The organism is Microbulbifer sp. YPW1, from assembly GCF_013367775.1.
In the GTDB taxonomy this organism is placed as follows: domain Bacteria; phylum Pseudomonadota; class Gammaproteobacteria; order Pseudomonadales; family Cellvibrionaceae; genus Microbulbifer.
Genome location: NZ_CP055157.1, coordinates 3972745 through 4030415 on the forward strand (window position 1 = coordinate 3972745; position 57671 = coordinate 4030415).

A 57671-nucleotide genomic window follows, 5' to 3' on the forward strand; every position below is an offset into this window, starting at 1 on the left:
GGGTTTTCATGTTGCTCTCCCGCATCCGGCTTCTCTCCACCACTGCGAAACGCGTCTTGAGAGACACACTCCTCTTCGTGAAAAGCCACCATTGGCAGGTTGAGCAAAATCTCATCTTCCAATACCTGATACAGGTCCAGCTCATCGCCGTCCTGTATCACAGGGTCGAGCGTTTTGGGCAATGACTTGCCCTGCTCTTCCGACCAGACAAAGCCCCAGGCAATGTCGGCCTCAATCTCCTCCCTCACCGGTTGCAGGCAGCGCTGACACAACAGCTCAACCTCCAACTGGAGATGCCCCGTAGCCACCTGGTTCCGCTGCAGATCTCTGGCAAAAGCCAGGTTCACCGCCACATCACCAATTACTGACTCCGTAGACGACACCAGCCGTGCAAGATCGCCTGATGGCACAATTCCGTCCAAATGCTGCTCACGCTGCACTAATTTTCGTGCATCAATGCGGCGCGGAAGCGCGGATTTCTGGGGGGGTATCGACATAAGCGCGCAATTCTATGGACTCACCAGAGCCTTGTCAAAACAATTCATCCACCGCATGATCACCGACCCCAATGCCCAGCAGCATTACTCCCAGACCAGGAAGCCCGACACCATGCGCCGACTGATTCTAGCGTCCAGCTCCCCCTATCGCCGCACCCTTCTTCAAAAGCTGCATTTGCCTTTCGACAGCGCGAGCCCCCATATAAATGAAGAAGCATTACCAAACGAGACAGCACCAGCACTGGCGAGCCGCCTTGCCAGGGAGAAAGCCGGGGCCCTGAGCGAACAATTCCCGGACGCCATCATCATAGGATCCGACCAGGTGGCTGAATGTAACGGCCGACAGCTCGGAAAGCCCGGCACATCGCAGAATGCGGTCGCGCAGCTTCGGCTGTGCTCCGGAAAACCAGTCACCTTCCACACTGGACTGTGCGTTCTGGACAGCAACAGCGGAAAACACACCACAGCGTGCGAGACGTTCACGGTTTACTTTCGCGATCTTGAGCGCCACGAAATCGAACGCTATGTCGACCTGGAGCAACCCCTGGATTGCGCCGGGTCATTCAAAGTCGAAGGGTTGGGAATCGCATTGTTCGAAAAAATGGAAGGAAACGACATCAACACCCTGATTGGTCTCCCATTAATTCGACTAATCAATCTCCTCAAGCAATTCGGAATAGACCCGCTGAAAGGCGCCTGAATACAAAAAAACGGCCTCTTTCAGCTATGCCACGAGCGGAGGCCACTCAAGCAGCTCGGCAAAATGGTCAATAATCTGATGCGGACGACATTCGTCCAGCCGCTCCCGACTGTGCACGCCATAGCTGACGCCAATCGATGCCATATTGATCGCCGAGGCCATACGCAGATCGTATTCCGTATCCCCCACCATGACGGCATCGCGCACATCACAACTTGTCTCCGCAAGGAGCTCACTCAACATGCGCGGATCCGGCTTGGATGCGGTCTCGTCAGCACAGCGACTGGCCGCAAACAAATGGCCAATACCGTGCTCCTCAAACTCCCGGTTGAGACCTCGGCGACTCTTGCCTGTTGCCACCGCCAGGGTGTGCCCCGCGCCCAGCAAGTGGTCGAGCGTCGCCAGCACACCATCAAATAGAGCCACCGGCTCTACCCTCGCCGCCAGCCACTCCTCTGCGTAGCAGGCGCGCAAGCGGTCGCGCTGCTCACTGTGAGCCTCAGGGAAAAGAGCGGAGATCGCCTCGGGAAGCCCCAGGCCAATAATGTTGCCAATTGCCGCAGGCTCGAGCACTGGCAGCCCCACCCTGTCCGAGGCACGCTGCATACAGGAAACGATACGCGCTTCGGAGTTACACACGGTGCCATCCCAGTCGAGAATCACCAGCATCAGCCCACCCCCTCTATATATACCGCGATTCAGAATTCACACTAGATCAGGCAATTAGCTGCGCCGAAGATTCTCCAAAACCGACGCAAGCTCCGGCGGCAAAGGCGCCCGCACATCGACCCTGGTGCCATCCGGCAAAGTGCAGCGAACGCCCGCTGAATGCAGAAACAAGCGCTTCAGCCCCTGCTCGCGAAAGGCATTATTGATTTCGTCGGAGGCGTACTTCACATCACCCGCCAGGGGGCACCCGACAAACTGTGCATGCACCCGAATCTGATGGGTGCGCCCGGTAACCGGCTCCGCTGCCATCAAGGTCGCACCCGGAAAGCGCTCTTCGACCTGAAACCGTGTGGTCGACGGCTTGCCATCACCATCCACGACCACCATCCGCTCACCGCTTTTCAGTGTATTCTTCTTGAGCGGCGCCTCCACCAGCTTGTAACCCCGGGGCCACTTGCCCGCCGCCAGCGCCAGATAGGATTTACCAAGCTTTCCAGCGCGCAGCTCTGACTGCACATGCAACAACACCGAACGCTTGCGCGCCACAAGGATGGCGCCACTGGTATCCCGGTCCAGCCGGTGCACCAGCTCCATAAACGGGCTCTTCGGGTACATCTGACGCAAAGCTTCAATCAACCCGAGCCGCACACCACTACCGCCATGCACCGCCAACCCGGCAGGCTTGTTCACCACCAGTAGACCGCCATTGTCATACAGTATGGCGGCCTCAAGCGTGCGCCGCAGGGACTCGCCGGCCACAGCGGGCTCTGTACCTTCGGATACACGGATCGGCGGCACGCGAACCTGATCCCCTGCCTTCAGGCGATATTCCGCCTTCACCCGCCCCTTATTGACCCGCACCTCTCCCTTGCGCAGGATCCGATAGACGCGTGAACGGGGCACACCCTTGAGGCGCGCCTGCAGGAAATTATCGATCCGCTGACCGGCCAACTCTTCTGGCACAGTGAGGAACTGGACGCCTTTTCCGGTGGTGCCGGACGGGCGGTCATCAGTGTCGCCGACAGATTCGGCCGAACGGGGTGTCTTACTGGATTTTGGGGGGTTACTTCGCATGGGGCGCATCATAGCGGCAACCCCCAGCCATTTGAAGCACTGCAATTGATGGCCCAACCACACCGTGGTATATTCGGCCGGTCTGAATTGGGCTGGTTTTCGGCGGCGCACGGTTTTTCTGCTATATAAAAACTCAGGTGCCGCTCTTGAGAAAATACCGTCAATCGGGCCGGTGCGCGCAATGCCGCGTTATCAACAAAACTCCGTCGGCGAGACTCTTCAAGGGTGCGTCGCAAGATGGTGCTCAGGGATTCAGGCCACAGAGGCCCTCCCGAAGCTCTCGCCGACACGACCCCGTTACAACGGGATTTTTGCGAAGGTAAGACGGGCTGACGCCCGCAGCGCTTGGAACAGACTCTAATCTGTCACATCTCGCTCCGCGATTGACGCCAGCGACCGAACTGGCCCCCGGCCTCTGCAGGTGATGCAAAATGGCACTCCCGCACCGCCGGTTACTACTAGAGACGACCAAAGGGCCCAGCCACGAGCCGGCCCCGGAGCCTAGAGAAGATGTGACCCATGCAGCCTGAAAACGGGCTGCAGTCAGGACCCGCCCGGGAAATATGCGGAGCCGGCCTGGCAGGAAACGAATACCCGAACGAGACCGGTATTCAGAGTTAATACAGTATGCACACCGCAGGTGCCCCTGACTGGCGCCCCCGCGGAGAGTGCGTATAGCACGGTGGTAATTGCAGGGCCGCGCCCTCCTCTCACCCCGTGTAAACCAATGCCTGCGAGCTTCAGCGGCGTTTTTACCTTCGCACAACGCAAGGAAAAGACGAACGCATGAAGAGAATGCTGATCAACGCAACCCAGCCGGAAGAGCTGCGCGTTGCACTGGTCGACGGCCAATGGCTGTACGACCTGGATATCGAAAATCGCACCCGCGAACAGAAAAAAGCCAATATCTACAAGGGCAAAATCACCCGCGTAGAACCCTCCCTCGAAGCCGCCTTTGTCGATTACGGTGCTGAGCGCCACGGCTTCCTGCCCCTGAAAGAAATTTCACGCGAATACTTCCTCAAACAGCCCAAAGACATCGATGGTCGCATCAAAATCAAGGATGTCGTCAAAGAGGGCATGGAAGTTATCGTTCAGGTCGATAAAGAAGAGCGTGGCAACAAGGGTGCCGCCCTGACCACCTTTATCAGCCTTGCAGGCCGCTACCTGGTACTGATGCCGAACAACCCGCGTGCAGGCGGTATCTCCCGTCGCATCGAGGGTGATGAGCGCAGCGACCTCCGCGACGCGCTGTCCAGCGTCGAAGTCCCTTCCGGCATGGGCATCATTGTGCGCACCGCCGGTGTTGGCCGCAGCGGTGAAGAACTGCAGTGGGACCTCAACTACCTGCTGCAACTCTGGGACGCCATCAAAAAGGAAGCGGACGACTCCAAAGCGCCCCATTTCCTGTTCCAGGAAAGCAACGTGATTATTCGCGCAATTCGCGACTATATGCGTGACGACATCGGTGAAGTCATTGTCGACGAGAATGGCGCTTACCAGCTCGCGGCAGAGTTTGCCCGCCAGGTCATGCCGAACTACGCCAACAAGGTGAAGTTCTACGACGACAATATCCCGCTGTTCAATCGCTACCAGATTGAGAGCCAGATCGAGACCGCATTCGAGCGCGAAGTAAAGCTGCCCTCCGGTGGCTCCATCGTTATCGACGTAACCGAAGCCCTGGTCTCCATCGACATCAACTCCTCCCGCGCTACCAAGGGCGGCGATATCGAGGAGACTGCGCGTACCATTAACCTGGAAGCTGCAGATGAGATCGCCCGTCAGCTGCGCCTGCGCGACATGGGTGGCCTGGTGGTTATCGACTTCATCGACATGCAGAGCAAATCCTCCCAGCGCGAAGTTGAAAAGCGCATGGAGAAAGCCTTGGGTATGGACCGCGCCCGTGTACAGGTAGGCCGGATCTCCCGCTTTGGCCTGCTGGAAATGTCCCGCCAGCGCCTGCGCCCATCCCTGGGTGAAACGACTTTCCGCGTGTGTCCCCGCTGTAGCGGCCAGGGCACCATCCGCGGCACCAAGTCTCTGGCCCTTTCCATCCTGCGCCTGGTGGAAGAAGAAGCGAAGAAAGAACGCAGTGCAGAAATCCGCGCCATCACACCAGTGAACGTGGCGACCTACCTGCTCAACGAAAAGCGCAAGGCCATTTCCAATATCGAAGCGCGCAACAACACCCGCGTGGTGGTTGTGCCCAACGCCGATCTGGAAACCCCGCACTTCGAAGTTCAGCGCCTGCGCGACGACGACTCAACTACCCTGGAAACCTCCTACAAAATCTCCGGCACCATTGAAGAGGTAGCGGAGAAAGACAAGGAAGACGAACCGCTGCGCGCACCGGCACAACCGGCTGTCCAGCAGATCGCTCATTCCGCGCCCGCCCCCACTCCGACAGCCAAGCCCAAGGCTAAGGCCAAGGAGAAGCAGGAAGAGAAGCCCGGGCTGTTCAGCCGCCTGATCAGTGCTATCTCCGCCCTGTTTAGCAGTGAGGAAGAGGAGAAATCCGACAAGAAGCACAAGAAGTCCAGCGGTCGCGGCAAGAACTACCAGCAGCGAAATCGCAACCAGCGCGGCGGCCGTGGACGCGGTCGCGGAAATCGCGGCAATCGCCGCGACGACCAGCGCAGCGATGAACGCAAGGACGACACCCGCTCCAAGCGCGGCGACAAGCAGCGCGACGACAGCGAAGGCAAAGATCGTCGTAGCGAAAATCGCGAAAACGCCCGCGAAGCGAACCGCGACAACGCACGTGACGGAAATCGCGATGGACAGCGCGAAGGCCAGCGCCGCAGCCGCAGACGTCGCGGTGGTGACCGCCGCAACGAGCCCCAGACCACTGCTGCAGAAGTCGAAAACACTAATCTCGACAACGCAGCGGAAGTATCCGGTTCCGACGACGACCAACAGCGCCCCGCACGCCGCCCAAGCAACGTGCGCGGACGCCCACAACCCCGTCGTCGCGGTCGCCGCGGTGGAGACAACAGCGGCAACGACTCTGCAGCAAGCGAACAGCAAGAAACCGCCAAGTCTGAGGTGAGCAACGAGAGTGAGACAGGCGCGAAAGATGAGCGCCCTGCGGAGCCCCAACGCAAGCCGCGCGCCAAGCGTGAAGACAAGCCGGTAGCGAAGCCTGAGCAGCAAGCAGAACAGCGCAGCGAGAAACCTGCGACCGAGCCGAAGGCTGAAACCAAGGCTGCAGCGAAACCCGAAGCGAAAGCAGAGCAGCCCTGGGCCGGCACACAGCCGCGTACCGAGGCGCCCGCCAAGGCCGAGCAAGACGTAGAAACTCCGACCACCACTGAAGAAGCCAGCAAGCCGGCCAAAACCGCAGACACCTCTGGCAGCGAGATGGAAGCGGCCAAGAAACCGGCTGCGAAGCGCGAAGTAGAAGTGGAAGCCGAAGCACCGGCAGAGGCGAAAGCGCCAGAGGCGGCCCCAGCGACAGCACAATCTCCGGCGGAACCCGAAGCAAGTGCTGAAGCCAATGTCACCAAGGCACCGGAAGCGAAAGCTGAGCGCGAAGACACTGCGGAAGTACCCGAGACCCACGCAGCAGGCGACCTACTGGCAGAATCGCCAGAAGACACCGCTGCCAGCGTTAGTGTCAAAGCAGAAGTGGAACAGCCCGAAGAAACTGCCAAGGTTGCAGACACCAGCGTAGAAGCCTCCAACGAAGAAGCGCCAGAAGCTCAGGTGGAAACCGCCGAGCCGGAAGCGCCCAGCGCAGAGGCCGCTCCGGCCACTCGCGCACCTGGTCGCGCTAGCAACGACCCGCGAATCAACCCGAAGCCTCTGGTTGATTTCAAAGTTGTCACTGCCCGCCCGGAAGTTGGTGAAATGCGCCCGCTCGATACCGCCCAACCGGCCAACATCGAGCACAGCCCTCGCCCACTCCAGCGCCCCGCCAATGATCCCCGGGTCAAGCGCAGCGCAGGCGCGAGTGCCGAAAGCAGCTCTGACTCTGCCGAGGCAAGTTAACTCGGAAGACCTGGAACACGATGGGTTAGCTGCTCAAAAATGCAGCTAACTCATTGAAGTTCCTAAAAAAATTGCCTGCGCACTTGTACCTGCAAAACAGCTCGGTATAATGCGCAGCACAATTTGGTGGGGTGGCTGAGTGGTCGAAAGCGGCGGTCTTGAAAACCGTTGACTGTAACAGGTCCCAGGGTTCAAATCCCTGCCCCACCGCCATACAAAAAAGCCCGGCTTTATGCCGGGCTTTTTTATGCCTGTTGGGTTATGTAGATCCTCCCCGTTCAAACCGGGGCAATCGCCGCCTTCTTTTCCCGAGCGTCTAGATCAAGGTTGCTAACGCGGCCTGCACACCTCCAGTTACAAATTCCCCTCCAGCTCATCAGCAACCAACACAGGGGTTATGCGGACATCCGCATTCAGTGCGGCAAACAATGGCTCGTTGTACTGAACCAGTTTTGCCTGGTCGCTCTCGTCGAAGATAAAAATTGCGGCGCGCTTTCCTTCGGAAACAAAAAAATAGGCGGCTTCTGGTTTCGCCAGGTCGGAGAATTTCTTCATTGCTGCCGCCATGGTTCCATCAGCAACTGCGTTGTTGCCCTTTTCGACAGGAATGAGGATTTGCATCATCAAGCGCATGGGATATCCCCCAGAATAAAATTTCAGTGTATACAGCGCGGTCAACCGGGTGAGGAAATACACCCCACATATACCAACACACCAATTTTCACGTCACTCCCACCATCCCCGGGGGGAACATTATCTAGTTTCCACCGATACTCATGGGAGAAATGAATGGCCCAACCGATATTCCCAATGCACCGCCCCTGGTCGACACTGATAGCATCCTGTCGTTTGCTGTCGCGCTTGGCCTCGGCCTGCTAATCGGGCTGCAGCGCGAGCGCACCAGTGACCGCATGGGCGGTATCCGCACCTTTCCCCTGATCGCGCTATTTGGAGCGTTAACCGCGGACCTGAGCCGCAACCCGGGCATGGGCTGGCTGATGCTGACAGGTCTGATTGCGATGACCGTACTCATCCTGCTCGGCAATCTGGACCGTTTGCGCGGAAACGACGACCACACCGGTATCACGACGGAAGTGAGCGCCTTGCTGGTCTATCTGCTCGGCGCGTTTCTCGTACTGGGTGACAAAACCGTTGCGGTGATGATTGGCGGCACTATCGCGGTGTTACTGCACTTCAAGCCGGGTATGCACGCCTTCGTCAAAAAGCTCTCGGACAAGGATCTCCGCTCGATCATGCAGTTCGCCGTGCTGTCGCTGATCATCTTGCCCATATTGCCCAACCGTACCTTCGGCCCCTATGACGTTCTGAACCCTTTCGCCATCTGGCTACTTGTGGTGCTTATTGTGGGCATCGGCCTGGGCGGGTATGCGGTGTACAAGATCGTCGGCGCCAGGGCCGGCACTCTCGTGAGTGGATTGATTGGCGGGCTGATCTCTTCGACGGCCACTACCGTCACCTACGCCCGACTTGCGCGAACCCAGCAGAAGGCCACGCCGCTCGCCGCACTGGTGATCCTGATCGCGTCCACCAGCATGTTTATCCGTATGTTCGTGGAAATCGCCGTGGTTGCCCCACGCCAGTTTGCCGCCTTCCTGCCACCGCTCGCGCTGCTGTTTGCCATCAGCCTGTGTGTGTGCGGCTTTGCATTCATTCGTATTCAGCACCGCGAAAACACTATGCCGGAACCGGGCAACCCCGCGGAACTGAAACCGGCACTGATTTTTGGCGCGCTGTATGCACTGATATTGCTGGCGATCGCCGCGAGCAAAGAGTATTTCGGCAACCGCGGTATCTACGTAGTGGCACTGATCTCGGGGTTTACCGATGTGGATGCGATTACCCTGTCCTCTGCCAATCTCGCCAGCGCGGGCGCAATGCCGGTAGATACGGCCTGGCGTGCGATGGTGATTGCGAGCCTCGCCAATCTGGCTTTCAAGGTGGGTGCGGCAGGGTTTCTCGGCGGGCTTCCATTGTTGCGCGGGGTATTGGCGCTGTTTTCCATTCCGTTTGTCGCCGGCCTCGCTGTACTCTGGCTGTGGACATAGCGGAATTCAAAATATCGCGCCAGTTCAGCTATTACCGATGGGAATATACAGACGATTATGTAGACACACCCGTCACCCCGTTGGCTAGGCTTAAGGAGTACAAACTTATCGACCCGAAATGGCATTGTGTAATCCGGCCATCAAATGAGCGGGCCCAGCGGAACAATATGGCGTGAAGTTTTCACCTATCTGGTTGATTGTTATCAGCACCGCCACCGTCGGTGTGGTACTGACGATCCTGCACTATTTTGATCTGGATGACCGCCTCATCGAGTTGATGCAGTGGATGGACACTCTGGGCTGGCAGGCGGGCGTCTGGTTCATTCTGGTTATCGCTCTGGCGATTGTGTTCCTGTTCCCCGGCGTGGTTTTTACCATGGGTGCAGGATTTGTGTTTGGCGTGTTGAAAGGCACAGTCTATGTAGTCCTCGGCACCGTGCTCGGCGCGGCGATCGCTTTCCTGATTTCACGCTACCTGCTCGGAAAGCGCGCTTCCGAGTGGCTCCTGTCAAAAATCAAACCAGCCAATCTCGGCGAAATCCTGCGTGATGAAGGCTGGCGCATGGTCATGCTGACGCGCATGGTGCCTCTGTTCCCCTTCAAGCTTTCCAATTACTTTTTCGGGCTGACGCCGCTCAAATTTCGCGACTTTTGTATCGGGAACTTCATCGGCGTCATCCCCATCACAGTGAACAACGTCTACGTTGGCTCTATCGCCGCGGATTTGGCGAGCATCGGCACAGAACGCAGTACCCGCACGCCCACCGAGTGGACGCTGTACGGCCTGGGGTTTTGTCTGGCCATCATCGCGATTATCGGGCTGACCCGTATGGCACGCCGCGCCCTTAACCAAAAAATCGACGAAGGAGAGCTCTGATGCCCTGGATGAAATGGCTTCCCTGGCGGTTTTTCGTGCGCAAGTTTGCCACCGCACACGGGTTTTTGGATCCGCTTGCGGTTATGGCCCGACTGCAACGCTTTGCGGAACCTTCGGAAGTCAGCGAACCCATCGAACTGTTGCGCGCGGGGGTAATTTTTCACGCCCGCGCGCTGATGAACAGCAAAGTGATCCAGCACAACCTCGACTGGGTGTGGCCCTACTGGATTGAGCGCCAGTTCGACCCGGCGGATGTGGCGTTTATCCCCCGCGCGTTCTCGATCACCCACTGCAACCTGAGCCATCGCAACTGGACGGCAGTCGGCATCCCCGGCAGTGAGCAAATGCCGATCGTGGATCCACGCGGGCTACTGACGCCGCACTACGACGGCTGGTCTATCGACAGCTGGATCGTGGGCGATGACGGCAGCGACCTCTATCCATCGCAACACGATCAGATAACCCAGCGGATGGACCTGAAAGACGGAGTCGCGATAGTAACTGAATCGCAAAAATCGGGAGCACAGCTAGAGAGCCGCGTTTGGGCTGAACTGGACGAGCGCAACAACAATTGCCATATGCGTCTGCGCGCCCACCACAAAACCGGTGGCTGGCTGGTTGTCGCGCTGCGGCCTTGCAACCCCGAGGGGGTCGCCTTCATACACAAGGTGACACTGGGAAATGATCGCAACCGATGGCTGGTAGATGGGCAGCACAAGATACTGTTCGACCGCCCTGTAGACCGGCATCACGCGTCGGATTATCACAAAGGCGATATCTCCCTCTACCTGCGTGACGAGGGCAATGAAAACCATGCGGAATGTGAGGTCGGCATGGCCACCGCCGCCGCGCTGTTCCGTATCGAACCCGGCGAGACAGTTGACACGCTGGTTACCATTCCCCAGCAATGTCCTTTGAAGAAAGGCAACGCACCGGCAGGCTGGAAGCAGAATCTGGACCAGCATTGCGCCATGTCGGTGCCGGACACGGAAATGCAGTTCCTCTACGACGCTGCTGTGCGCACGCTGATTCTGCACTCCCCCCACGATGTGTATCCAGGTCCCTACACCTACAAACGCTTCTGGTTCCGCGACGCGGCCTTCATGATCCAATCCCTGTTACACGCAGGGCTACTTGACCGTGCTGCACGTGCATTGGAGCGCTTTCCGTCACGCCAGAAACGCAACGGATATTTTCATTCGCAAGACGGCGAGTGGGATTCCAACGGTGAGGCGTTGTGGATTATCGACCAGTACTGCCGAATTACCGGCACAAAACTGAAGCCGGAATGGCTCGACCCGGTATTGCGTGGCACACACTGGATTCACAACAAGCGCCAACCCAAAGATGGCAGCCTTACCGGTGGCCTGCTGCCGGCCGGGTTCAGCGCTGAGCACCTCGGCCCTAACGACTGCTATTTCTGGGACGATTTCTGGGGTATTGCGGGGCAGCTTTCCGCGGTAGCCATCTGCAACCGAGAGGGACATACCCAGGACGCGGAGACATTCCAGCATCACGCCGACGATTTTATGTTGACCGTCGACGACGCCCTGCAGAAATGTGCCGCGCGGCTGGACCGACCGGCAATGCCCGCCTCTCCCAAGCGCAGGCTCGACGCCGGCGCCATCGGTTCGATTGCCGCTGGCTATCCACTCAAACTCTATCCTGAAAACGACCCGCGCCTGCTCGACCTGGTGGAATTCCTGATGGAGAACTGCTTCGTGTCCGGGGGGTTTTTCCAGGATATGATCCACTCAGGTATCAATGCCTACCTCACCATTCATGTCGCTCAGGTACTACTGCGTGCGGGCGATCCGCGCTGTATTGATCTGATGCGCAATGTGGCCAAGCTCGCATCCCCCACCGGACAGTGGCCCGAAGCGATTCACCCGCACTCTTTCGGCGGCTGCATGGGGGATGGCCAACACGCCTGGGCCGCTGCAGAATGGGTGACCATGCAACGCAATTGTTTTGTCCGAGAGGAAGGCGACACGTTGATACTTGCCTCTGGCCTACCGGCGGAATGGCTGAGCGATAGCTCTGCACAAAAGCCCATCCGCTTTGGACCTGCGCCGACATATTTCGGAACCATTTCCATTGAAATCACGCCGGGAGACAAGCCGCGTATCTCCTGGTCTGGCAAGTGGCACGACGAAGCCCCGCCAATTGAAGTTCGCGCATTCGGTTACCAGCCGGTGGTTGTCGAACCCGGCGTTGAGATGTTGGAGCTGCAACCCAAGTGAACATAGTGATGCTCACCAACACCTACCTGCCTCATGTGGGCGGTGTGGCGCGGTCTGTGAAGGCGTTCTGCGATGAATACCGCAAGCGCGGGCACCATGTGCTGGTGGTAGCGCCGGAATTTTCCGAGAAAATTGCCAACGAAAAAGACGTGGTGCGCATCCCCGCGATTCAAAATTTTAACGGCAGTGACTTTTCCGTCGCCCTGCCCCTCTCCGGCGAGCTAACCGAGCGGCTGGACTTTTTCGAGCCGGACCTGGTGCACTCTCACCACCCCTTTCTGCTGGGAATGACTGCCCTGCGCATCGCGCGCAGCCGCGAATTACCACTAATTTTTACCCATCACACCCTTTACGAGCGTTATACCCACTATGTTCCGGCAGACTCGGAAGCGCTGCGACGCTTTGTAATTGAACTGGCTACCCGCTACGGCAACCTTGCCAGCATGGTATTCGCGCCCAGTGAGAGCGTGGCGAACCTGCTGCGGGAACGCGGCGTCAAATCCCCGATTCAGGTCGTACCTACCGGGGTAAAACTCGAAGACTACCAGCACGGCAATGGCAGGGTCGCGCGCGAACAATACGGCATTCCCGAAAAGGCATTTGTCATCGGTCACCTGGGCCGTCTTGCGGAAGAAAAGAACCTCGGATTTTTATCCGAAGCGGTACTCGAGGTGATGAAGCGCAATGACAACATCCATTTTCTGGTGGTCGGCACCGGTCCCATCCAGGACCAGATACGAAACCTGTTTGATGAGCATGGGCTGGGTCACAGACTGCATCTGACTGGCACCCTGCAGGGTCAGCCACAGAGCGATGCCTACAGTGCCATGGATGTCTTCGGCTTTGCATCCACCAGCGAAACCCAGGGAATGGTGCTGACCGAAGCCATGGCTGCAGGGGTACCGGTAGTGGCGCTGGATGCCAGTGGGTGCCGCGAAGTCGTCGAGGACCGGATCAACGGCCGCCTGATCCTCCAGCACAGCACGCGCGAACTGATCGGTGGCCTTCAGTGGGTACACGATCTCACCAAAGCGGAGTACCAGCAGCTCTGCCAGGCCGCGCGTGACACTGCAGAACGTTTCTCTATGGAAAACTGCGCCTCGGCTGCACTCAATCACTATCAAACGCTGGTCCACCAGCACTGGCCGCTGGACGACTCCCTGTACGCCCAATGGATGCGCCTGCGCAACATGATCGGTGCACAGTGGGAAATCATCGAAGGTGTCACAGGCGCCGCCAGCGCCGCGCTGGATCCGGATCACTCCGGCAAAAGCCACCTGCAATAACACCGACAACCCCGGAATGGAATTGGACTGCTCCCCATGATGACCCGTATCGAGAGCACCCTGCGCCGCTGGCGACGCCGGATCAGCCGCAGCGAGTGGCTGGCGCGGATGCTCAAGTTACAGATCAATGAACGGGATCCGGATGCCCCGGCACTGGTACTCATCCAGATTGACGGCCTCGCTCGCCCCCAGCTCGACAAGGCGCTGGCGGACGGGAAAATGCCGTTTCTGAAAAAGCTTATCGAGCGCGAGCACTACCACCTGGATCATATGTACTCGGGAGTACCCGCAACCACTCCCGCAGTACAGGCGGAGATTTTTTACGGGGTAAAAGCGGCGGTCCCGGCATTCGGCTTCATGTCTACCGAATCCCAGGAAATGCTGCGGATGTACGAATCCAATGCCGCCAACATGGTGGAAAAAAAACTCAGCGATGCGGGCCATGAGCCGTTGCTGAAACAGGGCAGCTGTTATGTGAGTGTGTTCCGTGCCGGTGCCGAAAATGACGAGGCGCACTTCTGCCCCGCTTCCACTGGCTGGGGACCCTCCCTGAAAGAAGCCGGGCCGCTGGCCCTAATCGTCCTGTTACTTGCCAACCTGTGGAGCCTGATCCGTACCGGCGCACTGCTGCTTCTCGAGCTGGTGCTTTCGGTGGTGGATTTTTTTCGCGGGCTCACCGATGGCGAGGACTTCCTGCGCGAACTGATGTTCATCCCCACCCGAATCGCCATCACGATTCTGATGCGGGAGCTCTCTACCGTGGGCGTGAAAATTGATATCGCCCGCGGACTGCCGGTGATCTATATCAACCTGCTGGGCTACGACGAGCAATCCCACCGGCGCGGACCCAGCTCCAAATTCGCCCACTGGACACTCAAGGGCATCGACGACGCCATTGCCCGTATCTGGCGCGCCGCACACCGCTCTTCCCGCAGACACTACGACGTCTGGATTTATTCCGACCACGGGCAGGAAGACAGCATCCCCTACGAAACTCTGCACGGACGCAGCTTTGCCGACGCCGTCAGCAAGGCTCTGTCCGACCTGCCACAAAATCCCAGCGGCTACGTCTCCAGTAGCGATCGCGGTGTTCAGCTACAGCGGGTGCGACTGTTCGGTGGCCAATGGGTGCAGAAGCTGTTTCCCATCGAGGATCCGGACGAGCGCGTCGAAGGCAAGGCGCCGATGGCACTCTCTGCCATGGGACCGCTGGCACTGCTTTACAACATTCACTGCCAGGGTACGCCAGCCGCCGAAATAGCCCGGCTACTCGTTGAGAAAACCCATGCGCCCATGGTGCTGTACGAAGACAAGTCCACCACCGAGACGGGGCCCGACGGCGAACCAGTTACCAAGGTGCGCGGTTGGTGGCGACATGGCGCCATCTCACTACCGGAGGATGGCCACAAGGTAATGGGCAGCGAGCACCCTTTCGCGGAGGAAGCGGTCGAGGATCTGGCCAACCTGTGCCGGCATCCCGATGCCGGCGATTTCGTGGTCAGTGGTTGGTGCGCGGGCCATGAAAGTATCAGCTTCGCGATTGAAAGCGGCAGCCATGGTGGCGCTGGCCCGAACGAGACCCACGCATTTGCGCTGATGCCCGGGGATATTCATTTTCCCGAAAACGGACTGGGCCACTGGCGCCCCAAGGATATCCGCAACGCGGCACTGGCTTTCCTCAAGGCGCAACCGGCACAAGAGCTCAAATCACCACCGGCGGTCAGCGTCGGAGCCACTGCAACAAGCACGGAAAGTCCCCTACCCGCAGAGCCAAAACGCCACGACCGTGAAGAAACGTCAGCGACGTACGCACCGTTAAGTGCCAGTAAAAACCTTCGGGTGATGACCTACAACGTACATATCTGCAAGGGAATGGATGGCAAGCTTTCCCCTGAGCGCATCGCCCGGGTGATTGCCCGTTACTCACCGGATGTAGTGGCACTGCAGGAAGTGGACGTACGCAGAAAGCGTACCGGGGGCATTGATCAGGCGCACCAGATCTCACAAATGCTGTCCATGGACTGCCACTTTCAACCGGCCATGCATATGGAAGACGAGCGCTATGGGGACGCAATCATGTCACCCCACCCACTGAGGCTGGTGCGCAAGGATATCCTGCCCGGGCCGGCAGAACGCTCGATCCACTACGGGCGCGCAGAACCTCGCGGCGCACTGTGGATGGAACTGGATTTTCACGGCACGCCGGTGCAGCTGTTCAATACCCATTTGGGGTTGAGCAAGGGAGAGCGGCTGCGGCAGGTGGACGCCTTGCTCGGCACGGGCTGGATGGGCAATCCAAACTGCTCGCGGCCGCGCATTCTGATGGGAGACTTCAATGCCCTGCCCAATTCCGCGGAAATCAAACGCATCACCTGCGTACTCGACGATGTGCAGCTGCAACTGCCCGGTCACAAACCCAAGGGCACCTTTTTCAGCCGCCTGCCAAAGGCCCGCATCGACTATGTGTTTGCCGACGGTGAGCTCGCAGTGAACGGTATCCTGGTTCCCCGCAGCGAACTCACCCGACTGGCATCAGACCACCTGCCGCTGATCGTCGACCTGAGAGTTCCGGTAAAAATCCGCGACAGCAAGGCATCCCCCTGACGCAGGCCGCACTCCTACTGGAACAGGGAGCGGACCTGCTCCTCGCGGGATGCACGCATGCCGGCGGTACGCCCTTCCTCAATCGCAATCTCCAGCGGTATGCCATTGCGGGCCCGGTAAATGGCCCAGACCGCTCCGGCCCGGTTGCCACTGCCACAATGGAGAAGCAGGGGTGCGGCGTCCCCATCTGCGAGAATTTCTCCCAGGCGGGCAATCTGGGCGTCACTGGGCACCCCTTTGTCGATGGGCAGGTTCACGTAGGTCATTCCCGCGCCCTCTACCGCCACACGCTCCTCCTCGGTGCCCTCTTCCGGGGTGCGCAAGTCGATAATGGTGCGAAAGCCCTTGCGCTTCAGGGATTCCACCTGCGCAAGATCTATACTGCCTCCAGTGGCCAAATACGGGCGCATGCGATTGTAATTCATGACTTCCGCCCCCATATTGTCACCAAAGGGCACCTGTGCGGAGTCCGTCTCCGCCATTGTCATTGGTACAGTGGCCGCGACAGCCACCAAAGACAGTGCGAACAGCGTTTCAAGCAATTTCATTTTCAGTACTCCTGTTTGTGCGCTATTTTGCCCCAACTATTTGAAGATCGTCGAACCCAGTGCCTACTTGAAGGTCTAATGCGCTGGCTATATGATCCCGAGAGATTTTATATTCACTAGCAGGAGACGCTAATGCAGCCCGAAGTCTATACACACTCTGGAGCGCTGGACCGCTCGGAGTCCGCCAAAGTATTGCGCAACACTTACGCTCTGCTGGCAATGACTGTTCTATTCAGCGCAGTCACTGCTGGTGTATCCATGGCTATCGGCATGGGCCGCGGTATGAGCCTGATCTGCTCCATCGCAGCCATTGTCCTGGTCTGGTTTGTTCTGCCACGTACCGCCAACTCTGCATCCGGTGTAGGCGTTGTATTCGCATTCACCGGCCTGCTGGGCGCCTCGCTCGGCCCGATGCTCAACCACTATGTCGGCCTGGCCGGCGGTGGCCAGATCGTCATGCAGGCGCTGGGTACCACTGCGCTGATCTTCTTCGCACTGTCTGCCTATGTGCTGACTACCCGCAAAGACTTCAGCTTCATGGGCGGCTTCCTGTTCGTGGGCCTGATCGCGGTACTGGTATGCGCCCTCGGCCTGATGATCGCCAGCTTCTTCGGTGTTCACCTGCCGCTGGCCAGCGTTGCCCTGAGCGGTGTGATTGCCCTGCTGTTCTCCGGTTTCATCCTGTATGACACCAGCCGCATCGTAAATGGCGGTGAGACCAACTACATCATGGCCACCACCTCCCTGTACCTGAACATCCTGAACCTGTTCACCAGCCTGCTGCACATCTTCGGTTTCGCTTCCGACGACTGATCAGCCCGCTGAGCAAGTTCACACAGTGCCCCGCTCCGCGGGGCATTTTTTTATCGGTAACGCCCAAACATGCAATTCACTCTCGTCGTCTACGGCGCACCCCATGCTTCCGAAGGTGCTAACACCGCGCTGCGCTTCGCACGCGCTGCACTTGCCTCCGGACACGGTATCTACCGGGTATTCTTTTACGGCGATGGCGTACATAACGGCAGTGCGTTGGCGGCGCCACCACAGGATGAGCAGGACCTGCTGTCCCAGTGGCAGGATTTAAAAATCGCGCACGACCTGGACCTGACCATCTGCATCGCCGCCGCCCAGCGTCGCGGCGTGCTGAGCGCCAGTGAAGCATCCCGCCTGGAAAAACCCTCCGGTAACCTGGCCGATGGATTTGAGCTGGCTGGTCTTGGCCAGCTCGCCGAAGCCGCCGCGGTCAGCGACCGTATCGTGACGTTTGGAGGCTGACCCATGGCACAAGATAAAACGCTACTGGCACTGTGCCGTCACGCGCCTTATGGCAACACGACCGCCCGTGAAGGTCTGGAAGCCATCCTCGCCTGTGCCGCGATGGATCAGGTTCCCGAAGTGCTGTTCATTAACGACGGCGTCTTGCAGCTGCTGGAGCAGAACCCGAAAGCCATTGGCGAGAAGAACCTGCGCAGGAACCTGCAGGCTTTGCCAATGTTCGGTGTGGAAACACTACACGTGTGCCGCCAGAGCCTGGAAGCGCGCGGCATCTCACTCGATAACGTAGATATACCCGGTGCCGAGCTTGCGTTGCTGGACAATCCAGGCCCCTATATCGCCGGCTTCGATCAGGTTTTGAGCTTTTGAAATGACTCTGCATATCGTTAGCCAGTCCCCCTTTTCCGGGAGCGCCCTCAATGACTGTCTCGCCGCCTTCACTGACGGTGATGCGCTGCTGCTCATTGAAGACGCCGTCTACGCAGCCAATGGTCCGACGCTCACACAGCTGAAGGGCAAATCGGTGTACTGCTTACAGCCAGATGCGGTCGCACGCGGAATACCGGTTGACCCGGCAATAGAAGCCATCGACGAGACACGCTGGGTTTCCCTTTGCACTGAACACAACCCGATCGTCAGCTGGTTCCGGTGACACGACAATGAACAGTTTTGTAATTGAAGGCCGTGAAATTCCATTGGACAAAGAGGGGTTCCTTCGCAACCTGGAAGACTGGAGCCCCGAGGTCGCCAGAGCCCTCGCGGTTCAGGAAGGTATCGAACTCACCGATGACCACTGGGATGTCATCCGCATACTGCAGCAATTCTACAGAGAATTTGAGCTGTCGCCGGCCATGCGCCCACTGGTCAAGTACGTTGGCCAGCAATTGGGGCCAGACAAAGGCCGCAGTATTTTCCTGATGCAATTGTTTCCCCCTAGCCCCGCCAAGATCGGCAGCAAGATTGCTGGGCTGCCGAAGCCAACCAACTGTCTCTGAGGATAGGTTTCGGCCTACGCACTGGTCGCGGATTACTGGCTATCGGCTATTGCCGCCTTGTAATCCAAGCACGCCCGGCAATAAAGCCAGCGCATCTCTGCGCGCATCATTCCAGATATGTGCAAAGCTGATGCGCAGGCAATTCCTGAACTGGCCCGACGCCGAAAACAGAGGTCCGGGCGTGATTACAACGCCCTGCTCCAAGGCTTTCGGATATACCTCGAGCGTATCCACGGTAGAAGGCAGTTCCGCCCAGACGGCCAGCCCGCCCTGGGGCACACCGACGCGGACCAGACCAGGCCAGCGACCCAGCATGGCGACAAGTTGGTCCCGTTGTTCTCGCAAACCGATACGCTGACGGCGCAAATGCGCTGCGTAACCGCCATCGGCCATAAATTCGGCAACGCCCTGCTGCAAAGAGCGACTGCTGGCCAACTGGGTCACCAGTTTGAGCTGAAGAATTCGCTCGTGCCAACGCCCCCCGGAAATCCATCCCAGCCTCAAATCCCGCGAAAGGCTCTTGGAGAATGAGCTGCAGAGAATCACCCTGCCCTCATCATCCAGAGCCTTGAGCGGGTCGGGAACCGGACCGAATGCCGTATCCGCATAAATATCGTCTTCAATGACGGCCAGATCGTATTGATCCGCAAGAGAAAGCAGGCGCCGCTTGGGAGATTCAGGCATCAAGGTACCGCCGGGTGTCGCGAAGGCAGGGGAAACAATACAGGCACGCACCTTCCAGCGTTTGAGCACCTCCTCGAGCGCGTCAATATCCATCCCCGAATTATTATTCCCGGTGGGGACCTCGATTACCTGCAACTCAAGGTGCTCGATCAGTTGCATCACGCCGTAGAAACCGGGAGATTCGACGGCAACGACGTCAGCGCGCTTGCAACTCGCCATCAGTGCAAGAAATAGCGCGTTCTGGCAACCGGAGGTGATACACAATCGCTCGGGCTCCACCCGCCAGCCGCGCCGGGAAAAGTGCAATGCCAGTTGCGCGCGCAGACCCGGGTCACCTGCAGGCTCATCGTAATATTGAAAGCTGCCCTGTGCCGGGCGCCTTAACGCCCGCCCGATTGCACGGTTCAGGGCAACGATGCCCGGCGGAAGGGCGCCGCAGCGCAGTTCAGGCAGCAGGTCGAAGGCCGCGCTTCTTCCCATGATGTCCAGCAGCAGGTCACTGACAGAGACCGGTCGTGGGGCCTCGATGCGCGCCCGGCTCAGCGGTTGCCCAAAGCCGGACGAACGGACGGAGACAAAGTAGCCAGCCTTGGGACGAGCCTCCACCAGTCCGCGCACTTCAAGGCGCTGTAACGCGTGTTGTACCGTTGCCTTGGAAAGGCCCCGCTCACGGCAAAGCGTTCGAATCGAAGGCAGACGCTCGCCCTCACGCCAGCGCAGCTCCCTGATGCCGCGTTCCAGCCAGGATTCCAGTGCCTGATAACGATAAGCGTCCGACAAGTTGCTACTCCCCTGCAGGCCTCGACAGGCCCAAATTCATATCTGTACCCATTATATTTATTTTTTTTACCCCTGACCCTACTTGCCACTTCCAAGTACATTGCCGCCCATCAGACTTCTAGCGGATCAGTCACTATGGAAAAAATTCCTGCGGTACAGGACTACACCCCTTTGCCTAACCCGGATGGAAAATTCCACGTCCGGCTTACCGAGGGCCGCTTCCAGAATTTGCGCCGATTGACCAGCTGGCCATTACTCGCCCTCTTTTTCGGATTGGTTTGGGTGCAGTTCGACGGTGAGCCGTGGTTACTGTTTTCATTCGAGCAGCGCCGCATTGTCCTGTTCGGCAGCGCCTTTTCCTGGCGAGATCTGCCGCTGCTTGCCGGTTTGCTGATTGCCAGTGCCAGTTTGCTGTTTTTTATTGCCGTCGCCTGGGGCCGGGTCTGGTGTGGTTTTGCCTGCCCGCAAAGCATCTGGACCTGGATATTTATCCGCATTGAAGATTTGACCGAGGGCAAGGCGAACCGGAGGGCCCGCGAAGCCGGCACGCCTTTTACCCGTTATCGCTTGGCGCGACGGATCGCCAAGCACGCCTTGTGGATACTGCTCGCTCTCGCGACCGCCGTTACCTTTACCGGGTATTTCATCCCGGTTCGCGAAATCTTTGCAGACAGCGTGCAACTCCAGCTCTCGACGGCGACCGCTGGCTGGATACTCACGATGGCTGGCCTGACGTACGCCAATGCCGGGCTGGTACGCGAAAAGATCTGCCTGCACGCGTGCCCGTACGCACGCTTCCAGAGCGTCATGTTTGACCGCGATACCCGAACGGTCACCTACGATGTCCAGCGCGGAGAACCCCGCGCAAATCTACGCAAAGCTGATACACAACGCGGTGATTGTGTGGATTGCGGGCTCTGTGTTCAGGTATGCCCGGCGGGCATAGATATTCGGGAAGGCTTGCAGGCTGCGTGCATCGATTGCGGTGCCTGTATTGATGCGTGCGACAAGGTCATGCAGAAACTGGATCGCCCCAAAGGGCTGATCCGTTTCGCTTCGGAAGCGCAGCTGACGGGAAAAAGAAGCCAGCTGATACGTCCCCGGCTGGCGGGGTACGGCGCGGTGACGCTCTGTGCGATGGCCAGCGTCCTCTACGGGTTCACCGACACAACCCGTCTGCTGGTGGAGATCCGGCGCGATCGTGACGCGCTGTTTACACGGCTGGATCGACAGACCGTGTGCAACCATTACCGGGTCAAAGTTGAAGGCTACAGCGAAGAGCAGCGCTTTGTTGAGGTCTCAATTTCCGGGGCCGGCCAGTCGGAACTGTTCGGTGCACGTCAAATTGACCTTTTGGAGAACAATGCCAGCTGGCTGCCATACCGTGTTTGCCTCCGAGATCCAGGGCCAGCCAAGCGGGAATTCACCTTCAATTTCGCCAGTGGCGACGTGTCCTCGGCGAAAACAACCACTTTTCTCGCCCGGTCTTTCTAGCCGGAGCGAAACCTTCGGTTACTTTAGGCCTGTACGATCACCCGCCGCTTCCCCCGGTGGTGGCGGTGCTCCCACAAATAGATCCCCTGCCAGGTTCCCAGCAGCAGGCGGCCATTTTCCATCGGAATACCCAGGCTACAGGCGGTCAGGGAGGCTTTTATGTGTGCGGGCATATCATCGGGGCCCTCAAGGGTGTGGGTGTACAGGGGGTCATTCTCAGGGACCAGTCGGTTCAGCCAGTTCTCCAGATCGAGACGCGCACTGGGATCGGCATTTTCCTGAATCAGCAGACTGGCAGAGGTGTGCTGGATAAACAGGGTGCAGAGCCCGCTACCGAAGAGATTCTGACCAGCCAGCCAGCGGTTCACCTCATCCGTAAATTCGTGCAATCCCTGCCCGTTCACTACTATTTCCAGCTTTCCCAGTGCCATTTCGCTCTTCCTCTCACATCAAATCACAACCGTTTATCTGGAGGCCGCATCCGCTATAATCCGCGCCCCGACGATCGTACACCGAAATTCAGTCACATACCCCTGCAACAGATACGGCTCAGCACATGGCTCTTCACCGCGTAAATACTGACGACTACCAGCAGCAACTGGACCAGAAGGTGGACCGCCTGCGCGGAGCCTTCTCGCCGTTTACCAGCCTGGCGCCGGAAGTATTCCCCTCCCCACCCAGTCACTACCGCCTGCGCGCGGAATTCAAAATGTGGCAGGAAGGCGGCCGCGTGGATTACGCCATGTACAAGCAGGGCGAGTACAAGAAGCCGTTTGTGATCCAGGAGTTTACCGTCGGCTCCCGCCGTATCAATGCGCTGATGCCGCCGCTGCTGGAGGCGATCAACGACAGCGAAATACTGCGCAAGCGCCTTTTCTGTACCGAATTTCTCACCACCCTGAGCGGCGATGCGCTGATCACCCTGATCTACCACAAGCCGCTGGACGAGGCCTGGGAACAGGAAGCGCGGGCCCTTCAGGATCACCTGGGTGTGCCGATTCTCGGGCGCTCACGCAAGCAGAAGCTGGTGCTGGAACGGGATTACGTGATCGAAAAACTCGAAATCGACGGGCGCAGCTACCAGTACAAGCAGGTGGAAGGCAGCTTCACCCAGCCCAACGGCGACATCTGCGGCTCCATGATCCATTGGGCAAGAAGCTGCTGCGAAGATGCTGAAGGAGACTTGCTCGAACTCTATTGCGGCAACGGTAATTTCACCATTCCGCTGGCAGAAAAGTTCCGTAAAGTGCTGGCCACAGAAATTTCCAAGGTGTCGGTGAACGCCGCACAGGAAAACATTGCGGCAAATGGCGTGGACAATCTGGATATCGTGCGCCTGTCGAGTGAGGAGTTCACCCAGGCCATTGATAAGGTGCGCCCTTTCCGCCGCCTGAAAGACGTCGATCTGGACAGCTACGATTTCTCGACCGTACTGGTCGACCCACCCCGAGCCGGACTGGATGCGGACACCTGTGCGATGATCGCGCGTTTCCCGCGTATCCTGTACATTTCCTGCAACCCGCAGACCCAGCTGGAAAACCTGGAGGAACTGACCAAAACCCACAAGGTGGAGCGCTTCGCGATTTTCGATCAGTTCCCCTACACCGACCACACCGAGTCCGCGGTGCTGCTGGTCAGACGGTAAATCCCTCGCTCAGAATTTGCGGCCGAGAATCCGCTTGGCCGCGTCCAGGGCAAAATCCCGGTACTCAGACTCGACCCGGGCCATTTCTTTTTCGAACGCAAACTTTTCCTTGCGCGACAGTTTTTTCCAGTCTTCCAGGATCGGAATATGGCTGGTCTTGTCCGCCACCTGGTAAAACGCCACGAACTCTTCCTTCACCGACGACTCAACTTGCAGGGAATCCAGCAATACACGGATTCGCAGAGAGGCTTCGGTCAACCCTACCCCCTCATCCAGCAGCGTCTTGGCGATAATCTGGATACTGGTATTCACCCGGCCACGCTGTTCTTCCGCGGCTACCGCCAGCTCCTCGAGCTGCTCCGCCTGGCGCTTGCGCGCCTTGCGCAGTTCCAGGCAGTAGTAGGTCGCTACTGCGGAAAGCACAAAGATAATCAAACCGGCAATTACCAGTATCCATACGGGTACTTCAGTCATGGGAGATACACCTTCAACAACGCCAGCCCGAGGCTCGCGGTAACAATAGAAAACAATGTACTGATCGCAATAATATTGGCCGCCAGCTGGCTGTTACCGCCGAGCGCGCGGGCCATGATAAATGACGCCGAGGCCGTTGGCGCGGCCGCGAGCAGCAGCAGGATCGCCAGCGCCTGACCATTGAGCTGGAACAACAGCCCTACCCCGACCAGCACCACCGGCACGATCAACAACTTGAACGCACTGGCCGCAAATGCGCCGAAGGAACTGCGCCGCAGCATACTCAGGTCAAGGCTCGCGCCGATGCACAACAGCGCCAGCGGCAGCGTTACCGAAGCCAGGTAGTCGCCTGTCTGTACGATCATTTCCGGCAACCTGAGGCCCACAGCTTTCGCTACCAGCGCCAACACAATGGCCACAATCAGCGGGTTGCGCAGAATATCCTTGCCCAGTTTTTTCCAGCTGAACTTCGCTTTCTGGCTGTACACGGCAAACAATGCCACCGCGGCAATGTTGTAGAAAATGGTGATTACTGCCATCAACAGCGCTGCCTGCGCCAGCCCGGACGGACCGTAAGCATTTGCCGCCCAGGCCAGGCCGATAATGCCGAGATTGCCGCGAAAGGCGCCCTGGATAAACGCACTGCGGTCGCCGTGCTCCAGCGGCCGTGCCGCCAGCCAGGCCAGTGGCACCGTCAATACGGTACCGATCAACCCCGCCAGTAACAACGGCCACTCATCCCCCAGGCGGGCATCGGATCCGAAGATATTGAAAAACAACAGCGCCGGCAGCGTCACCAGAAACACCAGCTTGGACGCGTCGTCGACAAAGGATTCACTCAGCAGGTTGACCCGCGCCAGCCCGTAACCCACCAACAGGGTCAGGAAAATCGGCGCGGTGACCGACAGCGCAAAGGAGAATGTAGCGGCGATGGTATCCAAGGTTTATTCCGCTTCCGTTTCGGCAACTACAGACGCTTCCGCCGGTTCCTGCTCCGGAGCTGGCAGCTTGTGGCTGTCCTCCGCTTTTTCCCGCAGGTCGGCGGCAATCTGTTTGCGGGTCTTGGCACCGAGCTTGCGCAGGCTGTCGATCCGTTTAACCGCATTGCCACGGCCCGTGGCCAGCCGTTTGTAGGTTTCCTGAAAAGCTTCGTCCGCCTGGCGGATACGGCCGCCGAGGTTATCGAGGGACTCGAGTACCAGCGCGAACTGGTCGTGCAGCTTGCCCGCCTCGTCGGCGATTTTTTCCGCGTTTTTGTTCTGTTTCTCGTAGCGCCAGATATTTTCTACCGTACGCAGGGTCGCCATCAGGCTGGTGGGGCTCACCAGCACGATCTGTCGCTCATAGGCGTAGCGGAACATTTCCGGATCCGCCTGCATGGCCAGCATGTACGCCGCCTCGATGGGCACGAAAATGAAGACGAAATCGAGGGTGCGCACGCCCTCGAGCTGCTCGTAGGCTTTCTTGTTCAGACCGGTGATATGCGCACGCAGGGAGTTGACGTGCTGCTTGAGGGCCTGGGTACGCTCTTCATCCGTTTCCGCGGACGCGTAGCGCTCGTAGTCCACCAGGGAGACCTTGGAATCGATGATCAGGTCTTTGTTTTCGGGCAGGCGCACAATCACGTCGGGCTGGCGACGGCGGCCATCGGCGGTACTGTCCTTGAGGGAAACCTGGGTCTCGTACTCCCGCCCTTTCTGCAGGCCGGATTCCTCCAGCAGACGCTCCAGCACCACTTCGCCCCAGTTGCCCTGAATCTTGCGATCCCCCTTGAGTGCGGACGTCAGGTTCAGGGCCTCGTCACTGATGCGCTGGGTCTGCTCGCGCAGGGCCTTGATCTGGCCCAGCAGGCTGTTGCGTTCGGCGTTCTCGCGATCGTATACGTGCTCCACCCGCTTGCGGAAATCCCCCAGCTGGCGCTCCAGCGGGTCGAGGCTTTTGCGCAGACTGTCTTCACTGCGGCGCACGAACATCTGCTGCTTTTCCTCAAAGATGCGGTTGGCGAGGTTTTCGAACTGCTGGGTCATGGACGCGCGCGTCTGTTCCAGTTGCTGCTTCTGTTCCGCCAGCGTGGCCTCGCTTCTCTCTACCAGCACCTGATAACGCGCCAGCTGCTGGGATTTGCCGGCCAGCTCGTCCCGCAGCTGCTGGATTTCCAGCCCCTGCTGGGTCTCGCGCTCGCGGCCAGCTTCCTGCTGTGCCGCCAGCACCTGCTGCTCACTGCGCAGCGACTGCAGCTGACTGACCAGACGGGACCTGCCCGCCCAGAACACCAGCAGCACCAGCGCCAGAACGGCAACACCGGCGAGAATGGCCTGTTCGAGGGAGATTTGCAGGGGAAACCAGGTCATAAAAAATCACTTAAACTTATTACAGGGCACCGGCTGAGGTATTCTTGCCGGTCAGCAGTCCGTATCGGGAGACAGTTTTTTACATGCCTAAAGGAAGCGGCCATTCTAACAAGGCGCCCAGTGCATTGATATTCGATTCCGGCGTCGGCGCCATCAGTATTGCGCGGGAGATCCGTCGCCAGATACCCGGCCTGACCCTGCACTTCGGTATCGACAACGGTTTCTACCCCTACGGCAACAAGTCTGAAGACGCGCTGCGCCCGCGCATCGTGGAAGTCGCCAGCCATATGATGGCCGCCTGCGAGGCGGATATCCTCGTGGTCGGCTGCAATACCGCCAGTACCCTGGCCCTGCCCTCCCTGCGAGAAGTACTGGACCAGCCCGTTGTCGGCGTTGTGCCCGCTATCAAGCCCGCTGCTGCCGCCAGCCGCTCCGGCACCATCGCGCTGATCGCGACGGAAGGCACCGTCAACCGCCGCTATACCCGCGAGCTGATCGACGAGTTTGCCAACGGCAACCGGGTCATCAACGTGCCGGCACCGGAGCTGGTAGCGCTGGCTGAGGCCAAACTGCGCGGCGAGCCCGTTGACCCCGCCGACCTGGCCCCGGTTATCGAACGTATCTTTGCCGGACCGGATGGCGACACGGTAGACACCGCGGTGCTCGCCTGTACCCACTTCCCCTTGCTTCGGGATGAACTCGCTGCGGCCGCACCGCGCCCCCTGACCTGGCTGGATTCCGGCGATGCCATCGCCCGGCGGGTGCGCTGGTGGCTTGAGGAGCTGAATATCCCTCTGTCCGAAACACCGGGGAACAGCCTGCTACTCACCAGCAGCAGCGAAAACCACAGCGCAATCCAGCGGGCCTTCTCGGAATTCAACCCTGAATACCGCACTACCGCCATCCCGGTTAGACTGTAAGCCCGCGCCTTCGCGGCAACATCAATTCCAATAAACCAATAAGCGTTTTTCATGCTGCAACCCGCATTCCCACTGCTGCAGATTCTCAATCAGCTGCCCGAGGGCGGCCTGCTGCTCACCCCGACCAACCGCCTGCGCAATCGCTGCCAGCAGGTGTACGGCATCGGTCAGCAGGCCAGTAAAAACTGGGCTCCGCCTGCCGTGGAGTCCCTGCAAGGCTGGCTCGACAAGCTCTGGTTCCAGCTACAGCAGATGCAATGGCCACCCGCCATGTGCCGGGTGCTCAACAAGGAGCAGCGCCAACTGCTGTGGCAGCAGTGTGTGGAAGAGACCCTCGACAAGGGACTGATCAACACCCAGCAACTGGCGGCCAACTGCGATACCGCCCTCGCCCAGCTGATCCAGTGGCAACGTATCAATAGCCTCGAAGAAACCGAATCGGCCCTGGCACCGCACTGGGAGAAAACCGGTCTGTTGCCGGATGATTACGCACTGTTCAAGGTGCTGCCGCTGTTCCACCAGCAACTGCAACAGCGCAATGCCGTTACACCGGATCAACGCGATCAGTTGATCAGCCGCGCCTTCGCGGAAAACCAACTGCCGAAACTGCCACAAATTTCCCTCGCCGGTTTCGTACAGCACTCACCGCTGGTTGAGCAGATTTTCCAGCGCGCCTGCGATACCCTGCACAACTTCCCGATTCCCGATAAGCCGGGCGCAAGCGTAAAGGTTGCTCAGTGCCACAACCTGGAAGAGGAACTTTTGCAGGCCGCCCGCTGGTCCGCGGAAAAACTGCAGCAAAATCCGGACAGCAGTATCGGGATCGTGGTGAACAACCTCGGTCAGTGCCGCCCGCTGGTGGAGCAGGTTTTTGCCCGCGTGCTCGAGCCACAGTGGCTCGACCCAGCGCAAGCCGCCTACACCCTGCCGTTCAACTTTTCTGCCGGTACACCACTGGCAAAAACCCCGGTAGGCGCCGCCACCCTGCAGCTGCTGGAAACCCTGCGCGATACGTTTGATTACAGCGCGCTGCGCACCCTGTTGTTCTCACCCTTCTGGGGCGCGCAAAGTCCCGAAGAGCTACACCTGCGCAGCACCCTGTTCCGACGACTGCAGAAACAGGAACTGCGCGAAATACCGGGCAGTGTGCTGCGCACCTGGGCCGAAAAGCTCGCCGCCGAACTGGCCCCAGAAAGCCCGCTGCCCTCGCAGCTAAACCAGCTCGGGGATTGGGCTCGCCGCTGGCAACGCGCCCCCGCAGAAATCTGGGCACAGCGTTTTTCCGAATTGCTCGGACGGCTGCAGTGGCCTGGAAACCGCAACCCGAACAGCCAGGAGTACCAGCAGCTGATGCTGTGGGAACAGGCGCTGGAAAACTTCGCCGGCCTCACCGAATTCAGCGGCGCCCAACCACTCAACAAAGCGCTGCAGCTGCTTCGGCAGATCGCCAGCCGCACGCCTTTCCAGGCAGAAACCCGTGATGGCCCGCTGCAGATCCTCGGCGTACTGGAAGCCGGTGGACTCGCGTTCGATCACCTGCGCCTGGTGGGCTTCGGCCAGCAACAGTGGCCACCGCCTCCCGCTCCCAATCCGATGCTGCCGGTACTCTGGCAGAAAGAATGGAAAATGCCCCGTGCCAGCGCCGAGCGCGAACTGGAGCTTGCTCAGCAACTGACCGCCGACCTGCTTAACGGCAGCGACGATATCGTGGTCAGCTACGCGTGCGAGGAAGACGGCGTTGGGCAATCTCTCAGCGCTTTGTTCGGCGCGCCGCAACCTGCAGAGCCCTTCGAGCAGGATGCGCTCGCCGCCCATTACCTGGCACTGGAAAATGCGCCCGCGCTGGAAAAAATTGCCGATGCCAACCTGCCCCACCTGAGTGCGGAAGACTGCGCCCAGGTGCGCGGCGGTGCCGGTGTACTCAAGGCCCAGGCGCTGTGCCCGCTCAACGCCCAGTTGCGCTATCGATTGGGCGCCGAGGAATACGCAGCGCCGGGGCTGGGCCTCAGTGCCGCCGAACGGGGCAACCTTATCCATGAAATGCTCGCTGCCTTCTGGATTAACTGTAAAAGTTCACAACAGCTCGCCGCGATGACACCGGAGCAACTCGCGCTACAGATCCGGTCCAGCATCGACACCGCCATCGGTCGCCTGAAGAAAAAGCACCCGGAACTGCCACCCAAATTCTGGGAACTGGAACAGGTCCGCCTGCGTGATATTTTCGACCAGTGGCTGCCCCTCGAGCAGGACCGCCCCGTATTTACGGTCGAGCAGGTGGAGACCGCCCTCACCGTCACCCTGCAGGGCCTGACCTTCACATTGCGCCTGGACCGCCTCGACAGCCTCGTCGACGGCGAGCAACTGGTGATCGACTACAAAACCGGCCAGACCTCCGTGAGCGACTGGCTGCAGGAACGCGTGAGAGAACCACAGCTGCCGCTCTACGCCCTGTTCCACCCGCAAGCCAAGGCCGTCGCCTTTGGCGCAGTGAAAAACGGCAGCTGTAAATATCAGGGCTGCGGGGAACTCACGCACCCCATCAACGGCATCAAGTCGGTAGCAGATAGCCAGAAGGAAAAAGAACCCGAATTGATCCAGTGGGACCAACTCAAACAACACTGGCAACGGGCACTGGAAGGCCTCGCAGAAGAATACAAAACCGGCCACGCGACCCTCGCGTTCGACCGCCCGGCAGACAACGATAACCAGAAATCCCTGTGGCCACTGAATCGCTGGCCGGAAAGACAGCAGTAACATCATGACCACGCATATACCCGTAGATGCCAGTGAGCGCGCCCAAGCCCTGGAGATTGCCGAGAGCTATGCTGTATCGGCACCCGCAGGCTCCGGCAAGACCGGCCTGCTTACCCAGCGATTGCTGAAACTACTCAGCGCCTGTCAGCAACCGGAAGAAGTACTCGCCATCACCTTCACTCGCAAAGCCGCCGGCGAAATGCGCGAGCGTTTGCTGGATGCACTGCTGGATGCCCGCGACAACCCGGAGCCGGAAAATCCACACGGCAAAATCACCTGGCAACTGGCGCGCGACCTGCTCGCCCACGACCAGCAACAGCAGTGGCATCTGCTGCAAAGCCCACAGCGCCTGCGCATTCAGACCATCGACGGCCTGTGTCGCAACATTGCCAGCCAGCTACCGATCGACAGCGGTCTCGGCGCACCGGGAGAGCCCCTGGATCAACCCGCGATTGCCTACGAGATGGCCATTGCCAACCTGTTGAAAAAGCTCGAACGGGAAGAACTCGACGAAGACCTGGGCCGGCTGTTACTGCATCTGGACAACAATCTCCCGGAAGTCAGCGACATGCTGAAAACCCTGCTGGAGAAACGGGAGCAGTGGTTGGAGCCGCTGCTATCGGTACACGATGAAGTAGCGGAAGACTATTTCACCCAGGTGATCAAAGAGCTGATCAACGCACAGCTGGTCGCGTTCAAAAACTGTCTTGGCACCTTCGCCGGAGAACTGTTGCAGTTGGCGGATTACGCCGGCAGTAACATGCAGCAGGAGAAGCCGGGGCATATTGTCGGCAACCTCGCCGGTATCAGCGCCCCGCCCCCCTGTGACGATACGGGACTGGCACAGTGGCTGGCACTGGCGGAACTACTGGCAACGGGCACCGGCACCCTGCGGAAATCCGTCACCAAGACCATCGGCTTTCCCGCAGCCGACAAAAAGTCTCCCGATCCCGAGCGGGCAAAAGCGTATAAAGAGCGTATGACCGCCCTGCTGGAAGCCATGCAGGATGTACCCGAATTACTCGAGGTTATCGCCGAAGTGCGTACCCTGCCCGCCGGCATGGACGACAGCCAGTGGCAAATCCTGCGTGCCATGGCCCGGGTACTGCCCCTGCTGGTGGCAGAACTGAAACTGGTGTTCCAGCAACTGGGAAGCACCGACTTTACCGAAGTTGCCCAGGCCGCACTGGCGGCGCTGGGCGATAGCGATTCACCAACCGATGTCGCACTGAAACTGGACGTACAGATCCGCCATATCCTGGTGGACGAATTTCAGGATACCTCCCAGCTGCAGCTGGAACTGCTGCAGAAACTCACCGCCGGCTGGGAGCCTGACGACGGTCGCAGCCTGTTTATCGTGGGTGACGGCATGCAATCCTGTTACGGATTCCGCAATGCCAACGTGGGTATTTTCCTTGATGCGCGAAATGAAGGCATTGGTGAATTGCCGCTGACCCCACTCAACCTGCAGGTGAATTTCCGCTCCAGCAATGCGGTGGTGGACTGGGTCAACCGCACGTTTGCCCGGGCATTTCCACCCCGGGACAATATCAGCCGTGGCGCGGTGCGCTATCTGGATTCAGTCGCCTTCAAACCCCGCGTGTGGGATGGCGAGCCGGTAAGTTTCTACGGCTGCGTGGACGATGAAGATCGTTTACAGGAAGCCGAAAAGGCAGTGGCCATTATTCGGGACCTGCAGACCCGGGCGCCGGAAGACAGCATTGCGGTACTGGTGCGCAACAAGAAGCACCTGCAACAGATTCTGCCCGCATTGACCCGTGCCGGCATTCCCTACCAGGCCCAGGACCTGGCACCGCTCGCCAGCAAGATGGTGGTACTGGACCTGCTGAGCCTCACCCGCGCCCTGCAGGATCCCAGTGACCGGACCAGCTGGCTGGCCGTCTTGCGCGCCCCCTGGTGTGGACTGGAATTGCCAGACCTGTACACCCTCGCCAATTTCGATGCGGGAGAAAATGGCCCCCGCGACCCACGAGTAGCGCCGATCCTCAACACCCTCGGCAATCCGCAAGCGCTTGCGGCACTGAGTAACGATGGCCGCGCACGCCTGGAGCGTTGCGTACCGCAGCTGCTCGAAAGCTGGCAACAGCGAGGGCGCAAGCCACTGCGCGTATGGCTGGAAGGCCTTTGGCTCGCCCTTGGTGGTCCCGCTACCGTCGCGGACAAGCGCGAGCTGAGCAACGCCGCAGACTTTTTCCAGCTATTGGAGAAGTACGACCACGGTGGCGGCATCGCCGACTGGCCCGCGTTCGAACAGGCACTGGAAAAACTCTTCGCCCGTCCGGCGCAGGAGGCACGGGTCCAGGTGATGACTATTCACAAATCCAAGGGACTGGAATTCGACCATGTGCTGATTCCCGGACTCGACAAATCCGGCGGTGCCGGCGGTAGCGACCAGCTGCTGCGCTGGTGCAGCTGGCTGAACAGCGAAGCCCACACCCGCTTCCTGCTCGCGCCCAAAAGCCCTCGCAGTGGCAAAGACCCGCTGTATGCCTATGTGAAACACGACAACAGCGAGCGCGAGCGTTTGGAGGGCACACGCCTGCTTTACGTGGGGTGCACCCGGGCCATCCACAGCCTGCACCTGCTGGCCTGCGTAAAATCTTCCGACAAGAAAAATGAGGATTACAAATCGCCCACCGCTGCGTCACTGCTCGCCTGCATCTGGCCGACCCTGTCGGACAACTCGGCCAGTGCCTGGTGTCACTGGCTCGAAACCGATGCCCCGGCACAACAGGATGAATACAGGGATCACAGCTACCTCCTGCATCTCCCCCAACACTGGCAGGCCCCGCCCCATCCACGCGAGGACTATCTCGCCCGCTATCGTATGGGCGACTTCCAGAGAGATGACAGCGAAGAGGCCAACCTGCCGGAGCTGGGCCAGGTCCACCAGCGGTGGTTCCGCCACGCCGGTACCGTCGCCCACGAAACACTGGCTACCCTCACCGAGTTTCCCGAGCGACTGGCGAAGCCCCCGGAGCAGCTGATCGAGGAATTGCGCCGGCTATGGCAGCTGCGCCTTGCCCAATCCGGCCTGAATGGTAGCAGCCTGGAAAAAGCCCACGAGAAAGTGGAACAGGCCGTTGTGCGAACCCTGCGATGCGACACCGGACGCTGGCTACTGGATGCCAGCCATACCGAAAGTGCTGCGGAGCTGGAGCTGCACAGTGGCGGGCGTGAGCTCAGGCGTAACATCGTCGACCGGACCTTTATCGATGAACACGGCACCCGCTGGATCATCGATTACAAAACCGCAGAACCCACTGCTGCCGAGTCGGTCGAGGCGTTCGTAGCCCAGCAACTCGAGCTGTACCGCAATCAGTTGGAAAACTACCGCCGCCTGTTTTATCAGCGAGGCGAAAAGTCCATCCGCTGTGCGCTCTACTTTCCCCTGCTCCAGCAGATGGCGGAACTCCCCAACTAGGGCCGAAACACCCCAATACCCGGCCCGACGGGATGGGCAGAGAGAAAACTGCCCATCCTACCCCGCTCCCTCGCTGAAGAATTCCGCGCAACCACATCCTTCTGTGAAGCAAATTACCCGGACAGATATTGCGGGAGAAAGGCAAAACAGTGACATCTAAAACTGTTTCAAATGAAACCCTAGCCCTGCCTGCCCGCGCTGGGTAGCATAACTGCCCCGCAGCGCACCCCCTGCGGCAAGGAAGATGATTTCAAATTCAGACAGTAGCGATAGAAATACCATGACCACGCAGCAGTTCGACGACTTAAATGTCCTCTCCCAGGACGTTCTCATTACCCCGGAAGCGCTGAAATCGGAACTGCCCGTCAGCGAGTCCGCAGAGGCCACCGTAGCCGCCGGCCGCGCCGCCGTGCGCGACATCCTGGACCGCAAAGATCACCGCCTGATGGTCGTGATCGGCCCCTGTTCAGTACACGATGTCGAGGCCGCCATGGACTATGCCAGCCGCCTGAAGGCGCTGGCAGACAAAGTCTCCGACACCCTGCTGATCGTCATGCGCGTGTATTTTGAGAAGCCCCGTACCACCGTGGGCTGGAAAGGCCTGATCAACGACCCGCATCTGGACGACTCGTTCAAGATCGAAGAGGGTCTGCACATCGGCCGCAAGCTGCTTCTGGACATCTCCGAGCTGGGCCTGCCCACCTCCACCGAGGCACTGGACCCAATCTCGCCCCAGTACCTGCAGGACCTGATCTCCTGGTCCGCCATCGGCGCGCGCACCACGGAATCCCAGACCCACCGGGAAATGGCTAGCGGCCTCTCCTCCGCCGTGGGCTTCAAAAACGGCACTGACGGCAGCCTGGAAGTGGCCATCAACGCCCTCCAGTCCACCGCCCACCCGCACCGTTTCCTGGGTATCAACAAGGAAGGCCAGGTAGCCATCATCCACACCGCCGGTAACAAGTACGGCCATGTGGTACTGCGTGGCGGCAACGACAAGCCCAACTACGACTCCGTTAGCGTCGCCGTGTGTGAGAAAGAACTGGAAGATGCCGGCCTGGTACCCAACATCATGGTCGACTGCAGCCACGCCAACTCCAACAAGAACCACGAGCTGCAGCCCCTGGTGGTCGACAACGTTACCCACCAGATCCTGGACGGCAACAAATCCATCATCGGCATCATGGTGGAAAGCAACCTGAAACCCGGCAACCAGAAGATCAACAAAGATCGCAGCCAAATGGAGTACGGCGTATCCGTTACCGACAAGTGCATCGACTGGGAAACCACCGAAAACCTGCTGCTGAACATGGCCGAGCAACTGCGCGGGCCGCTAAAAGCACGCCAGGGGTAAGGTTTGGGGCTCTGCCCTGTTACGCCCATCAAAAAGGCCGGCTTTGCCGGCCTTTTTGTATCTGTGATTTAGGTGTTCCTACTTGCGCACCGCCCAGATAAGAAACAACAAGGCTGGATAACACACTGACATTGAACCTCCAAAACGAGCTTCAACTGTGGTATCAGTAGCCGCAAAACGACGAGGTACTAGTTATGAATAAAAACAACTGGCTATCGCAAAGCAGCGAGCAAGATTACGACCTGACCGATCACGGTATTAGACCCACGGTACTACCAAGTGAAGCGGACGTTGGCAAGGCCATGCTCAATGAGCTTTATGAAACAGCCGCAAACAAAGATGGCGATATCAATATCGCCCTGCTCGGCGGCCGCGGTGCCCAGGAACTGCACCGCCTGCTGGGTGAACTGGCCAAGACGTCGGAGAAAGATGAATTGCTGGACCGGCTGAACGTCTTCACGCAAGATGCACTGGCACCCATGAGCATGAGCAACTGCTTCAGCTTTGTGCGGGATTTCGAGCGCATTCTCGGCCCTGACTTCTTCAAAAAGATCAAAAGCTTCACCCCGATGCAGACAGATACCGATGACCTGGAAGCCGGGCTGATCGCGTATCTGGACAAACTGGAATCCCTGGGCGGACTGGATATCTTCTTCATCGGCCACGGCCCGGAAGAAAACCAGGCCTCCCACCTCGCCTACATCAAGCCCTTCTCCGGCGCCCAGAGCAATCACGTTGCCGGCATCATCCCGATTTCCAGCAGCATTCTGGAGCATCACATCAGCAAATTTAAGGCTGGCGGCAGTGCGGTAAATGAGCAGGATGAAGCTGAATGCCGCTCCGCCCAGTACATCCTCACCCTGGGCCCCGCAGCAATTTTGCAGGCAAAAAAGGTGGTGCAGTCTGTCGTCGATGCCGAAACTGCCCCGGCAAAGGTGCAGACTTATGCGAATGTGCTGAACACCCGTTTGAGTGCCGACCGCGAGGAATTGCTGGAGCAGCTGAATGCCAATCCCGGTTTGTGGATCAGGCTGCACTCCAATACCAAGTCTTTTGTGCTGCCCAATCTGGGACTGTAATTCGACAGCCACCCGCAAAAGGCCGGCATTGCCGGCCTTTTGCGTATGTGGACATCCAAAAGAACAATATTTATACAGCTATAAATCTAATACCACCAGTCAACAAAGTGATCACGCTGCCTCATATCTCAGCAACTCGATAACTTTTCAGACTTTATCCTTATAAGTCAGTCACTTAGCAATCCTCCATGTAAGGAGGATATGAGGCGTGACGAACACATCCACGAATGGCACAATCTTACTAATTTAAGCTAAAGGCATGATATTGCGGGCTTTTTCGTCTTAGGGGTTTTTGGATTAAAGAAAGATAGTGGGCAACAGGATATGATTCTCTCCGCCCACGATTAAACTGTTAGAGCAGTATGAAAATTTTTGTAGTAATCGTCATTCTAATTGTCATGTTCACTTCCGGATGCGTAGTGACAGACTCGCATTTAGCCATGTCATTAAGTGAGGAAACTGCGTCGAGGCTGGGTAAAGATGGGTATGCGGAGATCGCTTCTGAATATGGTTTTGAGCTTTCAGACAGGCTGAATGCATCGTCATGGAAATATTGCAATAAAGATCTTCCGCAGTCAGTTGCGCGGGAGATTGAAGAATGCCCAAAAAATGTGAGCTGGGAGCAATATAAATCTGGGTTGCAGAACCTATATGTTTCCAAGCTATCTAGGGCTGAATTGGAGTATTTGAACAAAGCTGATCTAGATGATGCTGAGGATCCTCGTGTCCAAAACTTTGTACTCTTGAGTCTTCTCATACCTTATGTCATCTTCGAAAGCTGCTCTGATATGGCTCTAGAAGAAGTCCGGCAAATTATGGAGAGCGCGCAGTGCCGACCGCTCTAACAATCAGCGGCAGAGCGACAGCCAACGCTACGCACCTTTTGTGTTACTCGCTGACGCTCAAAAATTAACACAAAATGCGCTCCGCGCTGGCGGCGCCTGCGCTGGGCGTTAGCGATCAGTGGTAATTAGATTGGAAATCATCATAAATATTGTGGCTTTTGGGCTCATTGGATTCTTGGGACCTTACCTGAATTCAAAACTAAGCAGAAAAAAGTACGAGAACATTGAAAATCGAGTATTTCGGTATGTCGGAGATAAAATTGAAATAACTGCCTCACTCGGATCGTGGCCATTCAAGCCAAAAATTCTTTATGTGAAGAAAGGGAGTGTGGCCACTATCCAGTATGCGGGTATCGTTAGCCTATTTTTTAAAAACAAGGGCGTTGTTGATTTGTCACATGGTGGAGTGAATCCAGAAGGTATAGCAAAAGCGGCAGTTAATTTCTTCCCTGAAGCTGAGTTTGTGAGGATCAAGTGACGCTAACAATCACAGGCAGGTTGCTACGGCCCTTTGGGCCTCCACGGGAAATTATGCATATGATCAGAATATGAGCTGGAAAAGAATTTTATCATTTAGCTTTATATCCATCACCGTTCAGGTGGTTATAGGCCTAGTTTTTACTTTAATGTTTGGCGAAGAGTCTTATTTCAAAGACGACTCCCAATATCTTCTTATTTTATTGGGCGGTATAGCCAATTTTCTTGTTTATTTTTTTCACACTAAAGGCATTAATTCGAAATTTTACTTAAGTTCGGTTTGTATCTTTTTAGTAAGTGCTTCTAGTTCTTGGGTAATACACTATATCCTTTTCAGAGGGCTGTATTTTGATAAGACCGTAGCTATCGACTCCGTCGTAACCATTTTGACTCTATTGGCAGGTACTCATGTAGCTATAAATAACCAAAAATCGGGAAGCAGAGCCAAAAATGCATAACAAAGCATGCCAAAATCGTAGCACTTCGTGCTACTCGACTCGCTACGCCCGCCTTTGCTTGCGGCGTTAGCATAACAAGGAGCTCCACAATGAAGTGGGCATTTATCGACTATGAAAATGTCGGTGGAATGAAGAAAATAGACCTTTCACAGCATGAAAGAGTCATCGTATTTCTTGGCGCAAAGCAACCAAAGCTAGATTTTGGCGCATCAAAGTATGATTCACCGATCAACCTTATTGTTGTACAAATAAAGGCTACACAGGCAAACAATCTAGATTTCCATCTTGCTTACTACTTAGGCAAGTACGATCGTGAAGCCGAGAAGAATGTAACGTTCGAAGTCATTACAAATGATAATGGCTTCGCGCCATTAATTTCACATTTGAAGTCAAATGGTAGAACTTGTAAGCACATCAAGCAGGTTACCGTAGCGGCTTCCACTCAAAAATTGTCGAGCTCTCTTACTAAGTCTCCGAAAGAAAAACGGCCAAAAACCGTATCATCTCTAAAAAACCATATCGCGGCGCACTTGAAGCTACAAGGTAATGAAATCGCGGTACAAGGGCAGGTAAATAAGCTTGTTCAAGAGAAAAAGGTGGTGCTAAATGGAGAATCTGTAGAGTACCAGCGTTAGCAAGGCCGGGTAGTTACCTCCGAGCCTGCACGGGGCAGAGTTATGTGTAAATCTCGATGAATAAATATCAATATCCTTGGTGGGCGAAAATATACACTTTGTGGGCGTCTGTGATTGTGTTTTCATTTCTTTCCATAGTGGATGCCATCTGGATCAAATCCGAGTATCCAGAGGCTTACGCACTGATTCTCGCAACGGTAATAATCCAATATTTTTTCACAGAATTTCAGGCTCGATATTGGCCTATATCAGCTGAAGACTCAGGCCTATATTTCCATACCCCCCAAAAACTCGCGTTTGTTCCATGGAGTTCGATCGAATCGATCAAACAGTTCCCTACTCAAAAGTTTCAGCCCTACGAGTGGCATCAAACATTTTTCTCATCAGGCAGCCTAATCTCCACCAAAAATGGGGAAGAATACGTCATTTATAAAAAGGTCCATGGGTACAACGAGCTTATTAGCAAGTGCCAAGAACACGCACAATAAAGGTATCAAAGGGACTCGGTATAAAAAGGAGTTCCTCTAAATATCGAAAGGGAAATAAATGGCACAGGCAAGCACAGAGTCACAATTCAAAGCTCAACTCCTCCGACCAAAAGACCCTGGTAGCGGCGCGCCATGGGCATTCGTCATTCTACCCAGAGCTGTTAGCGCAAAGCTCCCTCGTCGCGGCCGCACCACCGTTGATGGCACTATCAATGGCAAGCCTTTCACGGTCCTGCTTGAGCCAGATGGCAAGAAAAGCCACTGGCTCAAAATTGATGAAGAACTGCTCAAGCAGTCAGGTGCGAGCTACGGCGATGTCGTAGAGTTTCAGGTTACTAGCGCCGCAGAGGAGCTGGAACCGGAGGTTCCCGCGGATCTGCTCGACGCATTATCGGCCTCACCCGAGGCCAAAGAGACCTGGCACGCAACTACCACCATCTCACGTATTGACTGGATTCACTGGATTACTTCCGCAAAGCAGGCAAAGACCCGCACCAAGCGTATTCATGATGCCTGTGACATGCTCGCGTCGGGTAAAAAGAAGGTGTGCTGTTTTGATACGTCGGGTTTTTATAGTAAGGCATTCCGCGCGCCCGAAACCGCAGATTGAGGAAGCCTCGATATGATAAGCCGTTACCAGCTCCGTTCCTCTGGTCGCCACGCGCCCATTTGATGCAATGATGCATTGAGGAAATATCGATATAGCCGCCCTTGAGTCGGCCATCTGTGTAAAGGCCTACAGGCTTATCAGATTCTAACCATTTCCGGCGAAGTATTACGCCAAACTGCGAACCAGCCACCACATTGAGGGCCACTTTACGACCTTGGTCTAGTGGCCATCGCTATGCCCTCGAATAAGCTGAATGAGCAAACGTCCTCTGCGCGATTTGCTCACTGCCTTGCGCACCTATCGTTTGTGCAGTCAGAACATAATTCAAATAATGAAGGTACTAGCGATGAATCATAATCGAACGTCCAATAAGGGCGTCCCTACCCTAATTCTATTTTTACTATCCGGGTTTTTTGCCATGGCTGCCAGCGCAGGCAGCTGGCAGCAGGGCCAATCCATTGGCGGTTTCAATTCCGTGCATGTGTATACACCGGATTCTGTATCGTCGATCGGCGATGGCAAGGCGCTGCTGATCGTGTTGCACGGCTGTGTGCAGCCCACCAACAATTTCCTCACTGCAAACCTGGAAGTGGCAGCGGAGCAGTACGGCATGGTGATCGCCGTGCCGGATGCCATGAACAAGGCTGGATATAGTTGCTGGTCTTATTGGCAGGGAACCAAGTCGCGTTCTTCTGGCGACTATAAGAATCTGATTTCCCTCGCCAATGCGATGAGTGGCGACGCGAGCCGCAATATCGACCCGGACCAGGTGTATATCGCCGGCCTGTCTTCCGGTGCGGCTTTTGCCAACACCACAGCCTGCCTGGCTCCGGACGTATTTGCCGGTATGGGTATCAGTGCGGGCCCGAGTATCGGCACCTCCTCCAACGGTGCCCTTGGCCCCTGTGAGCAGGCAGATGTGACTGCGCGCTGTAATACCTACGCCGGCAGCTATAAAAGCCACTTTGCCACCCAGGTCGCATCTATCGCCCACGGCGATGCCGATACCACCGTGAACCAGTGCTATAACGAGCAGAATTCCGACGGTATGGCAGGCGTTTACGGCGTCGCCAAACTGTCCGGCACCAATACCATCAGCGAGGGCAGTAGCCGCACCGCAGAGGAAACCCTGTGGGAAGATGGGCGGGTTTCCATGCTGTGGCTGAATGATGTCGATCACGCCTGGTCTGGCGGCGAAGGCGCCTCTGGCGGTTACATCTCGCCGAACAGCATCAACTATGCCTCCTACCTCGGCCAGTATTTCACCGCCAACAACAAGCGCGTCGACCGCAATACCGGGCCCGAGATCACGAACCTTGCGGCAAGCGAAAGCAACAGCCTGCTATCAATCAGCGGTAATGCACTGGATGCGGAAGGCAGCGTCACCGGAGTGGCAATCACCATCAGCAATATCGACAGCGGTACACCGGTATTGGTGGAAACCCTCGACGTGTCTTCGGTGGATGCTGCGGGCTTCTTCAGCGCTACCAGCGCCACGCTGGCAGACGGCCTGTACGAAGTCAGTGCAGTCGCCACCGATAACGAAGGCGCAGACGGCGATGTGACTAGCGTCACTACCCGTGTAGGCCCGGAGCCGCCGGCGACGGCACCAGTATTGAGCGATACTGCAGCCAGTGTCAGCGGCCAGTGCGCCACCGTAACCGGCACCGCGGTGGACGCGAACCAGAACCTGCAGAGCGTGGTGGTCGCCTTTGCCAGCGGCAATGTTACCGCGAGTATTTCTGGCAATGGCTACTCCGCCCAGGGTTGTAACCTGCCCGATGGTGAAAACACTGCAACGGTTACCGCCACCGACAGTACCTCGCTCTCCAGCCAAGCCAGTGTCACTTTCAATGTCGACGCGGGCCAGACTGGTGATTACAACTTCCATATCAGCGCGGGACATATCACCTGGGGAGTCGGTTACTCGGCCTGCTACCTGGCGTTCGGCACCAGTGAATTCACCATGCGCGAATATCCCTCGGGCGGTGATTGCCAGTGGGTCGCCGATGGTGACAGCAGCTGTGCCGGACCGGTTCAGGCCTGCTCAACAGGTGGCGGCGAGCCGACTACCGACACCGACGGGGATGGCGTGGAAGATGCGCTGGATAACTGCCCGAACACTGCCAATGCCAACCAGGCGGACAACGACAACGACGGAATCGGCAATGCCTGCGACAGCACCCCGGATGGTGAGCCTGTAGATACCGATGGCGACGGCGTGACCGACAGCGTGGACAACTGCCCCAACACCGCCAACGCGGACCAGCTGGACAATGATGGTGATGGCATTGGCAACGCCTGCGACAGCACCCCCGACGGCGATGTGGCCTGCACCGAGTACTCCGCCAGCAACTACAACCATGTGCAGGCAGGCCGAGCCACCACCAATGGCAGCTACGCCTATGCGGTCGGTTCCGGTGATAACCTGGGACTGTACAACGTGTTTGTAACCTCGACGCTGGCCGAGACTGCTGCTGGTTACTACGTGAAAGGTAACTGCCCCTGATCCCATCCTTGATTGGCGTGCAGTAAAACCCAATCGGCCGTAAAATGTTGGCCCGCCCTGCCCTCGCCCCCTGCGGGAGCTGGGCGGGTACAACACAAGCAGCGAAACATCAGAACAGCCGGTTTCGCACTGCTGCTACTGCCGATAAGGACATCCAATGCTTAAATTTCTGCTTTGGCTTCTACTTTTTGTACTCTGCTGGCCGCTGGCGTTACTCGCACTTCTGCTCTGGCCATTCGTCTGGCTCCTGTCATTACCCTTCCGGCTTGTCGGTATTACTTTCGAGGCCCTGTTTGCCTTCTTGCGCGCAGTACTGATGCTGCCGGCGCGTGTGCTCGGCCACAAACCTCCGGCGTAAAAGAAAAGGCAATCCCTGCAGCACTCGACACTCCTTTCCACCACTCCCGATCAAATCAGCACTGCAAAGAAGATTCTCAACTAGGATTCAAAGTGTTTTCCTTAGCACACATCGAATTCTGAACATGCATGTATCCATCCGACGCGCTTTGAGCACACTTCTATTCGCCCTAGCTAGTGGGCTGACGTCACCGATGGCGGCTTTTGGCGCTGGCAACAACAGCCTGTTTGCAGTGGATGCCGCGGACCTTATCGCGAGGGCAGCCGACGCGATTTACAGGGAACGCGATGATATCGAGGATAATGAACTCGTCGCCACCACATCCATGGTGTCCATTCGCTGTCGGGCCGGACGGGAAGTGCGCATTCCGAGAATTAGTGAAACGCAGTGTCCGGCGCCGAGAGTGATCAGTAGTCCGTGTATCGCAGACATCCAATTCCCCCTGCGCTCCACGATAAAAAGCGATGTCACCACGCTAAATAACGGTCAGTGTGAGGTCCACTTCAGTTACGACTTTGTAAGTGCAGAACAGCTTGAGACTGGCGACATAATTGTCGGCATAAACCATGGCGGAAGCAGTGGTAGCAGGCAGGGTGACTGCGCGACACTGAAGCCTTACTTCGAAATTGAAGAAGCACTACGCGTGTACCAATATGCATTAGAGCGCGAACTCTCTGTGATCCAGCCATAAAGGTGGCAACGGTATGTTCAAGATCCCTACATTCATAGCCACAGCGATCATCGCGGCCTTTTCTGGCTTCACATACGCAGGCGATCCCGGTGCATCACAGGCCAAGACAGAATCAGCGCGGCCGGCGGTCACAAAGCCTGAATCAACCGGAAGCAGTTTTGCGGTAGATATTCCGGGATTGATTGAGGCCTCGGTATCCAAAGTGCTTGAGGCACATGATGAGCTTGAGTACGACGACTTTGTTATGGAGCAGGAGGACATATACTTTCATTGTGATAGCGAAGCTCGCTGGCGCTACGTCGATGGCTTCACTCTGGAGTTGCCTAATCAAGCGGGACCCGCATCTCTTTGCGAGGTCCAGCTAAAGCTAATCATCAAGGATACGCTGGAGCAAAATCGTATGCGCGCAGATGGTGCGTCAGAATACTGCTACGACGCCATCGACTTTGAATCAATCAGCGTGATCGTCTATGGAAGCGGCGTGATCGAGACCCACCGGGGGCAAGGACACAGCGGCGGAACCATTTCCTGCGATAAACGGCGGATATTTTTGTCAATCGATGAGGCTATCGCCCAATATGTAAGCGCAGAAATCCCTGATCAGGATCCACCATAGGGGCACTGAAGTGAATCGATCCGACTATTCCGAACTTACCGATAACCTGCCCGAGCCATGAATTGCCAATGCTATCACCTGGCGCGCACTATTACTGTCTCTGACACAGGAGGCTATTACTCACCCTTTGATTGATGTGCCTTGATCATTTTGGTGATCGATTTGGCAAGATCATTCGGCACCGGAAAATGTAAATTGTACTGGGCTATTTTCCACTGCCCATCTTCTCTCACCAGAACACCACTGCCTCGACACTCGCCGTAAGCTTCGCTATCGAGCAGCTCGTCAAACCAGGCGACATCGCCATGCAGAACGATGGTTCTATCCCTGGGCACATAGGTCCAGCCCTTTCCCTGACTGAAATAAGGCCTGACAAATTCCTTGAACTCGGCAGCAGACCAGCGTTCCGTCGCATCGGTGCCGATAAAGACGCCATCGTTATTCAATATATTGAAGTAAGCATCAAAATCCGCCTCAGCAGCCGCCTGATGAAACGCATCTAGTTGGGCGCCGACCACGTTTTTTGCCTGGTCCGTGGTTGAGTCCGCGCTGGCCCAGGCTGTTGCGGCCTGCAACACAACAGCCAAACACAGGATCCACCCCTTCCACCACAATGCAGTTCTGTTACGCATAAACAAGTCCTCTCCCGGATTATCTGCTGAATTCAACGCACATTCGTCGCCATATTTAATACTTATATACGCCATCAATGCTATACCCATGACTCACCCAAAGGTGGGTCTAGAGGAGCCGACCGTGCAAGAAGAACAGAAACTCAAGTATTTGAAAGTTGCCCTTATCGTCTTTGGCATCATCTTTATTTTCGGGATCTACGCGATGATGATGTGGGTGTGGCCTTCCGGTTGGGGCTGGACACCGCGCCAGCCTGAATATGAACAGATGATTATGGGCGTTTATGCGACCCTTGGCGTATTTTTGATCAGGGCAGCCAAAGATCCTCTGGCCAATGCCAGCCTGATTTGGTTTACGGTGTGGTCCAGTATTGTTCACGGCGGAATTATGCTGGTACAGGCGATTGTCGACGAAACAGAGCGGGCAAACCTGTTGGGCGATGTCCCCGCCCTGTTCCTGGTGGCAGCAGTGCTTTGGTACCTGATGCCCAGGGCAGCCAGACACAAGTGACCGGGGTGCGGCTAAAAGCCGTTTCTGGCGACTAGTCACCCATATACAGCAGTAGTACCAGCAGGCCGAAAAACCAGAGTAAGAGCCATACACTGCGCCTGTACCAATTGCTGCGGGCTTCCACGCGCAAGTGATGGCGAATTGCGTGTTCATACAGGTCGGTATTTGAAGCCGGAGTAACCGATGTGGCCGTGCCCATACCTGACACTTGGGCCAGTATCCAGGCCACAGCCACCGTCACCGCGAAACCGATGACGTTCCACCACAACCAGGAAAGTTCTGGCAGATACAGCCAGCACAAGCCGTTACTGGCAATCCCACTCAGCAACCCTGCGATAGCATGAGGCCCGAGCACCCTGTGGGTGAGAAAGCCGAGGGCAAATACGGCGAGAATGGGGCCATTCGCCAGCGAACCAATCTTGTTGATCGCCTCCAGTACCGTGGGGGCGATGTCATCCACGAAGAACGCCATCACCAGGGTGATAACACCCCACAGGGTGGTCAGCAGTCGCGAAAGAATGAGTTCCTTGTGTGGACTCCAGCTACCGCGGTGAAAGCGGCGCACGAAATCTTCCATGGTGGTGGCGCTCAGGGAGTTCAGCACGGAATCCAAGGAGGACATGGCGGCGGCGAACAGTGCCACCAGGCTCAAGCCCACCAGCCCCACCGGCAACACATTGATCATGTACAGCGGCACCGAAAGATTGTATTCAGGCCCATTGCCGGAATCCGGTAGTGCAGCGATGAATTCCGGGTGTTGCGCGGCATAGACACCGATACCGACGCCGACCAGGCAATACAGCAATACCAGCGGAAACCTCAGAAGCCCGTTGATCAACAGCGCATTGTTGGTGGCGTCAATATCACGGGTACTCAATTGACGCTGTACCTGGCTCTGGTCACAGCCGTAATAGGACACATACAGGAAGAGCCCACCGAATAGCATGGGCCAGAAGGCAAAGGTTTCCCCATCACCGAACCCATGGTGAGTAAAGTCCAGCGTGGTTTTGCGCTCCTGGGCAAACGACTGCCACATCTGACCGAAACCGCCACTGGAATCCACCAGAAACACGAGTACCAGCACCAGCATGGCCGCGAGAATCAGTAACTGGATGACATCGGAATAGATAACCCCGCGTATTCCACCCATCACATCGTAAACAACGGTGAATACACCCAGGAGAAACACCGATGCGGTAAACCCCAGCCCGGTAATCAGGTCGATCACCAGCGCAATACTGTACACGGTCACCGCAGTGGCAAACGCCCGCACAAACAGAAACAGCCCACTGAGCGTCAGTCGCGTTTCCAGATCAAAGCGCTGTTCCAGATAGGCGTAGACCGAAACAAGGTTCAGGTGCCGGAATAGCGGCATCACAAACAGAATCAACACGATCATGGCAAGAGGAACCGCCAGTTCGTACTGCAACCACAACAGCCCACCACCCGCGGCGAAAGCGACAAACGCGGGCGCGCCGAGAATGCTGTTGGTAGAGCACTGGGTCGCCATGATCGAGAGCCCCACCGGCCAGGGGCCGACATTGCGCCCGGCCACATAGTAGTCTTCCCGGCTCTCCTGACGACGCGCAAGCCAGTAGGCCATGACCAGCAGCCCTGCGCAGTAAGCGACAATGATCAGCCAGTCAATCCATGTGATACTCTGATTCATTCGACTCCCTGAATTCCGCTAGCTCCCCAAATTTGGCTAGCGAGGTGATTCCTCTTAAAGCCCGGTCACAGTTCGAAGCGCTGTTTCCACGCGGGGTACTCCTCCTGCAATAACCGCTCCGGCCAATAGCCATACCAGCTGTAACCGGTGCGCCGTTCGATATCCACTTCCGAAAGCTGATACACCCTTTTGCCATTTCTGTTTGCCAGAAACGGTTCGCTGGTTTTCAGATCGTAGAATCTCGCCCAGATCGGCTTTGCCTGCGCATCGTCGACCACGACCAGATCGTAATCCGCCGCGTGAAAATCGAAACGCTGCCCTGCCGTGTCCACCCGCTCGACCCGGAACCCGTTCAGTTTTACGGATTTCAGCCAGGCAATTCCGCCCTGTATAGCGGCAACGGTGTCCGGGGATGGGTCGTCGATAGTCATCAGATACTGAAGTACCGGCACTGTTTCCCAAGCGAGGATTCCCGGCAATTCATACGCCCTGCCCTTGACCGGCTTCAGGGATTTTTCGTGATACTGTCCGGCCCAGCCCGCGGGCTTCCCATCGATACGAACCTGCATCGCCAATAGCAGTTCATCACCCTTGAACACCGCCCGGGCTGCCTGCTCACGCAGGTCATCATCAATGTATTCAAATGGCGGCCCGCCGGCGGCGACCTCCCGCAGGAATCCCAACACACCGGGCATCACCTCATCGGCAATGGTGATATGGCGATAGTAGGCCCGCTCGGTGCGATCCGGAGAATGTGCCCAGCCACCGTTGGCATACTGGCGATCTAGCGTATACCGCAGTCCCTTCAATGCTCCGTCGCGGTATTTGGTCTCGCCGGTTTGCAGGTAGGCGTGTGAGAGGTATTTGATCTGCGGATAGATATTGCGATTGTCGAAACTCGCATCGGGAAGACTCTTGTTTTTTATCGCCTGCGCCCGCTCCTCGGGAGAAACGATGCGCAGCGGGTGCTTGTTGGTGGGCCAGCCACCACTCTCGCGCTGATATAGCAGCAGGTTATCAGCGATCTTGTCGACCTGATGCAGTGCATAGTACTGAACAGTGTTTTCGCCAGTGCGATCATTCCAGTGCTTGATGGCATCCTGAAAGCCGTCGATGGGGATCGGCCGATAAGCCGTCTCCGCGTGAGACTCCGCCATACCCGCAAAAGACAGCATTCCGCAAAGTGCAGCGGGAAGGAAAACTGATAAGCCGTGCATACTACTCCTGAACATTATTTTTATACTCCAGGTGCTACTTTTAAGCCGATATATCTAGAATACCGGATCAACCCGATCCAAAACCACACCCCCGATAAGGGCTATTATTACCGGCGGGTTAAGTAGAGCGTCGTTTCAGGAGACCAATCATGAGCAATAGCGATCCGATACAGGTGCTGTGTCCGTCCTGCGCCGCCGTAAACCGGGTACCCGGAAACCGGCTCGGAGACCGCCCGAAGTGTGGGAAATGCCGCAAACCACTGATTACCGGTCAGCCGCTAAACGGCTCCGACCGCAACTTCCAGCGAATCATCGAAAAGAGTGATCTCCCGGTAGTGATCGATTTCTGGGCAACCTGGTGCGGCCCATGCCAGCAATTCGCACCGGTTTTCAGCCAGGCTGCCTCAGAGATGGCCACTCGGGCATTATTTGTAAAACTGGATACGGAAGCCAACCAGCAGACCGCCGGGCGTTTTCAGATTCGCTCCATTCCGACTTTGATGATTTTTCATCGCGGCCGCGAACTCACGCGGCTTTCGGGTGCCCTTCCCAAGGCCCAGTTTATGCAGTGGTTGAATCAACAACTTCCCTAACACGAATGAAACTAAAATCACCATGCCGGGGCGGCCTATGCTGTTAAATTCCGGCGTCGCGATCAGTGAATAGTGATTTACGGTTAAGCCACAAGGCTTTTGGATTCCAGTAACCAGATCTTTTCCTCTGCCGGACATTTCCCCTTCAGGCCACCTTCTACATCGACCGTTTGCAGCAGGTTCAACGTATAGCTCGCAGCGTAGTGCTCGGCGACTTCCTCGTCGTTCACGCAAAACGGCGGCCCGGGCATTTTTTCCTGATCGTACTCGAAGGTGATCAGCAACTGCGGCGCACTGCCGGTCACTTGTACCAGGTGTTCTGCATACCGACGGCGCATTTCCAGGGGTAACGCCACCAGCGCAGCGCGATCATAAACCGCAGCCACAGGTCCCAAGACTTCGCGGGTGAGGTGTAAAATATCGCCCACAAAAATATCGATGTCCGGGGCGCTATAACGCTTCAGATCACCAGTCTTGTCCACCTGAGGATCAATGCCCAGCTGTTCGAACAGCTGGATCACCGCCATTTCACTCAGCTCTGCACCGGCGACGGCATAACCGCGCTCAAGCAGCCAACCGATATCCAGTGTCTTGCCGCACAGAGGCAGAAACAGTCGGTCACCCTGCTCCAAACCTAGCCGAGCGAAATGTTCGACCAATAGCGGATGGGCCTCGCGATTGTGAAAGCCAATTTCATTGCGCCGCCATTTGTCGTGCCAGAACTCATGCTCCATGAATATCGATCTCCCGGGCTTCTATCCAATTATAAAATCGAGGTGCCGGGTATCATCTTGGACCTGCGCATTGCTGGCAAGTGGCAGACCTTCGGGTTCCCCTGTCTGTATTAACGGACCGCCGCTATAATCGCCGCCATGTCAGAATTCACCTTCCCGCAACTGCCCATTTCAAAGGCCCTGCCCGACCTGTGCGCGACCCTTGACCAGCACGGTAATGTGGTGCTGCAGGCGCCCCCTGGCGCGGGCAAGACCTCCACAGTTCCCCTGGCCCTGCTGAACAGTGAATGGCTGGCCGATAGAAAGATCATCATGCTGGAGCCCCGCCGGCTCGCTGCGCGTTCTTCCGCCGCGCGCATGGCGGAGCTGCTGGGTGAACCGGTGGGGGCCACCGTGGGTTACCAGATTCGTGGCGAGCGCAAGATCGGCAAGCAGACCCGTATCGTGGTGGTCACCGAGGGCATCCTGACCCGACTGCTGCAGTCAGACCCGGAGCTGAGCGATACCGCACTGGTGATTTTTGATGAATTCCACGAGCGCAGCCTGCAGGGAGACCTCTCCCTGGCACTCTGCCTGCAGTCCCAGGAGTTCTTCCGCGAGGACCTGAAACTGCTGGTCATGTCCGCCACCCTGGACGCCGACGCGGTCGCCGGCCTGCTCGGCGATGCACCGGTAATTACCAGCGAGGGCCGCGCCTACCCGGTCGCCATCGAATACCTCCCCCACCAGCAGGTTCCCGACGACCCGCGGCAACTACCGGGACTGATGAGCCGTAAAATCTGCGAGCTAATGGAGCGGGAACACGGCAGCCTGCTGGCTTTTCTCCCCGGTGTGGGTGAAATCCGCCAGGTCGAGAGCAACCTGCGCGAGGCATTGCACGATCGCCCGGATGTGCTAATTGCACCCCTGTACGGCGACCTCGGCAAAAATCAACAGGATGCCGCTATTGCGCCGGCACCGAGTGGGCAGCGCAAGATTGTGCTTGCCACCAACGTGGCAGAAACCAGCCTGACAATTGAAGGGATTCGCATGGTGGTGGATTCCGGCCTGATGCGTGAATCGCGCTTTGACCCCAATACCGGCATGAACCGGCTAGTGACCACGTCCATCTCGCAGGCATCCGCCACCCAGCGCACGGGACGTGCCGGGCGGCTCAGCGAGGGGGTGTGCCTGCGGCTGTGGAGCGAATCCCGCCAGCGACAGCTACCGGCAAAAAACAGCCCGGAAATTCTGCTCAGTGATCTGGCTCCGGTCATGCTGGAACTGGCCCAGTGGGGCGTGAGTGAGGTCAGCGAACTGCGCTGGCTCGACCTACCGCCACCTGGCCCCACGGCGCAGGCGCGGGTATTGCTGCAGGAGCTGGGGGCACTGGATGAGATGCTGCGTATCACCGCGCACGGCAAGGCGATGCTGGCACTCGGCACCCACCCACGCCTCGCCCACATGATGTTGCGCAGTGTCGATCTGCAACTCCAGCAGCACGCCTGCCTGCTGGCCGCCCTGCTCTCCGAGCGGGATATCTTCCGCGGCGAGCAGCGCTGGGACAGGGACATCCATAAACGCATGGAGGTGCTGATCGGTTCGGCAAAAAATAACAGCGCCGATCGCGGGGCCGTGCAACGTATACGCCAGCAGGCAAAAGCCTGGCAGGCGCAGTTACCCGCTAATTCGCGGACCAACCAACAAGCCAGCACGCCCGATCCACTGGAGGCAACCGGGATACTACTCGGCTTCGCCTACCCGGACCGTATCGCGATCAACCGTCGCGATCGCGAGCGACGCTTTCTGCTGTCCAACGGTCGCGGCGCACACTTCTCGCACGACGACGAACTGGCCCTGCAGGATTTTCTCGTTATCGCCGATCTGGACGGCCAAGGGCGCGATGCCCGGGTTCAACTGGCGGCGCGCATCAGCAAACCGGCGCTGTATGAATATTTCGATGACCTGATCACAACCCGGGAATCCGTGCGCTGGGACGACAGCAGCGGCCGCGCCGTCGCCAGTGTGCAAACCTTGCTCGGCAAGCTGGTGCTAGAAGAAAAGCCGGCAAGTGATATTTCCCCGGAACTGTTAAGCCGCGCCCTGCTGGATGCCATTCGCCAACGGGGACTGCGCACGCTGCCCTGGGATAAAGAAACAGAGAACCTGCTGGAAAGGGTCCGCTTCCTGCACGCGCAGCGCGCTGCCTTTCCCGACCTGCTGGAAAACACGGAACTCCCGGACTGGAGTGAAGATCAGCTCCTCGATTCCCTCGAGCACTGGCTGCTGCCGCATCTGAACGGCTTGAACAAACTGGATCAACTGAGGCAACTGGATCTGAAGAATATTCTCCTCGCGCAGCTCGACTGGCCAACCCAGCAGCGCCTGGAGCAAATTGCACCCACCCATATTCAGGTACCCAGCGGCTCCCGTATCGCCATCCAGTACGGGGAGACACCACCGGTGCTTGCGGTGCGGTTACAGGAGATGTTTGGCCTTGGGGAAACGCCCGCGATCCTGAATGGCCGCTATCCTCTGATGATTCACCTGCTCTCTCCGGCACAGAGACCGGTGCAGGTTACCCGTGACCTTTCCAGCTTCTGGAAAAACACGTATCAGGAAGTGAAAAAGGAACTGCGAATCAAATACCAGAAACATTTCTGGCCCGATGATCCGTTAACCGCCCAGGCGACCAGTAAAACCAAGAAGCGCATGGAGAATCGCTAGCCTGCAATAACTGGCACGAAGGAGCCAGGTCGTTCGCGCGGCGATCAACCTGTCACCATCGTGCCACATCCTGATTCCCCGACAATCTACACGCACTTTTGCGCACATCGCCCCGCCAGAAGACAGCGATGTCATCTGGCGGGAAAAGCAGGCGCCAATTTTCCATTTTCCCCCGTGCCACTTTGAAATCCGCGCAGTTCTGGGACGCCACCCCGCCATTTTCCCCCGATATTTCCGGGTCCCGCATTCGTTTAGTAATGAAGAATACGGGTTCACCCACCTCACAATAAAAATGAGAAGGCGAAAATGAACATACCGAATTACTCAGACCATCGCGCAAGACTCCGCTCAGTATTCGCGGGACTTTGTGCAACCTTTATGGTTGCCGGAGCCAATGCGGCCACATTCCAGGCGGAAGACTACAGCGCCTTTTACGACACCACACCGGGCAATACCGGTGGCGCCTACCGCGCCGACGACGTCGATATCGAAGTCACCACGGATACCGGCGGCGGCCACAATGTGGGCTGGGTCGCCGCCGGTGAATGGCTCGCTTATAACAACCTGAATATTCCCACCAGCGGCGAATACACCATCCGCTTTCGCGTTGCCAGTGCCACCGGTGGCACCCTGTCCAATGACCTGAACGGCGGTGCCATCGTGCTTGGCGAACTCAATGTGCCGAACACCGGCGGCTGGCAAAACTGGCAAACCATTTCTCATCGCGTGCATATCAATGCCGGGACCTACAACCTGGGTGTTTACGCGGTGACTGGCGACTGGAACCTCAACTGGATCGAGGTGGTCGCAGATAACCCGGCCAGTGGCGTCGCCACCATTTACCAGCACTGTAATTTTGACGGCTGGTCAACAGGGCTCGGCGTGGGCAGCTACAACCTGGCAAGCCTGCAGGCGCTGGGCTTCGTGAACGACGATGCGTCATCCATTCGCGTGTCATCCGGTTACCAGGCGACGCTTTACGAGAACGACAATTTCACCGGAGCTTCGGTCACGGTTACCGCTGACGATGGCTGTCTCAACAATGAAGGCTTCAATGACAACATTACTTCGATTGTGGTGAGCCCAGCGGCGAACAACGGACTTGTGTGGGGGGATGAATTCGACTCGATCAACAGCGCCAACTGGACATTCGAGACCGGCGGCGGAGGCTGGGGCAACAGTGAACTCCAGTATTACACCGCCGGCCAGAACGCTTCTATCCAATACGATGCACAGGCTGGCAGCAATGTGCTGGTAATCGAGGCGCGCAACGAAGGCGGATACAACTGCTGGTACGGTGCCTGCCAGTACACCTCAACCCGCATGATCACCGCCGGGAAAAAGGAGTTTCAATACGGACGTATCGAAGCGCGGATAAAGCTGCCCCAGACCCAGGGAATCTGGCCCGCATTCTGGATGCTCGGCGGAAATATTCTGACAGGCACTCCGTGGCCCAATTCCGGCGAGATCGACATCATGGAACACGTGGGGTTTGAACCGACCCTGACCCACGGCGCACTGCACGGGCCTGGCTATTCTGGCAACACACCGATCATGGGCACCTACAACGTTGGCCAAAATGTGGATGCGGGCTATCACGTGTACGCCGTCGAATGGAACAGCAACGGTATCAGCTGGTACGTGGACGGAAACAACTTCTACAACGTTTCCCGCGCACAGGTGGAGCAGTACGGCCCCTGGGCATACGACCACCCCTTCTTCATCCTACTGAATGTCGCCGTGGGCGGGAGCTGGCCGGGCAGCCCGGATGGCAGCAGTGTATTCCCGCAACGCATGTATGTGGACTACGTGCGGGTCTACCAGTAACCGGATAACGGCGGACCTGACAATTTCAGGACAAAAAAAACCGCGGCGACGCCGCGGTTTTTTAAGCATTAAGCCCGAACAGACGGAACTCAATAATAAGCCTGGGACTTGTCCGTGTGGTCGGTGATGTCTTTCACCCCGGCCAGCTCCGGAATTTTCTCCAGCAGGGTTTTCTCAACCCCCTCTTTCAGGGTCATATCCACCATGCCACAACCCTGGCAACCACCGCCGAATTTCAACACGGCGTACATGTCGTCGGTAACGCTCTCCAGGGTCACCTGGCCACCGTGGGATGCCAGGCCGGGGTTAACGTCGCTGTAGAGGACATAGTTGATGCGGTCCTCGATGGGACTGTCGTCGGTAACCTTGGGCATGCGGGAGTTGGGCGCGCGAATGGTAAGCTGACCACCCATTTTGTCCGACGCGTAGTCGACCCGCGCTTCGTCCAGATACGGTACGCTGCGGCCTTCAAAGTACGCTTTGAAGCCATTCAGCTGCATTTCCAGATCACCCTCTTTCTCTTCACCGGGGCGACTGTAGGCGATACAGGTCTCCGCGTTCGGCGTGCCCGGATTAGACACGAACATACGGATGGCGATGCCTTCGCAATCCTGCTTGGCCAGCAGGTCGCGCAGGTATTCCTGAGCGGAATCGGTGATGGTGACGTTCAATTCTGACGGTTGTTCTGACATAAACCTTCTCAATTAACCGGTTTGGCGCAACCGGGCTTCAAATAACCGAGCGCACGGGTCGGGTATTTTACGCCCAACCGCGCTCAAGTTAAACCGGCGTCACGCCAGCGCCCCCAGCAGCGCCCTGGCGGTGGCCTCGGAAGAGGCCGGATTCTGGCCGGTAATCAGCAATCCATCGGTACAGACATGGCTCTGCCAGTCATCCCCTTTCGAGTAGTCTGCGCCGCGCTCTTTCAGCATGTCCTCGACCAGGAACGGCACGATATCCGTAAGGCCCACACCCTCCTCTTCGCTATTGGTGAATCCGGTAACACGGCGCCCTTTCACCAGCGGCTCACCGTTTTCATCCACCGTGTGGCGGAAGACCGCCGGTGCGTGGCACACCGCACCCACCGGCTTTTCGGCCCGATAGAAGCCCTGAATAATGGCGATGGAACGCTGGTCTTCCGCCAGATCCCAAAGAGGGCCGTGGCCGCCGGGGTAGAAGACCGCATCAAACCAGTCGGTATCTACATCGTCCAGGGTCTTGGTATTGGCCAGGGCCTCCTGTGCCAGGGGGTCACTCCTGAAACGCCGGGTGGCGGCCGTCTGCGCGTCATCAGCGTCACTCTTTGGATCCAGCGGCGGCTGCCCCCCCTTGGGAGACGCAAGAGTCACTTCTGCACCTGCATCTACGAAGACATAGTAAGGGGCGGCGAACTCCTCCAGCCAGAAACCGGTCTTCTCACCGGTATTCCCCAGCTCATCGTGCGATGTCAGTATCATCAGTATCTTCATTGGACCTCCGCCCATTCGTTTTCGGGTTTCAATAACTCTAGGCTCACAGGTGGTGATCCGTAAGCGGAAATTCCACCCCCCCTCCCCCCTGTGTCTGTAGATCATTTGGTTACATGCATATACGCAGATGATCTTCCCGGCGCCTCCCGCTGATAGCCCCATGGCCTGCTGTGGCGCCGCTTTGTGCTAAGATTGCCGCCCTTTTTTGAACACCCGGTACTATTCAGTCGGTAGTCAGTCGGTAATCAGTCGGTAACAAGGAAATGACCATGTCGGAGAATCGGTCTCAGCAGTCCCGTGACCAACGTCTGCAACAGCTTCACAGCGCCCTTGCGGAGCGCATCCTGATACTGGATGGCGCCATGGGCACCATGATTCAGCGGGAGAAGCTGGAAGAAGCGGACTACCGCGGTGAGCGATTTGCCGATTACCCTTCCGACATCAAGGGCAATAATGACCTGCTGGTCCTGACCCAGCCGGACCTTATCGAGCGCCTGCACAAGGAATACCTCGAGGCCGGTGCCGATATCATCGAAACCAACACCTTCAACTCTACGCGCCTGTCCCAGTCCGACTACGACATGGAAGACCTGGTGCCGGAGCTGAACCGGGTAGCCGCTGAGGTAGCGCGTCGCGCGGCGGATGCGCTGTCGACACCCGAGAAGCCGCGTTTTGTCGCCGGCGTGCTTGGCCCGACTTCCCGCACCGCCAGTATCTCCCCGGATGTAAACGACCCGGGCGCACGCAACGTCACATTTGACGAGCTGGTAGACAATTATGTCGAGGCTGCAGAACACCTGATCGACGGCGGTTCCGACCTGATCCTGATCGAAACCATCTTCGATACCCTGAACGCCAAGGCCGCCATTTACGCGCTGAAGAAAGTCTTCCAGCAGCGCGGCTACGAGCTGCCGATCATGATCTCGGGCACCATTACTGACGCTTCTGGCCGCACCCTGTCCGGGCAGACCACGGAAGCCTTTTACTACTCGGTGGCCCACGCCAACCCACTGTCTGTTGGTCTCAACTGCGCCCTCGGCGCCACCGAACTGCGCCCCTATGTGGAAGCGCTGTCGGGCGTCTGTGCAGAACACGTCTCCGCACACCCCAATGCGGGTCTGCCCAACGAATTCGGCGAATACGACGAAACCCCGGAAGAAACCGCGGCGATCGTGGCGGAGTTTGCCCAGAGTGGATTCCTCAATATCCTCGGCGGCTGCTGTGGCACCACCCCGGAACACATCCGCGCGATTGCCGACGCGGTCGCCGATATCAAGCCGCGCAAACTGCCGCAACTGAAACCGGCGCTGCGCCTGTCAGGCCTCGAACCCTATGTGGTGGATGAAAACGCCCTGTTCGTGAATGTAGGCGAGCGCTGTAACGTCACCGGTTCCGCGCGCTTCAAGCGCCTGATCATGGAAGAGGATTACGATACCGCCCTGCAGGTAGCGGCCGCCCAGGTAGAAGACGGGGCCCAGGTAATCGACTTCAACATGGATGAAGCGATGCTGGATTCCGTTGCCGCCATGCGCCGCTTCCTGAACCTGTGCGCCACCGAGCCGGACATTTCCAAAGTGCCGTTCATGGTGGACTCTTCCAAGTGGGAAGTGATCGAAGCGGGCCTGCAGTGCATCCAGGGCAAGCCCATCGTCAACTCCATCAGTCTCAAGGAAGGCGAGGAAGACTTCGTCGACAAAGCGCGCTCGTGCCTGATGTACGGTGCGGCGGTGGTGGTCATGGCCTTTGACGAGAAAGGCCAGGCGGACACCTTCGAACGCAAAACAGAGATCTGTAAACGCAGTTACGACATCCTCGTGGACAAGGTCGGGTTCAACCCGTCCGATATCATTTTTGACCCGAATATTTTCGCGGTTGCCACCGGTATCGAGGAGCACAACAACTACGCAGTGGACTTTATCGAGGCCACTGCCTGGATTCGCCAGAACCTGCCCGGCGCCAATGTCTCTGGCGGTGTTTCCAATGTGTCCTTCTCGTTCCGCGGCAACAACCCGGTGCGCGAGGCAATCCACTCGGTATTCCTGTATCACGCGATCAAGGCCGGCCTCAACATGGGTATCGTCAACGCCGGCCAGCTGGCGGTCTACGACGACCTGCCGGAAGAGCTGCGTGAAAAAGTAGAGGACGTCATCCTCAACCGCAGTGACGAGGCCACCGAGGCACTGCTGGATATTGCCGAGAAATACCGCGGCGATGGCACTGCGACAGAGCGCAAGGAAGACCTTGCCTGGCGCCAGCTGCCGGTGAATGAGCGCCTCGCCCACTCCCTGGTAAAAGGCATCAACAATTTTATCGAGGAAGACACCGAAGCCGCTCGCCAGCAGGCCACCCGTCCGCTGGATGTGATCGAAGGCCCGCTGATGGACGGCATGAACATCGTTGGCGACCTGTTCGGTGAGGGCAAGATGTTCCTGCCCCAGGTGGTGAAATCCGCGCGGGTGATGAAACAGGCGGTGGCCTACCTGCAGCCCTATATCGAGGAAGAAAAAACCGTCGACAGCAAGCCCAACGGTCGCATCCTGATGGCGACGGTAAAGGGCGACGTACACGATATCGGCAAAAATATCGTCGGCGTGGTGCTGGCCTGTAACAACTTCGAGGTGATCGACCTGGGTGTGATGGTGCCTGCGGAAACCATCCTGCAGACCGCCAGGGAAAAGAACTGCGACATCATCGGCCTGTCCGGCCTGATCACTCCGTCCCTGGATGAAATGGTGCACGTCGCTGCGGAAATGGAGCGTCAGGGTTTCGATATCCCGCTGATGATCGGTGGTGCCACCACTTCCAAGGCGCACACCGCGGTA

At 57.5% G+C, this 57671-nt stretch carries 49 protein-coding genes and 1 tRNA gene (2 of these 50 only partly in view); 34 read left to right on the forward strand and 16 right to left on the reverse strand.

Annotated elements, in window-relative coordinates; translation table 11 throughout:
- On the reverse strand, positions 1–410 hold the 5' portion of the coding sequence (locus HUW35_RS16120; protein ID WP_255463347.1) for a YceD family protein. 46 nt of this gene lie to the left of the window's left edge; 410 of the gene's 456 nt are visible here — the first part of the coding sequence; the start codon lies at positions 408–410; its stop codon lies off the left edge, out of view.
- A gap of 118 nt (positions 411–528) precedes the next feature.
- Here HUW35_RS16120 and HUW35_RS16125 point away from each other — a divergent pair, with 118 nt between their 5' ends.
- Positions 529–1197: a nucleoside triphosphate pyrophosphatase gene (locus tag HUW35_RS16125; RefSeq protein ID WP_370464603.1), complete on the forward strand. Its 669-nt coding sequence runs from the start codon at positions 529–531 to the stop codon at positions 1195–1197.
- A 24-nt stretch (positions 1198–1221) separates the two neighbouring features.
- Here the strand turns inward: HUW35_RS16125 and HUW35_RS16130 are convergent, their stop codons facing one another.
- On the reverse strand, positions 1222–1866 hold the full coding sequence (locus tag HUW35_RS16130; RefSeq protein ID WP_181253239.1) for an HAD-IA family hydrolase: 645 nt from the start codon (positions 1864–1866) through the stop codon (positions 1222–1224).
- A 54-nt stretch (positions 1867–1920) separates the two neighbouring features.
- Positions 1921–2940, reverse strand: a complete 1020-nt coding sequence (gene rluC, locus HUW35_RS16135; protein ID WP_255463348.1) for a 23S rRNA pseudouridine(955/2504/2580) synthase RluC — start codon at positions 2938–2940, stop codon at positions 1921–1923.
- Positions 2941–3726: 786 nt separating this feature from the next.
- Between rluC and rne the strand changes: the two genes are divergently transcribed.
- A complete protein-coding gene (gene rne / locus HUW35_RS16140) occupies positions 3727–6930 on the forward strand; it encodes a ribonuclease E (RefSeq protein ID WP_181253241.1) in 3204 nt (1067 codons plus the stop codon).
- Positions 6931–7055: 125 nt separating this feature from the next.
- A tRNA-Ser gene (locus HUW35_RS16145) sits at positions 7056–7143 on the forward strand.
- A 141-nt stretch (positions 7144–7284) separates the two neighbouring features.
- Here HUW35_RS16145 and HUW35_RS16150 read toward each other — a convergent pair.
- Positions 7285–7563, reverse strand: a complete 279-nt coding sequence (locus HUW35_RS16150) for a hypothetical protein (protein ID WP_181253242.1) — start codon at positions 7561–7563, stop codon at positions 7285–7287.
- Between the two features lie 152 nt (positions 7564–7715).
- Here HUW35_RS16150 and HUW35_RS16155 point away from each other — a divergent pair, with 152 nt between their 5' ends.
- The 5 genes from HUW35_RS16155 (at position 7716) to HUW35_RS16175 (ending at position 16006) form a co-directional block, all read left to right on the forward strand.
- Positions 7716–8996: an MgtC/SapB family protein gene (locus tag HUW35_RS16155; RefSeq protein ID WP_181253243.1), complete on the forward strand. Its 1281-nt coding sequence runs from the start codon at positions 7716–7718 to the stop codon at positions 8994–8996.
- A gap of 172 nt (positions 8997–9168) precedes the next feature.
- Positions 9169–9873 carry a TVP38/TMEM64 family protein gene (locus HUW35_RS16160; protein ID WP_255463349.1) on the forward strand — a complete coding sequence of 235 codons (705 nt, stop codon included), beginning with the start codon at positions 9169–9171 and terminating at the stop codon, positions 9871–9873.
- Entirely contained in the window at positions 9873–12116 is a 2244-nt protein-coding gene (locus HUW35_RS16165; RefSeq protein WP_181253244.1) for a hypothetical protein, read from the forward strand. The genes HUW35_RS16160 and HUW35_RS16165 overlap by 1 nt, the downstream gene beginning before the upstream one ends.
- Positions 12113–13402 (forward strand): glycosyltransferase, encoded by a 1290-nt coding sequence (locus HUW35_RS16170; protein ID WP_181253245.1) that lies wholly within the window; start codon positions 12113–12115, stop codon positions 13400–13402. Before HUW35_RS16165 ends, HUW35_RS16170 begins: the two co-directional genes overlap by 4 nt.
- 36 nt (positions 13403–13438) lie before the next feature.
- Entirely contained in the window at positions 13439–16006 is a 2568-nt protein-coding gene (locus HUW35_RS16175) for an endonuclease/exonuclease/phosphatase family protein (protein ID WP_181253246.1), read from the forward strand.
- A gap of 14 nt (positions 16007–16020) precedes the next feature.
- Here the strand turns inward: HUW35_RS16175 and HUW35_RS16180 are convergent, their stop codons facing one another.
- Positions 16021–16554 (reverse strand): beta-lactamase hydrolase domain-containing protein, encoded by a 534-nt coding sequence (locus tag HUW35_RS16180; RefSeq protein WP_181253247.1) that lies wholly within the window; start codon positions 16552–16554, stop codon positions 16021–16023.
- A 132-nt stretch (positions 16555–16686) separates the two neighbouring features.
- Between HUW35_RS16180 and HUW35_RS16185 the strand changes: the two genes are divergently transcribed.
- The 5 genes from HUW35_RS16185 (at position 16687) to HUW35_RS16205 (ending at position 18824) form a co-directional block, all read left to right on the forward strand.
- Positions 16687–17367 (forward strand): Bax inhibitor-1/YccA family protein, encoded by a 681-nt coding sequence (locus HUW35_RS16185; protein WP_181253248.1) that lies wholly within the window; start codon positions 16687–16689, stop codon positions 17365–17367.
- 69 nt (positions 17368–17436) lie between these two features.
- On the forward strand, positions 17437–17829 hold the full coding sequence (tusD, locus tag HUW35_RS16190) for a sulfurtransferase complex subunit TusD (RefSeq protein WP_181253249.1): 393 nt from the start codon (positions 17437–17439) through the stop codon (positions 17827–17829).
- A gap of 3 nt (positions 17830–17832) precedes the next feature.
- Positions 17833–18198, forward strand: coding sequence for a sulfurtransferase complex subunit TusC (tusC, locus tag HUW35_RS16195; protein WP_181253250.1), 366 nt, complete (start codon positions 17833–17835; stop codon positions 18196–18198).
- 1 nt (position 18199) lies between these two features.
- Positions 18200–18481 carry a sulfurtransferase complex subunit TusB gene (gene tusB / locus HUW35_RS16200; RefSeq protein ID WP_181253251.1) on the forward strand — a complete coding sequence of 94 codons (282 nt, stop codon included), beginning with the start codon at positions 18200–18202 and terminating at the stop codon, positions 18479–18481.
- A 7-nt stretch (positions 18482–18488) separates the two neighbouring features.
- Positions 18489–18824: a TusE/DsrC/DsvC family sulfur relay protein gene (locus HUW35_RS16205; RefSeq protein WP_181253252.1), complete on the forward strand. Its 336-nt coding sequence runs from the start codon at positions 18489–18491 to the stop codon at positions 18822–18824.
- A gap of 39 nt (positions 18825–18863) precedes the next feature.
- Here HUW35_RS16205 and HUW35_RS16210 read toward each other — a convergent pair whose 3' ends face one another.
- On the reverse strand, positions 18864–20288 hold the full coding sequence (locus HUW35_RS16210; protein WP_181253253.1) for a PLP-dependent aminotransferase family protein: 1425 nt from the start codon (positions 20286–20288) through the stop codon (positions 18864–18866).
- 135 nt (positions 20289–20423) lie between these two features.
- Here HUW35_RS16210 and ccoG point away from each other — a divergent pair, with 135 nt between their 5' ends.
- A complete protein-coding gene (gene ccoG, locus HUW35_RS16215; RefSeq protein WP_181253254.1) occupies positions 20424–21782 on the forward strand; it encodes a cytochrome c oxidase accessory protein CcoG in 1359 nt (452 codons plus the stop codon).
- A gap of 23 nt (positions 21783–21805) precedes the next feature.
- On the opposite strand, the gene HUW35_RS16220 is transcribed toward ccoG, so the two are convergent.
- The gene (locus HUW35_RS16220; protein WP_181253255.1) at positions 21806–22213 is read right to left on the reverse strand and encodes a secondary thiamine-phosphate synthase enzyme YjbQ; all 408 of its coding nucleotides are present in this window, start codon (positions 22211–22213) and stop codon (positions 21806–21808) included.
- A gap of 125 nt (positions 22214–22338) precedes the next feature.
- Between HUW35_RS16220 and trmA the strand changes: the two genes are divergently transcribed.
- The gene (gene trmA / locus HUW35_RS16225; protein ID WP_181253256.1) at positions 22339–23427 is read left to right on the forward strand and encodes a tRNA (uridine(54)-C5)-methyltransferase TrmA; all 1089 of its coding nucleotides are present in this window, start codon (positions 22339–22341) and stop codon (positions 23425–23427) included.
- Between the two features lie 9 nt (positions 23428–23436).
- Here trmA and HUW35_RS16230 read toward each other — a convergent pair whose 3' ends face one another.
- Genes HUW35_RS16230 through rmuC form a run of 3 tightly spaced genes read right to left on the reverse strand, consistent with a single transcriptional unit; the run spans position 23437 to position 26252 of the window.
- Positions 23437–23901 carry a DUF2489 domain-containing protein gene (locus HUW35_RS16230; protein ID WP_181253257.1) on the reverse strand — a complete coding sequence of 155 codons (465 nt, stop codon included), beginning with the start codon at positions 23899–23901 and terminating at the stop codon, positions 23437–23439.
- A complete protein-coding gene (locus HUW35_RS16235; RefSeq protein ID WP_181253258.1) occupies positions 23898–24842 on the reverse strand; it encodes an AEC family transporter in 945 nt (314 codons plus the stop codon). The genes HUW35_RS16230 and HUW35_RS16235 overlap by 4 nt, the downstream gene beginning before the upstream one ends.
- 3 nt (positions 24843–24845) lie before the next feature.
- On the reverse strand, positions 24846–26252 hold the full coding sequence (rmuC, locus tag HUW35_RS16240; RefSeq protein ID WP_181253259.1) for a DNA recombination protein RmuC: 1407 nt from the start codon (positions 26250–26252) through the stop codon (positions 24846–24848).
- A gap of 83 nt (positions 26253–26335) precedes the next feature.
- Here rmuC and murI point away from each other — a divergent pair, with 83 nt between their 5' ends.
- From murI to HUW35_RS16305, 14 genes are all read left to right on the forward strand, one after another.
- Positions 26336–27172 carry a glutamate racemase gene (gene murI / locus HUW35_RS16245; RefSeq protein WP_181253260.1) on the forward strand — a complete coding sequence of 279 codons (837 nt, stop codon included), beginning with the start codon at positions 26336–26338 and terminating at the stop codon, positions 27170–27172.
- Positions 27173–27223: 51 nt separating this feature from the next.
- Entirely contained in the window at positions 27224–29926 is a 2703-nt protein-coding gene (locus HUW35_RS16250) for a PD-(D/E)XK nuclease family protein (RefSeq protein WP_181253261.1), read from the forward strand.
- Between the two features lie 4 nt (positions 29927–29930).
- Positions 29931–33371 carry an exodeoxyribonuclease V subunit beta gene (locus HUW35_RS16255; protein WP_181253262.1) on the forward strand — a complete coding sequence of 1147 codons (3441 nt, stop codon included), beginning with the start codon at positions 29931–29933 and terminating at the stop codon, positions 33369–33371.
- Positions 33372–33651: 280 nt separating this feature from the next.
- A complete protein-coding gene (locus tag HUW35_RS16260; protein ID WP_181253263.1) occupies positions 33652–34725 on the forward strand; it encodes a 3-deoxy-7-phosphoheptulonate synthase in 1074 nt (357 codons plus the stop codon).
- Between the two features lie 194 nt (positions 34726–34919).
- Positions 34920–35804 (forward strand): hypothetical protein, encoded by an 885-nt coding sequence (locus HUW35_RS16265; RefSeq protein WP_181253264.1) that lies wholly within the window; start codon positions 34920–34922, stop codon positions 35802–35804.
- A gap of 362 nt (positions 35805–36166) precedes the next feature.
- Positions 36167–36649 carry a hypothetical protein gene (locus HUW35_RS16270; RefSeq protein WP_181253265.1) on the forward strand — a complete coding sequence of 161 codons (483 nt, stop codon included), beginning with the start codon at positions 36167–36169 and terminating at the stop codon, positions 36647–36649.
- Between the two features lie 130 nt (positions 36650–36779).
- Positions 36780–37127 carry a hypothetical protein gene (locus HUW35_RS16275; RefSeq protein WP_181253266.1) on the forward strand — a complete coding sequence of 116 codons (348 nt, stop codon included), beginning with the start codon at positions 36780–36782 and terminating at the stop codon, positions 37125–37127.
- A 70-nt stretch (positions 37128–37197) separates the two neighbouring features.
- Complete coding sequence (locus HUW35_RS16280; protein WP_181253267.1) at positions 37198–37584, forward strand: hypothetical protein; 387 nt, start codon at positions 37198–37200, stop codon at positions 37582–37584.
- A gap of 89 nt (positions 37585–37673) precedes the next feature.
- The gene (locus tag HUW35_RS16285; protein WP_181253268.1) at positions 37674–38219 is read left to right on the forward strand and encodes a PIN domain-containing protein; all 546 of its coding nucleotides are present in this window, start codon (positions 37674–37676) and stop codon (positions 38217–38219) included.
- Positions 38220–38765: 546 nt separating this feature from the next.
- Complete coding sequence (locus tag HUW35_RS16290) at positions 38766–39317, forward strand: YdeI/OmpD-associated family protein (RefSeq protein ID WP_181253269.1); 552 nt, start codon at positions 38766–38768, stop codon at positions 39315–39317.
- Positions 39318–39735: 418 nt separating this feature from the next.
- Positions 39736–41826: a PHB depolymerase family esterase gene (locus tag HUW35_RS16295; protein WP_219932609.1), complete on the forward strand. Its 2091-nt coding sequence runs from the start codon at positions 39736–39738 to the stop codon at positions 41824–41826.
- A gap of 157 nt (positions 41827–41983) precedes the next feature.
- Complete coding sequence (locus HUW35_RS18785; RefSeq protein WP_078085899.1) at positions 41984–42184, forward strand: hypothetical protein; 201 nt, start codon at positions 41984–41986, stop codon at positions 42182–42184.
- Positions 42185–42377: 193 nt separating this feature from the next.
- Positions 42378–42875, forward strand: coding sequence for a hypothetical protein (locus HUW35_RS16300; protein ID WP_181253271.1), 498 nt, complete (start codon positions 42378–42380; stop codon positions 42873–42875).
- A 13-nt stretch (positions 42876–42888) separates the two neighbouring features.
- Entirely contained in the window at positions 42889–43491 is a 603-nt protein-coding gene (locus tag HUW35_RS16305) for a hypothetical protein (RefSeq protein WP_181253272.1), read from the forward strand.
- A gap of 116 nt (positions 43492–43607) precedes the next feature.
- Here the strand turns inward: HUW35_RS16305 and HUW35_RS16310 are convergent, their stop codons facing one another.
- Positions 43608–44213 carry a nuclear transport factor 2 family protein gene (locus HUW35_RS16310; protein WP_219932610.1) on the reverse strand — a complete coding sequence of 202 codons (606 nt, stop codon included), beginning with the start codon at positions 44211–44213 and terminating at the stop codon, positions 43608–43610.
- Positions 44214–44247: 34 nt separating this feature from the next.
- Between HUW35_RS16310 and HUW35_RS16315 the strand changes: the two genes are divergently transcribed.
- On the forward strand, positions 44248–44634 hold the full coding sequence (locus HUW35_RS16315) for a DUF6632 domain-containing protein (RefSeq protein WP_181253273.1): 387 nt from the start codon (positions 44248–44250) through the stop codon (positions 44632–44634).
- A 31-nt stretch (positions 44635–44665) separates the two neighbouring features.
- Here the strand turns inward: HUW35_RS16315 and HUW35_RS16320 are convergent, their stop codons facing one another.
- Both HUW35_RS16320 and pelA read right to left on the reverse strand, forming a co-directional pair.
- Positions 44666–46303 (reverse strand): sodium:solute symporter, encoded by a 1638-nt coding sequence (locus HUW35_RS16320; RefSeq protein ID WP_181253274.1) that lies wholly within the window; start codon positions 46301–46303, stop codon positions 44666–44668.
- A gap of 65 nt (positions 46304–46368) precedes the next feature.
- Entirely contained in the window at positions 46369–47520 is a 1152-nt protein-coding gene (gene pelA, locus HUW35_RS16325; RefSeq protein ID WP_181253275.1) for a pectate lyase, read from the reverse strand.
- A gap of 149 nt (positions 47521–47669) precedes the next feature.
- Here pelA and trxC point away from each other — a divergent pair, with 149 nt between their 5' ends.
- On the forward strand, positions 47670–48113 hold the full coding sequence (gene trxC, locus HUW35_RS16330; RefSeq protein ID WP_181253276.1) for a thioredoxin TrxC: 444 nt from the start codon (positions 47670–47672) through the stop codon (positions 48111–48113).
- 83 nt (positions 48114–48196) lie between these two features.
- On the opposite strand, the gene tmpT is transcribed toward trxC, so the two are convergent.
- Positions 48197–48847, reverse strand: coding sequence for a thiopurine S-methyltransferase (gene tmpT / locus HUW35_RS16335; protein ID WP_181253277.1), 651 nt, complete (start codon positions 48845–48847; stop codon positions 48197–48199).
- Positions 48848–48985: 138 nt separating this feature from the next.
- Here tmpT and hrpB point away from each other — a divergent pair, with 138 nt between their 5' ends.
- Positions 48986–51553: an ATP-dependent helicase HrpB gene (gene hrpB / locus HUW35_RS16340; protein ID WP_181253278.1), complete on the forward strand. Its 2568-nt coding sequence runs from the start codon at positions 48986–48988 to the stop codon at positions 51551–51553.
- A 306-nt stretch (positions 51554–51859) separates the two neighbouring features.
- On the forward strand, positions 51860–53380 hold the full coding sequence (locus HUW35_RS16345; RefSeq protein ID WP_219932611.1) for a family 16 glycosylhydrolase: 1521 nt from the start codon (positions 51860–51862) through the stop codon (positions 53378–53380).
- Between the two features lie 89 nt (positions 53381–53469).
- Here the strand turns inward: HUW35_RS16345 and nfuA are convergent, their stop codons facing one another.
- Together nfuA and HUW35_RS16355 are read right to left on the reverse strand one after the other, a co-directional pair.
- Positions 53470–54072, reverse strand: a complete 603-nt coding sequence (gene nfuA, locus HUW35_RS16350; RefSeq protein ID WP_078085912.1) for a Fe-S biogenesis protein NfuA — start codon at positions 54070–54072, stop codon at positions 53470–53472.
- A gap of 99 nt (positions 54073–54171) precedes the next feature.
- Positions 54172–54849: a type 1 glutamine amidotransferase domain-containing protein gene (locus tag HUW35_RS16355; protein ID WP_181253279.1), complete on the reverse strand. Its 678-nt coding sequence runs from the start codon at positions 54847–54849 to the stop codon at positions 54172–54174.
- Between the two features lie 269 nt (positions 54850–55118).
- On the opposite strand from HUW35_RS16355, the gene metH reads away from it, so the two are divergent.
- On the forward strand, positions 55119–57671 hold the 5' portion of the coding sequence (gene metH, locus HUW35_RS16360) for a methionine synthase (RefSeq protein ID WP_255463350.1). 1155 nt of this gene lie beyond the right edge of the window; 2553 of the gene's 3708 nt are visible here — the first part of the coding sequence; its start codon is at positions 55119–55121; its stop codon lies beyond the right edge, outside the window.

What these genes read in the sequence shown, in the direction of transcription:
- HUW35_RS16255 (WP_181253262.1), top strand. Translation starts at nt 29,931, where the DNA reads ATGACCACGCATATACCCGTAGATGCCAGTGAGCGCGCCCAAGCCCTG.
- rne (WP_181253241.1), top strand. Translation starts at nt 3,727, where the DNA reads ATGAAGAGAATGCTGATCAACGCAACCCAGCCGGAAGAGCTGCGCGTT.
- HUW35_RS16265 (WP_181253264.1), top strand. Translation starts at nt 34,920, where the DNA reads ATGAATAAAAACAACTGGCTATCGCAAAGCAGCGAGCAAGATTACGAC.
- HUW35_RS16130 (WP_181253239.1), bottom strand. Translation starts at nt 1,866, where the DNA reads ATGCTGGTGATTCTCGACTGGGATGGCACCGTGTGTAACTCCGAAGCG.
- HUW35_RS16220 (WP_181253255.1), bottom strand. Translation starts at nt 22,213, where the DNA reads ATGGCACTGGGAAAGCTGGAAATAGTAGTGAACGGGCAGGGATTGCAC.
- HUW35_RS16150 (WP_181253242.1), bottom strand. Translation starts at nt 7,563, where the DNA reads ATGCGCTTGATGATGCAAATCCTCATTCCTGTCGAAAAGGGCAACAAC.
- HUW35_RS16285 (WP_181253268.1), top strand. Translation starts at nt 37,674, where the DNA reads ATGAAGTGGGCATTTATCGACTATGAAAATGTCGGTGGAATGAAGAAA.
- tusB (WP_181253251.1), top strand. Translation starts at nt 18,200, where the DNA reads ATGACTCTGCATATCGTTAGCCAGTCCCCCTTTTCCGGGAGCGCCCTC.
- pelA (WP_181253275.1), bottom strand. Translation starts at nt 47,520, where the DNA reads ATGCACGGCTTATCAGTTTTCCTTCCCGCTGCACTTTGCGGAATGCTG.
- murI (WP_181253260.1), top strand. Translation starts at nt 26,336, where the DNA reads ATGCCTAAAGGAAGCGGCCATTCTAACAAGGCGCCCAGTGCATTGATA.
- trxC (WP_181253276.1), top strand. Translation starts at nt 47,670, where the DNA reads ATGAGCAATAGCGATCCGATACAGGTGCTGTGTCCGTCCTGCGCCGCC.
- rluC (WP_255463348.1), bottom strand. Translation starts at nt 2,940, where the DNA reads ATGCGAAGTAACCCCCCAAAATCCAGTAAGACACCCCGTTCGGCCGAA.
- HUW35_RS16345 (WP_219932611.1), top strand. Translation starts at nt 51,860, where the DNA reads ATGAACATACCGAATTACTCAGACCATCGCGCAAGACTCCGCTCAGTA.
- HUW35_RS16180 (WP_181253247.1), bottom strand. Translation starts at nt 16,554, where the DNA reads ATGAAATTGCTTGAAACGCTGTTCGCACTGTCTTTGGTGGCTGTCGCG.
- HUW35_RS16300 (WP_181253271.1), top strand. Translation starts at nt 42,378, where the DNA reads ATGGCGGCTTTTGGCGCTGGCAACAACAGCCTGTTTGCAGTGGATGCC.
- hrpB (WP_181253278.1), top strand. Translation starts at nt 48,986, where the DNA reads ATGTCAGAATTCACCTTCCCGCAACTGCCCATTTCAAAGGCCCTGCCC.
- tusD (WP_181253249.1), top strand. Translation starts at nt 17,437, where the DNA reads ATGCAATTCACTCTCGTCGTCTACGGCGCACCCCATGCTTCCGAAGGT.
- HUW35_RS16305 (WP_181253272.1), top strand. Translation starts at nt 42,889, where the DNA reads ATGTTCAAGATCCCTACATTCATAGCCACAGCGATCATCGCGGCCTTT.
- nfuA (WP_078085912.1), bottom strand. Translation starts at nt 54,072, where the DNA reads ATGTCAGAACAACCGTCAGAATTGAACGTCACCATCACCGATTCCGCT.
- tmpT (WP_181253277.1), bottom strand. Translation starts at nt 48,847, where the DNA reads ATGGAGCATGAGTTCTGGCACGACAAATGGCGGCGCAATGAAATTGGC.
- HUW35_RS16260 (WP_181253263.1), top strand. Translation starts at nt 33,652, where the DNA reads ATGACCACGCAGCAGTTCGACGACTTAAATGTCCTCTCCCAGGACGTT.
- HUW35_RS16165 (WP_181253244.1), top strand. Translation starts at nt 9,873, where the DNA reads ATGCCCTGGATGAAATGGCTTCCCTGGCGGTTTTTCGTGCGCAAGTTT.
- HUW35_RS16280 (WP_181253267.1), top strand. Translation starts at nt 37,198, where the DNA reads ATGAGCTGGAAAAGAATTTTATCATTTAGCTTTATATCCATCACCGTT.
- HUW35_RS16205 (WP_181253252.1), top strand. Translation starts at nt 18,489, where the DNA reads ATGAACAGTTTTGTAATTGAAGGCCGTGAAATTCCATTGGACAAAGAG.
- HUW35_RS16290 (WP_181253269.1), top strand. Translation starts at nt 38,766, where the DNA reads ATGGCACAGGCAAGCACAGAGTCACAATTCAAAGCTCAACTCCTCCGA.
- ccoG (WP_181253254.1), top strand. Translation starts at nt 20,424, where the DNA reads ATGGAAAAAATTCCTGCGGTACAGGACTACACCCCTTTGCCTAACCCG.
- HUW35_RS16230 (WP_181253257.1), bottom strand. Translation starts at nt 23,901, where the DNA reads ATGACTGAAGTACCCGTATGGATACTGGTAATTGCCGGTTTGATTATC.
- HUW35_RS16355 (WP_181253279.1), bottom strand. Translation starts at nt 54,849, where the DNA reads ATGAAGATACTGATGATACTGACATCGCACGATGAGCTGGGGAATACC.
- rmuC (WP_181253259.1), bottom strand. Translation starts at nt 26,252, where the DNA reads ATGACCTGGTTTCCCCTGCAAATCTCCCTCGAACAGGCCATTCTCGCC.
- HUW35_RS16155 (WP_181253243.1), top strand. Translation starts at nt 7,716, where the DNA reads ATGAATGGCCCAACCGATATTCCCAATGCACCGCCCCTGGTCGACACT.
- tusC (WP_181253250.1), top strand. Translation starts at nt 17,833, where the DNA reads ATGGCACAAGATAAAACGCTACTGGCACTGTGCCGTCACGCGCCTTAT.
- HUW35_RS16175 (WP_181253246.1), top strand. Translation starts at nt 13,439, where the DNA reads ATGATGACCCGTATCGAGAGCACCCTGCGCCGCTGGCGACGCCGGATC.
- HUW35_RS18785 (WP_078085899.1), top strand. Translation starts at nt 41,984, where the DNA reads ATGCTTAAATTTCTGCTTTGGCTTCTACTTTTTGTACTCTGCTGGCCG.
- HUW35_RS16270 (WP_181253265.1), top strand. Translation starts at nt 36,167, where the DNA reads ATGAAAATTTTTGTAGTAATCGTCATTCTAATTGTCATGTTCACTTCC.
- trmA (WP_181253256.1), top strand. Translation starts at nt 22,339, where the DNA reads ATGGCTCTTCACCGCGTAAATACTGACGACTACCAGCAGCAACTGGAC.
- HUW35_RS16310 (WP_219932610.1), bottom strand. Translation starts at nt 44,213, where the DNA reads ATGGGTATAGCATTGATGGCGTATATAAGTATTAAATATGGCGACGAA.
- HUW35_RS16185 (WP_181253248.1), top strand. Translation starts at nt 16,687, where the DNA reads ATGCAGCCCGAAGTCTATACACACTCTGGAGCGCTGGACCGCTCGGAG.
- HUW35_RS16320 (WP_181253274.1), bottom strand. Translation starts at nt 46,303, where the DNA reads ATGAATCAGAGTATCACATGGATTGACTGGCTGATCATTGTCGCTTAC.
- HUW35_RS16250 (WP_181253261.1), top strand. Translation starts at nt 27,224, where the DNA reads ATGCTGCAACCCGCATTCCCACTGCTGCAGATTCTCAATCAGCTGCCC.
- HUW35_RS16295 (WP_219932609.1), top strand. Translation starts at nt 39,736, where the DNA reads ATGGCTGCCAGCGCAGGCAGCTGGCAGCAGGGCCAATCCATTGGCGGT.